Raw genomic sequence first — 55,939 nt, 5'->3', positions numbered from 1 at the left:
AGCATGGAATGACCGGCGTGATGGTGCGCCGGCCAAGAATGAGCAGGCTTTTCATGGCGCAATCAGACATGCTTACCACACCCGAACTGGCTCAGGATGCAGCACCGGAAGCGGCCGCAGGACGCCGCGGCAGAGGCGCTGCGGCCCGGCGGGCGCAGCGCTCCGGCGGCGGCCCCGGCCTGTCGATGCCGTTTATCACCCGCAAACTCGGCACGTATGAGGTGCTGGACGAAGAAGGCCTGAGCCTGATCGAACGCAATGCCGACACGATTCTCGAGGAAATCGGGATCGAGTTTCGCGACGATGCCGAGGCGCTGGCGCTGTGGCGCGAAGCCGGCGCGGATGTGAAGGGAGAGCGGGTCCGGTTTCCCAAAGGGCTGTGCCGCGAGCTTTTGAAGGCCGCCCCTGAAGTGTTCACCCAGCATGCGCGCAATCCGGCGCGGTCAGTCCAGATCGGCGGCAAGGCGACGGTTTTTGCACCGGTCTACGGCCCGCCCTTCGTCCGCGATCTCGATGGCGAGCGGCGCTATGCGACGATCGAGGATTTCCGCAATTTCGTGAAGCTCGCCTATATGGCGCCGTCGTTGCACCATTCCGGCGGTACTGTCTGCGAGCCGGTCGACGTGCCGGTCAACAAGCGCCATCTCGATATGGTCTACAGCCACATGAAATACAGCGACAAGCCATTCATGGGCTCGGTGACCGCACCCGAACGGGCCGAAGACACGATCGAAATGTGCAAGATTTTGTTCGGCGCCGAGTTCGTTGACCAGAATTGCGTCACGCTCAACCTGATCAACGCCAACTCCCCGATGGTGTTTGACGAGACCATGGTGGGTGCGCTCAAGGTCTATGCCCGCAACAATCAGGCCTGTGTGGTTTCGCCGTTCATCCTTGCCGGCGCGATGAGCCCGGTGACGGTGGCGGGCACGCTGACCCAAATCCTCGCGGAAGTGCTTGCGGGTGCCGCCTTCACCCAGCTTATCCGTCCCGGTGCGCCGGTGCTGTTCGGAACATTCGCGGCCTCGATTTCGATGCAGTCGGGTGCACCGACCTTCGGAACGCCTGAACCCGCACTGGTGTCCTACGGTGCTGCGCAGCTGGCGCGGCGGCTGAAGATACCGTTCCGTACCGGCGGATCGTTGTGTGGCTCGAAAGTGCCTGACGCGCAGGCGGCACACGAAAGTGCCTCGACGCTCAACATGACGCTGCTGGCGGGCACCAACTTCGCACTGCATTCGGCCGGATGGCTGGAAGGCGGGCTGGTCAGCTCCTATGAAAAGTTCATGATCGATGTCGATCAGCTCGGCATGCAGCAGCGCTTTGCTGAAGGGGTTGACCTGTCGGAAACCGGGCAGGCGCTGGACGCCATTGCCGAAGTCGGTCCGGGCAACCATTATCTCGGTTGCGCGCACACGCAGGCCAATTTCCAGCAGGCGTTCTATCGCTCGTCGCTGGCTGACAACAATTCCTATGAACAATGGCTGGCCGAGGGCGAAAAGCGCATCGAGGAGCGGGCTCGCGGCCTTTGCCGGTCGTGGCTCGACAGCTATGTGGCACCGGAGCTCGATCCGGCAATCGACGAGGCGCTGCTGGCCTTTATCGCCGAGCGCAAGGATTCAATGCCAGACGCCTTTACTTGAACACAGCCCGGAACAGCCAGGGAGACAGGCGGGCAGGACAGGGTGGCGGGCCTTATTCACAAGGAGGTCTGGCGCTCTGCGTTCAAGGAGCGTAGCGGCGATCGGGGGCAGGGTGAATAACCAGCCGCATAATGCTGCGGTTGCGGCGGCACTGGAACCCTCTGGTCTGCAGCCGCGGGGATGGTTGGCGCCGGATGAGACTTCGGCGCCACGTCTTGCTAGCGGAAAGACTGCCAAAGCCATTTGCCTGGTGGGGCATGGTGGTGGCAGGTTCTGGCCGGTGTTTCGGGCCTGGCACAGAAAGTATCCGGACATTGCCGATCCGCTTGATGCCTGGTCGAAGGCAGTCCTTGAACCTGTCGCGGCCTTGCTGGGCGGGGAGGCGGTTTTTCCATCCGACCGGCCCTGGCAGCCATTTCAGCAATGGGCGATGGCCGCCGAACGCCTGAAGCCGTCACCACTCGGGCTACTGATCCATCCGCATTACGGGCTCTGGCACGGCTATCGCGGTGCGATCCTGTTCGCAGGAGCGCGGAGGGATGATGCGCCGTTCACAAGCGCCGGGATGACGGAACCGCAGCCAATGGTCGTTCACCCCTGTGATGCTTGCAGCGACAAGCCTTGCCTGTCCGCGTGTCCAGTCGGGGCTTTCAGCCTCTCCGGCTTTGCGGTCTCCGACTGCCGCACGTTTGTAAAGACCGAGGCCGGTACGACAACATGCATGGGCTCGGGCTGCCTGGCGCGGGATGCCTGCCCGGTCGGTCGCGAGTATCGTTATGGTCCCGAACAGATCCGCTTCCACATGGCAGCATTCGTCTAGGCGTCAGCAGTTACGGCGCAGGCCCGGGGCAGGCTCGGGGCAGGCGCAAAAAGAAGGCCGGTGCGTGAGCGTCGGCCTTTTGGTGTATGGGCGAATCTTGTTTCAGCCGCGACGGCCGCGGCGTTCGCGGGTCGGGGCAGGGCTGTCGGCGGCGACCGCGTTGCGCATCGGGCCGATGCGCTCGACGATGGTTTCCACCGTTGGGCGCTGGGCCTTGATGTGGCTGTCAACGGCCTCGCGCATGGCGGCAAGGTGGTTGCAGGACGTGCCGCAGCAGCCGCCGATGATACGGGCGCCTGCGTCGATGGCGAGACGCGCATAGTCCGCCATCAAAGGTGGGGTGCCGGAATAGTGGATCTCGGCGCCCCTGAATTCCGGAATGCCGCAATTGCCCTTGACCACGACGATCGCCTCGGGATCGGCGGCGGTCATGTCGAGCAACGACGACAGAATGTCGGAAGCGCCGACGCCGCAATTGGCACCGACCGCAAACGGGCCGTCGCCGATATCGCTGGCAATCGAATGAATGTCCCGCGGGTGCACGCCCATCATGGTCTTGCCGGCTGTGTCGAAGGAGCCGGTGTAAACGTAAGGAAGGCCGCAGCGCACGGCCGCTTCCGCAGCGGCACGGATCTCGTCGCGCGCCGACATGGTCTCGATCCATGCGACGTCGACGCCACCGGCCTTGAGCCCTTCGATCTGTTCAACGAAGGAGGCGACCGCATCTTCGTAGGTCATGGCACCCAGCGGCACCAGAAGATCTCCGGTCGGGCCGACGGAGCCGCCAACAATGATCTTTCGCGGTGCCTTGTCGGCAACGGCACGGGCGATCTCGGCCGCCTTCTTGTTGAGCGCGAAGACCCGGTCGTCGGCCTGGTGCAGCTTGAGCCGGTTGCGGGTGCCGCCGAAACTGTTGGTCAGAATGATGTCGGAGCCTGCATCGACAAAGTCCTGATGCAGTTTGGTGATCTTCTCGGGCGCCGTCTCAAGCCACAATTCCGGCGCCTCGCCGGATTCCAGCCCCATGGCAAACAGGTTGGTGCCGGTGGCGCCATCTGCGAGCAGAACGCCTTTTTCAGCCAGCAGGTCGGCAAGCGGGTTGGATACGGGCATACAAATCTCCTGTGATGTTGCATGTCGTATAAAGATATCTTTATGTCATTGCAATAGACCGGATGCCCGACGACGGAAAAACCCCGCGGGCAGGTGGCTGCCCGCGGGGTTCGTGTCTGGCTGAGTCAGCCTGTGGCTGCCGGATGAAGGCTGCGGTCAGGCTGCGGTTTCGTGATCGACAGGCGTAACCATGGCAGAGATGACATCGTGAATGTCCAGTGCGCCTACCGGCTTGCCTTCCCGATCGATGACATGTGCCATCGAAACATTGCTGTCGGTCATCTTCTTGGCCGCAACCTCAAGCACGGTTCCCTTCCTGACCGGCATGCCCTGGGGTTCGCCAGACAGGGGTGTCATCACCATGTCGACCGAGATCACCCGGCCGCGATTGACCTCGCGCACGAAGCTGGAGATGTACTCGTCGGCCGGTCGCAGCACGATTTCCTGCTTGGTGCCCTGCTGGACCACTTCGCCATCGCGCAGGATGGCAATGCGATCGCCGAGCCGCAACGCCTCGTCCAGATCGTGGGTGATAAAGACCACGGTCTTGCGGATTTCCTTCTGCAGATCGAGAAGCACGCTCTGCATGTCCATGCGGATCAATGGATCGAGGGCTGAGAAGGCTTCGTCCATCAGAAGGATCGGTGCATCATTGGTCAGGGCGCGCGCGAGACCGACGCGCTGCTGCATTCCGCCGGAAAGCTGGTTCGGATAATTGTCCTCGAAACCATCCAGGCCGACGCGGGAGATCCAGCGCCGGGCATGTTCCTCCTGTTGCTTGCGCGGGATGCCCTGGATTTCAAGGCCGTACACCGAGTTTTCGAGGACGGTGCGGTGAGGCAGAAGCGCGAATTTCTGGAAAACCATCGCCGTTTTGTGACGGCGGAACTCGCGCAGTTCGGTCTCGTTCATCTTCACCACATCCTCGTCGCCGACGATGACTTCGCCCGCAGTCGGGTCGATCAACCGGTTGATGTGGCGGATCAGCGTCGACTTCCCGGAGCCTGACAGGCCCATGACGACCTGAATGCCGCCGCCGGGCATATCGATGTTGATGTCCTTGAGACCGAGCACATGATTGTGCTTCTCGTTGAGTTCGGACTTGGTCATGCCGCCCTTGACGGCGTCGACATAGTCTTCCGGGTTTGATCCGAAAATCTTGTAGAGATTCTTGATCGAAATGCCGATCCCGGTGTGTTGCTCAGCCATGGACCACCTCCGTATGGCGTTGAAGCCGCTTGCCATAGGCCTGGCTGGCACGGTCGAAGATGATGGCAACGCCGACGATCGCGAGACCGTTGAGCACGCCGAGGGTGAAATACTGGTTGTTGATGGCCCTGAGCACCTGCTGGCCCAGGCCCTGGACCCCGACCATAGAGGCAACGACGACCATGGCGAGCGCCATCATGATGGTCTGGTTTATGCCTGCCATGATGGTCGGCAGAGCTAGCGGCATCTGCACGTTCTTGAGCCGCTGCCAGCTGGACGAACCGAATGCATCCGCAGCCTCGAGCACATCCACGTCAACCAGTCGAATGCCCAGATTGGTGAGGCGTATAATGGGGGGGATGGCGTAGATGATGACGGCGATCAGGCCGGGAACCTTGCCGATGCCGAAAAGCATGATCACCGGGATGAGATAAACGAAGCTTGGCATCGTCTGCATGATGTCGAGGATGGGATTGACCACGCTCTGAACGCGGTTGGAACGCGACATGCCGATACCGATAGGTATGCCGAAAATGATGGCCAGCACGGTTGCGACGAAGGTCATGGCGATCGTCTTCATCGTGTCTTCCCACATGCCGAACAGGCCGATGACGATCAGCACGACAACCGAGCTCAGCGTGATCTTCCAGGAGCGGCTTGCGATCCAGACCAGAAAGGCAACAATACCCAGGATCAAAGGCCAGGGCATATCGGTCATGAAATTTTCGGAATTGATCAGGAACCATTTGACCGGCTCGAACAGCAGTTCGATCGATTCACCATAGGCTCGTGTAAACTCGCGAAAGGCGCCATCCACCGTCAGGCGAATGTTGCGCAAGGTACTTGTTCCCAGGTCGGGAAACTCGATCAGCCATTCCATTGGCCCACCCCCTGTCATTTCTTTTCATTGGTCTTGCCGGCATGGGCTGCCGGAAAAGGAAGGGGCGGTTTGAAACCGCCCCTTGGATGTTCACGGGATCAAAGGGCTGCCTTGATCTTTTCTGCAACTTCCGGGGAAACCCACTCACCCCAGACGTCCTCGCTGTTTTCGAGGAAGTAATAGGCTGTGTCCTCACCGGTTGCCTGGTTTGCGTCTTTCCAGGCCAGCAGCCCGTTGACGGTCTCGTTGGACCAGGAGCGGCTCTTGAGGTAGTCGAGAGCCGGACCAGCGCGCTTGGCGAAGGAATCGGTCACCACGGTGTAGACTTCCGACTTCGGCCAGGCGTTCTTCTGCGGGTCTGCGCATTCGGCATCGACCATGCAGCTGTCCCACGCGGCCTTGTCGAACTCGGCGTTGAAGCCGAGCAGGGTCATCGGATAGTTGCCGAGAATGGCGGTCGGCGCCCAGTAGTAGCCGAGCCAGCCTTCTTCCTTGCCGTAGGCATTGGCGATCGAGCCGTCGAGACCTGCAGCGGACCCGGAGTCAACCAGGACGAAGCCCTTTTCCTCGGCATCGTGTGCGCGGAAGAAGTTGGCGGTCGTGATCTGGCAGTTCCAGCCCGACGGGCAGTTGTAGACCGCGCCCTTGGACGGATCTTCCGGAGCCGGGAACAGGTCCGGGCGGGCCAGCGCGTCGTCGATGGTCTTGATGTCGGGGTTGGCGTCGGCGATGTATTTGGGGATCCACCAGCCTTCAACGCCGCCGTCCGACAGAGATTCCGCCGCATAGACCAGACGGCCTTCATCGACAGCCTTGTCGAGCGGCTCGCGCACCGCGTTGATCCAGGCCTCGGGCGCGACGTCAGGCTCGCCCTTTTCCATCATCGAGGTCAGTGTCGGCATGGTGTCGCCGGGAACGAGTTCGACGTCGCAGCCATAACCCTCGGACAGGATGATGTTGTCGATGTTGGCCAGAACCTCGGCGGATGCCCAGTTCATGTTGGCCACGGTGACGCGGCCGCATTCGCCATGCGATTCAGCCTGAGCGACGCCGGCAAAGCCTACGAGGCCAGCTGCAAGGACGGTGGAAGCGAGAAGCTTCTTCATAGGTAAGACCTCCCAGTCTTGTTGCTGCAGTGATAATTTCGTTGTTCGGCGGATCCGGTCACTGCTGTTTGCCGGATGCCGATGGAATTGAAGGCCCGTCGCCGTGTTGGCCGTCGAGAACCACACCATACGCCTTTTACGGCGCACAAGCGACGTCAAGCGGCGCAAACGCATCCTGCAGACTTCGGCCACAGGGTTTTTGCCGTTTAAAAAGCCGCCTTTAAGGGTAAGGACTTGGCCAAAGAAATCAACTGCGGCAATGAGAAATCGTAAATTGCCCCAGGCGTCGGTGGTGCGTCGCGTCATGGTTTTGCGGGCGCAGCAAATAAAATGCGTGATTCATAAAAGTTTAGGGTTTCAATAACTCTCCGGTAACGATGTCCGGGTTACATCTACTTCCACGGCGGGGGACAACCGCCGACCATTCCGGATCAGGTATTGCGTACCGGAGTGCCGCGACCCTCGCGCGTATTTGTGAGGGCGTCAGAGTATTTGGCAGGCCGCTTGTATCGTTTGATGCAGGCGGCCTTCGCATTTCAGCGGTCAGGCAAAGAAAAAGGCCGGATGAATGTCTCACCCGGCCTCGTTCCGGGCGGTTAACCCGGCGAATAACTTTGTGTCGTGTCTTCAGTGTCCAGTAAGGCTGCGGAAGAAGCTCTTGAGAACGCCGTCACGGCGCTTCCTGGCGGGCTGCCGGCCGGGAACTTCATTGTTCCATGCGATCTGAACGCGGTTGGCGGAATTGTAAACGTAAAGCATCGCAATGCCCTTTCGGTCTGGTGTTGATGACGTTTCAATGGCCACTGCCATCTGTCGCAGCACTATGCCGATCTGACGGAATGCGATGCATTAAAACCGCCGCGGCGTGTCGCAAATCAGATGCCGAATAAAGAAATCTGCGCAATTTTTGAAACAGGGTTTCCACGGGGTTAACAGCCGGGCTTCAAACCGCTTTCGATCGTCGCATTGCAATGCTATCGACGGGCCATGACACAGGCATTGATGTTTCAGGGGACGGGGTCGGATGTGGGCAAGACCGTGCTGGTCGCGGGCTTCTGCCGGCTGGCTGCCAATCACGGGCTGAAGGTGCGGCCGTTCAAGCCGCAAAACATGTCCAACAATGCCGCCGTCGCCGACGATGGCGGCGAAATAGGCCGCGCGCAATGGCTGCAGGCGCTGGCCTGCCGGGTGCCCGCCAGCGTGCACATGAACCCGGTTCTGCTCAAGCCGCAGTCGGAAACCGGCTCGCAGGTTGTCGTGCAGGGCAAGGTGTTCGGCCAGGCGCGCGGACGCGACTACCAGAAGCTCAAGCCGAAGCTGATGGCGGCGGTTCTGGACAGTTTTGCCCGTGTCGCGGAAGGCGCCGATCTGGTGCTGGTCGAGGGGGCAGGTTCGCCGGCTGAGATCAATCTGCGTGCCGGCGACATCGCCAATATGGGATTTGCGACCTCTGCGGGTGTGCCGGTGGTGCTGGTGGGCGACATTGACCGCGGCGGGGTGATCGCCTCGGTGGTGGGAACCCACACCATCCTGCCCGACGAGGACAGGTCGATGATCGCCGCTTATCTGATCAACAAGTTTCGCGGCGATGTCAGCCTGTTCGATGACGGAATCACGTCTATCGGCGCCTTCACCGGATGGCCGTGCCTGGGTGTCGTACCCTGGCTGAATGCGGCGGCGCGGTTGCCGGCAGAAGATTCGGTGGCGCTGGAACGACTGGTGCGGGGGGAAGCGCGGGCGCTGAAGATCGCGGTGCCGGTGCTGTCACGGATTGCCAATTTCGACGATTTCGATCCACTCAGGGCCGAGCCCGAGGTGGAACTGGTTTTTGTCCGGCCAGGCGAGCGGGTGCCCGCAGACGCAGGTCTGGTGATCCTTCCAGGCTCGAAATCGACGATCTCCGATCTCGCCGATTTCCGGCGCCAGGGCTGGCATGCCGATCTCGAAGATCACCGGCGCCGGGGTGGCCGGATCATCGGAATCTGCGGCGGTCTACAGATGCTGGGGCGGATGGTGCGCGACCCGCACGGGATCGAGGGAGGTGAAACAGCCGCCGAGGGGCTCGGGTTTCTCGACATCGAGACCGAAATGGTGCCGGAAAAGACCGTTCGCAACATCAGGGCCCGCTCGGCGGAGTTTGATGTCGCGCTGTCAGGTTACGAAATCCATCTCGGGATCAGCAAGGGAGCTGATGCTGCCCGGCCGATGACGATTCTCGATGGCCGGCCGGACGGGGCGGTGTCGCCCGATGGCCGGGTCTCGGGGACCTATCTGCACGGTCTGTTCGATTCGGATGAATACCGTGCAAGGCTGCTGGCTGAATTCGGCATTCGTGGCGGCGAAAGCAATTACCGGGCTGATGTCGACAGAGCGCTGGACGAGATCGCCGAAGACCTGGACCGTCTGGTGGGGTTCGAGCAGCTGATGTGCACATCCGCATTGATCGGTCGTTGACAGATCGGAGGATGGCGCAGTCTCGATTGACAGGCTGTCGCACCAGGCCTATCAGTTGAAGTCCGAATGGTTCCAGAAAGCCGAACAGGTTTTCCGGATCAAAAGGGAATGCGACGAGATGGACCCAAACAGGGCATCTTTATCGCAGCCGACCCCGCGACTGTAGAGCGGTTAGGCGAATGTCACCGGGCCCGGGAGGCCAGGGTGGCGGAAGACAATGGTGTCTCGCCGTCATCTTGAAGCTACGGACCGGACGAGCCACTGACGTGGCGGCATGATCAATCGGCGCGGACGCCTCTTTGTCTACGAATCGTCCCGTTTTCATGACCGCCATCACGTTGGGAAGGCCGGCATTTGCTGACGTCGACGGCAACGTCGACACGACCCGCGAGCCAGGAGACCTGCCATTCGCACCGGTTGAGAGCCGGACCTCCGGAAGAAAGATCTTCCGGAGCCACTCACGGAGGTTGTCATGTCTGCTCATACTCAAACCCATTCCCTGACCGATCGCGTCGGCGCCCGCACCGTCGCCGGGCTGATGGCGCTGGTCTTCGGTTCGATCCTGGTGTTCGGAGTTGGTCTCGCCAATTCCCATACGCTGCACGATGCAGCGCACGACACCCGTCATTCCTATGGCTTTCCCTGCCACTAAGGGGTAGATCTCATGATTGTCAGATTGCTCCTGGCGGCTCTGGCCGCCGGGCTGATAGCCGGTATGGCAATGACGCCCGCCCAATATGTCAAAACGATTCCCTTGATCATGCAGGCCGAAGCCTACGAGGATACCGAGGGTCACTCACATGATGCCAGCGAAGCAGGCGCTGCGCATGAGCATTCGGGAGACTCGGTGCTCGGTTTCGGCCGGTTCTGGGATACCGTTCTCGCCAATCTGGTCGCCGGCGCAGGCTTCGCGCTGATGCTCGCCGCCGTGGCGCTGATCATGGGCGTGGAACTGCCCGCCGGGCGCGAGGCGATCATGCGTGGGCTGCTGCTCGGCGCAGGGGCGTGGTTCTGCGTCCAGCTTGCGCCCTCGATCGGCCTGCCGCCCGCCGTTCCCGGATTTCCCCATGCCGATATTGGCGATCGCCAGAGCTGGTGGATGATCACGGTTGCGGCTTCCGCGGTGGGGCTGTGGTGCCTGGTGATGCGGCCAGAGTGGGTTGTGAAGGCGCTGGGGCTCGTGATCATTATCGCACCGCATGTCTGGGGGGCACCTGTTCCCGGAGACCTGTCGAGCGAGGTGCCGGCCTATATCGCATCGGCCTATGCGGCTGCGTCGCTGGCAACCACACTGTTTTTCTGGCTGCTGCTTGGCGGATTGCTGGGTTATTTCCTGTCGCGGGTTCCCGAGGAAGCTGCGGCGTGAGCAGCCGCCTGCCACCGGTTACGCTGGTGCTGGGCGGCGCCCGTTCGGGCAAATCCGCCTTTGCCGAGAAACTGGTGGAGCCGGCGTCTTCGGAGCGGCTCTATCTGGCGACCGGCCGAGCCTGGGATGACGAAATGCGGAACCGTATTTCCTCGCATCAGGCGCGGCGCGGCCAGGGATGGAAGACCGTCGAGGCACCGGTGAAGCTTGCTGAGGCGCTTGTGGCCAATGCCGGGGCAGACCGCCCGGTGCTGGTGGACTGCCTGACGCTGTGGGTGACCAATCTGATGCTGGGCGAGGAAGATCTGGATGTTGCCTTTGACGGACTTTGTGCGGCGCTGCCGGGGCTTCCAGCGCCGGTGGTCTTTGTTTCAAACGAGGTGGGGCTGGGCATTGTGCCCGACAACGCCGTGGCGCGGGCGTTTCGCGACCATGCCGGACGCCTCCACCAGAAAATTGCGGGCCTGGCCGATGAGGTTTATTTCGTCGCAGCCGGCCTGCCTCTCAAGATGAAGGGCTGACGCCATGATTGCTTCGAAAATTCCCGCCACCGTGATCACCGGCTTTCTGGGGGCCGGCAAGACCACACTGATCCGCCACATGCTGGCCAATGCCAAGGGCAAGCGGATTGCGCTGATCATCAACGAGTTCGGTGATCTGGGCGTTGATGGCGACGTGCTCAAGGGCTGTGGTGACGAGGTGTGCTCGGAAGACGACATCGTCGAGCTCAACAATGGCTGCATCTGCTGCACCGTGGCCGATGATTTCATCCCGACCATGGAACAGTTGCTGGCGCGCAAGGACCGGCCCGATCACATCGTGATCGAAACCTCCGGCCTTGCGCTGCCGCAGCCGCTGGTCGCTGCGTTCAATTGGCCCGGCATCAAGACACAGGTGACAGTTGATGGCGTCGTCACGGTGGTCGACAGCGCAGCTGTTGCCGCCGGGCGTTTTGCCCATGACCACGACAAGCTCGATGCGCAGCGCCTCGCCGACGAGGGTCTTGATCATGAAAGCCCGCTGGAAGAGTTGTTCGAGGATCAGCTTACGGCTGCTGACCTCATCATTCTCAACAAGGCGGATCTGATCGGAGCTGCGGAACTGGACGGTGTCCGGACCGGGATTGCCGGGCACCTCACGCGCAAGCCGGTTTTCGTCGAGGCGCGGCAGGGTGAAGTGGCGCCGGAAGTGCTGCTGGGCCTCGGCATCGGCACCGAGGACGACATCGCCAACCGCAAATCGCATCACGAGCTGCATCATGAGGATGGCCATGAGCACGACCATGACGAGTTCGAGAGTTTTGTCGTGACCCTCGGTCCGGTGGCAAACGCAGCGGCTTTTGCAGAAGGTCTGAAGAGCCTGATCGTCAGCCATGACATTCTGCGGCTGAAGGGTTTTGCAGATGTGGCCGGCAAGCCGATGAGGATGGTGGTGCAGGCTGTCGGCAGCCGCATCGACACCCATTTCGACCGGCCCTGGGGCACTGGCGAGACCCGCGAAACCCGCCTCGTTGTCATCGGCCTGCACGGAATCGATGAAGCCGCCATTCGGGACAGCCTGGCCGGGCTGACCGGATAAGCTCATGCATCTGCTCGTCGCACAGAAGGGAAGCTTGAGCGATGGCGATGAAGCCGTCGATCTCGGACAGAGCCCGGGCGACATCCTGTTTCTCAGTGCCGCCGACACCGAGCTTGCCAGCGTCGCCGCGGCACGGCAAAGCACAGGCCGGCTGAACTGGCGGCTGGCGAGTCTCAGTGATCTCAAGCATCCGATGTCGTTGGATACCTTCGTCGCCCGGATGGTGCCAAAGGCGAGGCTTATCATCGTGCGGGCGCTTGGCGGGGCAAGCTATTTTGCCTATGCGCTCGAAAGCCTGCATGCGGCGGCGTCCGCGCATGGCATCAGCCTGGCAGCACTGCCCGGCGATGACCGGCCCGATCCGGGGCTCGAACCGCTGTCAACGCTGGACCAGACTTCGCGCGACCGGCTCTGGGCCTATCTGACGGAGGGCGGCGCGGAGAATGCGCGCGGGTTGATAGACTATGCCGAAGCAATGCTGGACGGGGGCGAAAAACCGGCACCGGCGGCACCGCTGCTCAAGGCCGGGCTGTGGCATCCGCAGAAGGGCCATCCGGCACTGACCGATCTGAGCAAGGACTGGATCCCGGACGCACCCGTGGCAGCAATCTGTTTTTACCGGGCGCTGGTGCAGAGCGGTCAGACCGCGCCGGTGGCGGCTCTGTGCGAGGGATTGAAAGCCCGGGGCGTCAACGCGCTGCCGATTTTTGTCTCAAGCCTCAAGGACCCCGTGTCCGTTGGCACCGTGGAAGCGATTTTCGCCGATGTTGCACCGGATGTGGTTATCAATGCCACCGGGTTTGCGGTGTCGTCCCCAGGCGGGGCGACCAAAGGGACGGTGCTTGAATCGACCGGTGCGCCGGTGTTGCAGGCCGTGTTCGCTGGTGGCGGCCGCGAGGCCTGGGCCGGTTCCCAGCAGGGCCTGACCTCGCGTGATCTCGCCATGCATGTGGCCTTGCCCGAAGTCGATGGCCGGGTGCTGTCGCGGGCGGTTTCATTCAAGTCCGCGGCGCGTTTTGACAAGACGGTCGAAGCCAACATCGTCACCCATGCGCCGGAGCCGGACCGGGTGCAATTCGTGGCCGAACTGGCATCGCGCTGGGCGCGGCTAAGGCGGACACAGGCCGCTGATCGCCGGGTGGCAATTGTTCTGGCCAACTATCCCAACCGGGACGGGCGCATCGCCAACGGCGTCGGGCTCGATACGCCCGCGGGCACCATCGAGGTGCTCAAGGCCATGGCAGTAGCCGGTTATGTGACTGGTGAGCTTCCGGCTGACGGCGATGCGCTGGTGACAGCGCTGAAGGCCGGGCCAACCAATGCGATCCGCGATGATCGCAGCGGAGGGGTGCCGCTTTCGCTTGAGGCCTACAAGGCGTTTTTCGAAACACTCGATCCGAGTATTCGCGCGGCAGTAACCGAGCGCTGGGGCGCGCCGGAATCCGATCCGTTCTACCGCAACGGCGCATTCCATCTGGCGCTGCTGACCTTCGGCAATGTTGCAGTCGGCATCCAGCCGGCGCGCGGTTACAACATCGATCCCAAGGCCAGCTATCACGCGCCGGACCTTGTGCCGCCGCATGGCTATTTTGCCTTCTATGCCTGGCTGCGCCAACAGCTCGGCGTTCATGCCGTGGTGCATATGGGCAAGCATGGCAATCTGGAGTGGCTGCCGGGCAAGGCGCTGGCGCTTTCCAATGCCTGCTATCCGGAAGCGGTGCTTGGCGCGATGCCGCATGTCTATCCGTTCATCGTCAATGATCCGGGTGAGGGGACGCAGGCCAAGCGGCGGACGTCTGCCGTGATCATCGATCATTTGACGCCGCCGCTGACCCGGGCCGAAAGCTACGGGCCGCTCAAGGATCTCGAGGCGCTGGTCGACGAATATTACGAGGCTTCAGGGCATGATCCGCGGCGGCTGAAACTGCTCAAGGGTCAGATCCTCGACCTGGTGCGGGATATAGGGCTGGACAGCGATGCCGGCATCGCGGCCGGCGATGACGACGATCTGGCGCTTGAAAAGCTCGATGCCTGGCTGTGCGATTTGAAGGAAATGCAGATCCGCGACGGGCTGCACATTTTCGGCAAATCGCCGGAGGGCAGCCTGCTGACCGACCTCACGGTGGCGCTGGCGCGGGTGAGGCGCGGCGAGGCGCCGGGCGACGAGAGCTTGCAGCGGGCGATTGCGCGGGATGCGGGACTGTCCGGCCCAAATCCCTCCCCAACCCCTCCCCCCAAGGGGGAGGGGCTCGGTTCGGCGGGTGACGCGCATTCCGAAACAACTATCGACAACGGGAAATCCGGATTTCCTTCTGCGAAGGCGCGGCCGTCTAGCCGCTCCCCCTTGTGGGGAGGGGTTGGAGAGGGGACTCTCTTCGATCCCCTCGATTGTCCGATGGGTGAGCCGTGGACCGGCCCGAAGCCTACGATCCTGCAGTCCGTTTCCGCAGACCCTTGGCGGACGAATGGCGACACGGTGGAGCGGATCGAGTTGGCGGCGATCGAGCTGGTTTCGGGCCGTCTGGCGGTGCCGCAGGGATGGCTTGCGACGCGGGCGGTGATGGAAACCATCGAGACCTCGATCAGGCCCTCGGTCGAAGCATGCGGCGCGGCTGAAATCACGGGAATTCTGACGGCGCTCGATGGGCGGTTCGTCGCTCCCGGGCCTTCGGGGGCCCCGACCCGCGGGCGGCCTGATGTGTTGCCGACGGGACGGAATTTCTATTCGGTCGACAGCCGCGCGGTGCCGACGCCGGCCGCCTGGGAGCTGGGGCGGAAATCGGCGGAGTTGCTGGTAACACGGCACGTGCAGGATCAGGGTGAATGGCCGAGTTCGATGGCGCTGACCGCCTGGGGCACGTCGAACATGCGCACCGGCGGCGACGACATCGCCCAGGCCTTGGCGCTGATCGGGGCCAAGCCGGTGTGGGATCCGGCCTCGCGGCGGGTCACCGGTTACGAGATCATTCCGCTGGCGATGATGAACCGGCCGAGGGTCGACGTGACCCTGCGGATATCGGGCTTTTTCCGCGATGCGTTTCCCGACCAGATCGCGCTGTTTGACCGGGCGGCGCGTGCGGTGGCTGCGCTTGAGGAAGACGAGGCGGACAATCCGCTGGCTGCGCGGGCACGCATGGAAACTGCACGGCTGATTGAATCCGGTATGTCCGAGACCGAAGCGCTGCGCCGGAGTTCGTTCCGCGTGTTCGGCTCGAAACCGGGGGCTTATGGTGCGGGATTGCAGGCTCTTATCGATGAGGGCGGCTGGACCGAACGCGGGGACCTGGCCGAGGCCTTTGTCGTCTGGGGCGGCTATGCCTATGGCGCAGACGAGGAAGGGCAGGCCGCGCACAAGCTGTTCGAGCAGCGGCTGTCGACGGTGGAAGCGGTGGTGCAGAACCAGGACAACCGCGAGCACGATTTGCTGGATTCCGACGACTATTACCAGTTCGAGGGCGGCATGACGGCGGCGGTGGAAGCGGCGCGCGGCATGCGGCCCGCGATCTATCACAACGACCATTCGCGGCCCGAACGTCCGGTGATCCGATCGCTGGAAGAAGAAATCGCGCGGGTGGTGCGTGGCCGGGCGGTAAACCCGAAATGGATCGAGGGCGTCAGGCGGCACGGCTACAAGGGCGCATTCGAGATGGCGGCGACGGTGGATTACCTGTTTGCCTTTGCGGCGACCACAGGCGCCGTGCGTGACGCTCATTTCGACGCGGTCTACCAGGCCTATCTGATGGACGAGGTGACGCTCGCCTTTCTGCGCGAGAAGAACCCGGATGCGCTCAGGGAAATGGCGGCGAAATTCGAAGAGGCGATCGAGCGCGGGCTGTGGACGCCGAAGAGCAATTCCGCCAAATTTGCTCTTGGAGAACTGGCCGGACAAGCGCCGGAACACGGATATGCCGCGCCGTCAGCGGTCGACAGGGTGATGGAATAAGGAGTGTTCATGACACTTGAGATCACAGTCGACGAAACCGGTGATCCGGAATTTGCCGCAATGATCGAGGCAATCGTGGACGAACCGGCGGCCCGGCGTGGCCATCCGTTTGATCCGGTGCCGCTGCATCTCAAGGCGGTTGACACCGAGGGCCGGCTGGCCGGCGGATTGACGGCGCATTCGGTGCAGCGCTGGTTGTTCGTCAAGCTGCTTGGGGTCCCCGAGGAGCAGCGTGGCAGCGGCATCGGCCGGAAGCTGCTGGCAAAGGCTGAAGAGATCGCCCGGCAAAGGGGGCATGTCGGGGTCTATCTCGACACGTTCGAGTTTCAGGCGCCAAGGTTTTATGAAAGCCTTGGCTATGAGGAATGCGGCCGGTTGCCCGCCCATGGCGGCGCACCCCAGCGGATCTGGTTTGCCAAGACCTTTGACCTCGCCGGGGGTGTGCAGGCTCAATGCGATTAAACGAAGCGGCTCTGTCGGCTTGCGTGAAATGATGATGAACAGGGATGGATGAGATGAGCGAACGCGGAAAGATCACCGACGGCATGAGCGAGGAAGAACTCAATGCCCGCCACGCCGAGAAAATGGCAAAGAAGAAGGTGGCGCGCGAGAAGATCATGGCCACCAAGACCGGCGAGAAGGGCCTGGTGATCGTTCACACCGGCAAGGGCAAGGGCAAGTCATCCGCAGCCTTCGGCATGATCTTCAGGCACATCGCCCATGGCAAGCCGTGTGCGGTGGTGCAGTTCATCAAGGGTGCGATGTCGACGGGCGAACGGGACCTGATCCTCAAACATTTCTCCGACCTTTGCCAGTTTCACACCATGGGCGAGGGGTTTACCTGGGAAACCCAGGACAAGGCCCGCGACACTGAAATGGCGCAAGCCGCCTGGGAGAAGGCCAAGGAGCTGATCCGCGACGAGCGCAATTCGATGGTGTTGCTCGACGAGATCAACATCGCCCTGCGCTATGACTATCTCGACGTCAACGAGGTGATGGCCTTCCTGGAAGCCGAGAAGCCAGCCATGACTCATGTTGTTCTCACAGGCCGCAACGCCAAGGATGAGCTGATCGAGTTTGCAGATCTGGTCACCGAGATGGAAATGATCAAGCATCCGTTCCGCTCCGGGGTGAAGGCACAGATCGGCGTGGAGTTCTGACCCGGGAAGTGGCCACGAGCCTTTCTGCAAGCTCCCAATTCTGGGCGCTGATGGCGGTGGTGTTTGCGGCCGGTGCCGGTCTTCCTGCCGTGTCCTGAGACCGGTCAGAACCCGAGCAGGACCCGCACAGGATTTACCGGATCGCTGGCCAGTTTGCCGGCAAGCGCAACGCAGGTGATCACCAGCAGCGGCTTGATGATTTTGGCGCCGTTCTTCATCGCCAGCCGTGACCCCACTTGCGCGCCCGCGAACTGGGCGAGGCCCATCATCAGTCCGACTTTCCACGAGATGACGCCGACAAGTGCGAATATGGCAAAGCCGCCGAGATTGGAAGCGAAGTTCAGGAGCTTGGTGTGGGCCGTGGCCTTGAGCAAGCCGTATCCGGCCAGAGCAACACAGGCGAGCATGAAGAAGGAACCCGCGCCGGGGCCGAAGACGCCGTCGTAGAAGCCGATGAGCGGCACAATCGTCAGCCCGAACAGGAACGGCGACAGGCGGCGGACGCGATCGACATCGCCCATATTCGGTTTGAATGCGAAATAGAACGCGATAGCGACCAGCAGAAACGGCAGGAAGGCGCGGAAGATGTCGCCGGGGATAACCGTAGCGAGTAGGGCCCCGAGCGCCGATCCAGCTGCGGACAGGGCCGCGGAGGGAAGTTGCGCCTTGAGATCGACATGGCCCTTTCGGGCATAGGTGAGTGTTGCCGAGCTGGAGCCGAAAAGTCCCTGCAGCTTGTTGGTGCCGAGGGCTTCGACGGGGGAGAACCCGGCCAGAAGCAGCGCCGGCACCGTGATCAGGCCACCGCCGCCGGCGATCGAATCCACGAATCCGGCGAGAAAAGCTGCACCGAGCAGCAGCAAGGTCAGCGTGAGCGTCAAATCTTCCATCGACGGGCCTTTGGCGGGAGCTACGGCAGGAATGCGCCGAGACCTATGGCATGGCGAATGAAACTGGACAATCGGAAGCGACGCATTAAGTTTTTTCAATGCTTGGGTTTGCTGCTGCCCTAGGGGAGCCTTGTTGTTGAAAATTCTCATGGCCTCGATCGCGCATTTTTTTGATCCAGAGCCCAAGTTGCCGGGCGCGCTGGGACAGATTGCCGAAGATCCTGTTGTGCTGGCGGAAATCCTTGTGCTGTTCCGGATCGTGCTTGCGGATGGCGTGGTTCAGCCATCCCAACTCACCGCTTTCGAACGCATATGCGAGGAGAATTTCGGCATAAACCGTCGCGACATGCGCGAGCTGCATGTGCTGCTCGATTCACCCAAAGCACGGTCTTGCGATGCCAAGGCCTTCACGCTGCTTGCTCAGCTTGACATGAAGGCGCGAACCACCCTTCTTGGGAACATGGTGGAGATTGCGCGCGCAAGCTCAAACGCGGACGAATGCGATAGCAAGCTGATTCGCAGGATGGGTGATCTGCTTGGACTGGAACCGGGCCTGCCGGTGGTGGAACGCGCGCCTGGTTCGATCGAGGAAAAAAGGGCAGGATCATGAGTGAGGCAGCAGGCGATTCCCCTAGTTTTGGCGAGCGGGTCCGGGCATTCCTCGATCAGAGCAGCTCGCTGAGCAAGGTGGCGCATGACCCGGTGCTGACGGCGGAGCTGCTGCTGCTGGTGAGAATGTCGTTCGCCGACAAGTCGGTCGAACCGGCAGAAGCCGATGCTTTTGCAGCGATCTGCACAAGGCTGTTGGGCCTCGATGGCAGTGAGCTGACCGATATCCTCAAATATCTCAATGATTTCGGTTACGAGACCACCGATGCGCAGGCCGCCGAAATGCTGGCCGATCTGAGCGTCGAACGCAAACGCGAGATTCTTGATCATCTGGCCATCGTGGCCAAGGCGAATGGTGAGGTTGACGAGCGCGAGCGGCGCCTGTTCGAGGCAACGGCCAGGCGGCTGGGGTTCTCGTAACATCAAACTGTTCGAAATTCTGCCGTGGCGCAGATCAGCGCGCAGCTGGCGCAATCGGGGTTTGACCTCAAAAACCTTAACCCCTATGACTCGGCGCATGTGCGACGGCGCCTGATGACAGGCTGAGAGATATTCCGGTGCGGCTGACTTAACTCAAGGGCCAACCCCGGGGCTGTCCGGTTCGGTAGGATGAGATCTGCTCCACTGGGGCCCGCATCTCTTCATCCGGCGTTTCGTGCTTGCTTTGTCACGTTGTCCGGAGGTCCCCATGCGCATTCTTGCTGTTTCTGCTGTTTTCTCTGTTGTTGGCGCTGGTGCCGCATTTGCCCATGGCGGGCATGTGGGTGATCTGGCCGGCCATTCGCACTGGGTCGGCTGGGCGGCCGCAGCGGCAGCCGGCGCGGTCGCGGCCTGGGCACTCAAGCGCGGCAGCAAGGGCAAGGCTACGGCCAAGAAGACTTCGGACCAGGCCGACGACGGCAAGCAGCCCGAAGCTTCGGAGGCCTGAGCCGTGAACAAGCCTCTGATTCCGGAAACGACGGGTATCATGGTGTGCGGCCATGGCAGCCGCAACCAGAACGCAGCCCGAGAATTCGCCACCGTGGCGGAGGGGCTGAAGGCAAGGTATCCGGACACTCATGTCGAATATGGCTACCTAGAATTCTGCAACCCGGTAATTGCCGAAGGTCTCGACCGGCTTCGCGCCAAGGGCGTCACCCGGGTCCTTGCGGTGCCGGGCATGCTGTTTGCCGCCGGGCACGCCAAGAATGACATTCCTTCGGTGCTCAACACATATCAGGCGCAAAATCCCGGAATTGTGATCAGCTACGGCCGGGAACTGGGCATCGACCTGAAGATGATCCGCGCCGCCGGCGAACGGATCCAGGCGGCGCTCGACACGGCGAACAGGGAGCACGGCGAGGTTGCGATCCATGACACGCTCTTGATGGTGGTCGGCCGCGGCTCCTCCGATCCCGACGCCAATTCCAACGCGGCCAAGGTGATGCGGATGCTGTGGGAAGGATTTGGCTTCGGCTGGGCCGAAACCTGCTATTCCGGCGTCACCTTTCCGCTGGTCGGTCCGGGGCTGAGCCACGCGGCCAAGCTCGGCTACAAGCGCATTATCGTGTTCCCCTACTTCCTGTTCACAGGCGTGCTGGTCAAGCGGATCTACTCGGAGACCGATGCGGTGGCTGCAAACCATCCGGAGATCCAGTTCATCAAGGCGTCCTATCTCAGCGACCATCCGCTGGTGCTCGACACCTTCCAGGACCGGGTGCAGGAGATCATGGATGGGCAGGCGCTGATGAACTGCCAGATGTGCAAGTACCGCGAACAGGTGCTCGGTTTCGAGGCCGAAGTCGGGCTGCCGCAGGAAAGCCATCACCACCATGTCGAAGGCATCGGCGGCGGGCTCGAGGATTGTCCCTGCAACGGTGATTGCGATGCCTCGTGCCGGGATGAGGAATTCTGCAAGCAGCATGGCCTGCCCTGGACGCCGGTGCACAGCCACGCGAGCCCGGCTCCGCTCGAGCCGGTGCATGACCACTCCCACGGTCACGGCCGTACCCATGGTCATGCGCACGGGCACAGCCATGGACATGACCATGGGCACAGCCACGGACACCTGCATGACCATGGGCACGGTCACGATCATTCTCATGATCATGGCCATTCGCATGACCATCATCACCATCCCTATCCGCATGCCGACCATCCGCACGGGCCGCGGTCGATGGAAAAGAAGAAGAGCTGAGGCATGAGCGCCTTTGCGCCCATTCTTGACCCGGCGGAAATCTACCGGAAGTCCTTTGCCATCATTCAGGCGGAGGCGGATCTTGCGCGCTTTGATGCGGGGACCCGTTCGGTGGTGGTGCGGATGATCCATGCCTGCGGCATGGTTGATCTGGCCGATGACATCGTGGTTTCGCCGGGTTTCGCACTCGCTGCCAGAGCGGCGCTTGAGGCCGGTGCGCCGGTGCTGTGCGATGTGGAGATGGTGCGGCATGGTGTGATTTCGCGGCTGATGCCTGCGGGCAACGAGGTGGCCTGCCTGCTCAATGATCCGCGGGTGCGCGAGATCGCTGCGCGAGACCAGACCACCCGGTCTGCGGCGCAGGTTGATCTCTGGGCTGAGCGCATGGAGGGCGCGGTGATTGCCATCGGAAATGCGCCGACGGCGCTGTTCCGGCTGCTGGAGCTGATCGATGCGGGCGCGCCACGACCGGCTGCCATCATCGGTGTGCCGGTGGGCTTTGTCGGTGCGGTTGAAAGCAAGGAAGCGCTTACGGCTGATCCGCGTGGCGTCGAATTCCTGGCGGTAAAAGGTCGGCGCGGCGGCAGCGCGCTGGCAAGCTCCGCCGTCAATGCGCTGGCCGGGGGGCTCGAAGGACATGGCTAGCAGTTCGGGGACCAAAGCGCCCTGGCTCACCATAATCGGTATCGGCGACAACGGGCTCGACAGCCTGACGCCGGCAGCGCGCACGCTGTTTGATGCGGCAGAGACGATCATCGCACCGGAACGGGTGCTGGTCCGAACAGACTGCGGGACACGCGAAACCATTGCCTGGACCTTCGGTATCAAGGAAACCATCGCCCTGGTGATGGCGCGGCGCGGCACACCGGTGACCATTCTTGCGACCGGAGACCCGATGTTTTTTGGCGTCGGCGCCACCTTGATGCGCCAGGTGGAAGCCTCCGAGATGCGCGTGGTTCCAGCGCCTTCAGCGTTTTCGCTGGCTGCGGCACGGCTCGGCTGGGCGCTGCAGGATGTGGCGATGATCTCGCTGCATGGGCGGTCGGTGCATGGGCTTGCCTCGCATGTGCAACCCGGCGCGAGGATCATCGCGCTGACCTCAGGCGGGCAGACGGTGATCGAGGCAGCGCAGATCCTGAGCGCCCGCGGCTATGGCCGCTCGGAAATGCATGTGCTTGAGCATATGGGCGGGCCGGACGAACGCCTGCGGGTGATGCGGGCTGACAGGATTGCCGCCGAAAAACCTCCTCTTGCCGATTTCAACACGCTGGCGATTGCCTGCGAGGCGCAGCCGGGAGCGGTGCTGCTGCCATCGGTCCCCGGGCTGCCGGATGACGCTTTCGAGCATGACGGGCAACTGACCAAGCGAGAGGTGCGAGCGGTGACGCTGGCGCGGCTCGGGCCGGTGCCCGGTGGCCTGCTGTGGGATGTCGGTGCGGGCTGCGGCTCGATCGGGATCGAATGGATTCGGGCTGCGCGCGGAGCCCGGGCCATTGCCATTGAAGCTAGCGAGGCGCGCCGGACGATGGCGGCACACAATGCGATGACTCTCGGCGCGCCAGGTCTCGATATCGTTGCCGGAACCGCGCCGGATGCGCTTGCCGATCTCAAGGCGCCGGATGCGGTTTTCATCGGCGGCGGGATTTCCAATGAGGGCGTGTTCGAGACCTGCTGGGAGGCGTTAAGGCCGCACGGCCGGATGGCTGCGAATGCCGTGACGGTGGAAGGCGAGGCACGTCTGTTCGCGTTGCAATCGGTGCATGGCGGAGACCTGATCCGCATGCAGGTGAGCCGTGCCGAACCGGTCGGCCGCTATCTTGGCTGGAAGCCAATGATGCCGGTGACGATCTGGTCGGTGACAAAGGGTCTGGATCGATGAGCGGAACACTCTACGGGCTCGGGCTTGGTCCGGGCGACCCGGAGCTCATCACGCTGAAGGCGCACCGGATCCTGCAGCGGGTGACGGTGATCGCCTGGCCGGCTCCGGACACGGGGCCGAGCTTTGCGCGCTCGATTGCGGCGCCCCATCTGACTGACGGGCAGATCGAGGTGCCGATCGTCGTGCCGATGCGGACCGAGAGATTTCCTGCGCGCGATGTCTATGACAAGGCGTCAACCGAAATCGCTGCGCATCTGGATGCAGGCCGCGACGTGGCGGTGCTGTGCGAAGGCGATCCCTTCTTCTACGGATCGTTCATGTATGTGTTTGAGCGGCTGGCAGCGGATTATCCCACCGAGGTGGTTCCGGGGGTGTCGTCGATGATGGCGGCGGCGAGCGCGGCCGGGCGTCCGCTGGCTGCACGCAACGATGTGCTCAGCGTCGTGCCAGGTCCGCTTTGTGATGATGAGCTCACAAAACGATTCAACGCCGCAGATGCATTAGCAATCATTAAAATCGGCAGGCATTTCAAGCGTTTGCGTGCGCTGATTGCGAAGATGAATCTGCTACCTCATGCAGTTTATGCAGAACGGGTGTCGCTTGGCACCGAGCGGCTGATGCCGCTTGCCGAGGTGGCGGAAGAAACCGCCCCGTATTTTTCCATGATCCTGATCTACAAGGGCGGCGAGGACTGGATCCAATCGTTGCCCGGGAGCAAAACATGACCACATCTCCCGCTATCGTCATCCTGTCGGAAGCCGCCTTGCCGATGGCCCGGCGTATTGCCGAAGCCATCGGTGGCGAAGTGCATGGACTGTCCCGGCGTATCACCCAAACCGTTGACGCAACCTTTACGGACACAGGTAAACATTTGGGTGTGTTGTTCAATACCGGGCGGCCGATCGTGGCACTGACGGCGTCGGGCGCGGTGATCCGCCTGCTGGCGCCGCAGCTTCAGGACAAGCTCAACGAGCCGCCGGTCCTGTCAGTCGCGGAAGATGGTTCGGCCGTGGTTCCGCTGCTGGGTGGTCATCACGGGGCCAATGATCTGGCGCGGGACATCGCTGCTGCCATCGAAGGCTTTGCCGCTATTACCACAGCCGGCGATCTCAGATTCGGGATCGCGCTGGATCAGCCGCCGGAAGGCTGGGTGCTCGCCAATCCCGCTGACGCCAAGCAGGTGATGGCAGACCTGGTGGCAGGTGCTTCGACGCGGCTTGAAGGCGAGGCGGACTGGCTGGGTGAAAGCGCACTCCCGCTTTTCGCAGATGGCCAGATACCGCTTATGGTCTCCAACTGTGCGGACGCGACACCCGCGGGCGGTTTGCTCTATCGCCCGAAGAACCTTGTTCTGGGCATCGGCTGCGAGCGCGGTGCGGGCTGCGAGGAAGTGCTGGCGCTGGCACTGGAGAGCCTGGCCGAAGCCGGGCTCACGCCCGCGTCAGTCGGGCTGGTAGCCTCGATTGACGTGAAAGCGGACGAGGCTGCGGTGCATCATGTGGCGCACCATTTTGGTTGTCCTGCGCGGTTCTTCGATGCGGCAACGCTGGAGGCCGAAACACCGCGTCTCAAGAACCCGTCCGACATCGTCTTTGCCGAAGTTGGCTGCCATGGTGTGGCCGAAGGGGCGGCACTTGCAGCAGTCGGCGCAGCGGGCGAGTTGGTAGCCGAGAAGCGCAAGAGCAAGCGGGCAACCTGCGCCATCGCCCAGGCAACGGAGCCTTTCTCAAATGCCAACCTGCCGGGCAGGGCGCGGGGCAGGCTGATGGTGGTTGGCATCGGGCCGGGATCGGACGGCTGGCGCTCTCCGGAAGTGTCGCAGATGGTTTCTGCTTCGACCGATCTGGTGGGCTATTCGCTCTATCTCGATCTGCTCGGACCACTGGCCAAAGGCAAGACGCGACATGATTTCGACCTCGGCAAGGAAGAGGCGCGGGTGCGCCATGCCATGGAACTGGCGGCTGAAGGCAAGTCTGTGGCGCTGGTCTGTTCGGGGGACGCCGGCATCTATGCGATGGCGACGCTGGTGTTCGAACTGCTCGACAAGGCTGACGGGCCGGAAGGGCTGACGGCGGCGGCGCGGCGGATCGAGATCGCGGTCTCGCCGGGTATCTCGGCGCTGCAGGCTGCGGCCGCACGCGCCGGGGCTCCGCTGGGGCATGATTTCTGCACCATCTCGCTGTCGGATCTGTTGACGCCGTGGGAAGATATCAAGCGCCGGGTGACGGCGGCGGGCGAGGGCGATTTCGTCATCGCATTCTACAACCCGGTGTCGAAGAAGCGCCGGACACAGCTGGCCTGGGCCCGCGACAAGCTGCTCGAACATCGCCCGGCTTCGACGCCGGTGATCCTTGCCACCAATCTGGGCCGCGAGGGCGAGCTGATCCGCATCGTGCCGCTCGGCGCGCTCAAAGCCGACGATGTCGACATGCTGACCGTTGTTGTGGTCGGTTCCTCCAATTCTTCCATTGTGACGACCGGCGACGGCAAGACCTGGGTCTACACACCGCGCGGTTATGCGCGGAAGGAAGGCACGGCAATGACCGATACCGGTGCGCAGATTTCAGGAGACGCAGCATGACCGTCTATTTCATCGGCGCCGGTCCGGGCGCGCCGGACCTTATCACCGTGCGGGGGCTGAAGCTGATCGAGCGCTGCCCGGTGTGCCTCTATGCAGGATCTCTGGTGCCGGAAGAGATCGTGCATGCGGCGCCGGAAAATGCGCTGGTCAAGGACACGGCGCCGATGCATCTCGACGAGATCATTGCCGACATGAAGGCGGCGCATGAGGCCGGGCAGGACGTGGCGCGGGTGCATTCGGGCGACCCGGCAATCTATGGCGCGGTGGCCGAACAGATGCGCAGGCTCGATGCGCTCGGGATCGACTACGAAGTGGTGCCGGGCGTGCCGGCCTTTGCCGGTGCCGCTGCGAAACTTGCCACCGAGCTGACGCTGCCGGAAATCGCCCAAACGGTGATCATCACCCGTACCGGCATGAAGGCGTCGTCAATGCCGGAATTCGAACAGCTGGAGATTCTAGGCCAATCGCGGGCGACGCTGGCGATCCATCTGTCGATCCGCAATCTAGATTACGTTCGCCGCTCGCTGGAGCCCTATTACGGCGCCGATTGCCCGGTAGTCATCGCCTACCGCGCCACCTGGCCGGACGAGCTCTTCATCCGCACCACGCTGGAAGGGATGAAAGAAGAGGTGCGCAAGCACAAGATCACCCGTACGGCGCTCATTCTGGTCGGCAAGGTGTTCGGCGAGAACAATTTCCGCGACAGCGATCTTTACAATGCCGAGTACTCGCATGTGCTCAGGAATGCCGGGAAAAAGAACAAGGCGAAGCTGGTCTGACGCTCAGTCTTCGGAGAATTCCGGCAGCCCGGCCTGGGTCTTCTTCGGCAAGGCCGAGCGGACCAGTCGGTAGGATTGGGTCAGCCGCTGGCGCAATTCATCCGGCTCCATGTCCCAGTCAAGCTGCACCCAGGAACGATGAAAATACGGCGCCTTGGTCCCGACGCCCATTTCGATGAGCATGGTTGCAGTTTCCACACTGTCAGTCTTCACGGAGACGCCCTGCGTCACCGCCCCGATGGAGGCGAACATCTTGCCGCCGATCTTCCAGGCATCGTGGCCCCCACCCCACGGGTCGGAGACTTCCGCGCCGGGTAATGTCGCGCAGATGGAATTGACAGTCTCACGGCCCATGGGTGTCTCTCCCGATTTGCTTCCATTCTGTCAGCACATTCAAACTTCAGGCAAGCGCTTCATTGCGATCGTCGCTTCAATCCTTTCTTCCAACCATGATCACCGGCAAGCCCAGCTGCCGCGCGGCCTCGATCTTGGCGTAGGCGGCCTGGCCGCCTGAGTTGCGGCAGACGATGTGGGTGATCCGATGGGCGATCAGCAACATGGTTTCCGCCGCTGCGGTGTCTGCCGGGCGGCCAAGCACCAGGGCATGGTCCGGCAGCGCAAGAATTGTCTCGGGAGGGTCGATCATGCGGACGACGAAATGGACGTCTTCGCGGTTGGCGAACAGGCCGATGTGCTGAGAGCCGAGCGTGAGCAGCACGCGGGCGCGGGGTGGGATGGCGTCACGAGCGGCTTCAAGCGTTTCGACTTCGATCCAGCTGTCGCCCGGCTGCCTCTCCCATGGCTTGCGGGTTCGGATATCCAAGGGGACACCGGCCAGCCTTGCCGCCTTGACAGCGTTGGCGCTGATCTGGCGGGCGAAGGGGTGGGTGGCGTCGATCAGACGGGTTACTCCGGTTTCATGCAAGTAATGCACCAGGCCGTCAACGCCGCCGAAGCCGCCGGTGCGGACCTCGCCCGCCAGCGGAGCCGGTTCCCTTGTGCGGCCTGCCAGCGAGGTGATGATCCGGGCTCTGGGATTGGCTGCAACGAGATCCGTGGCCAGATCCGCGGCCTCGCGGGTTCCGCCAAGGATGAGGATGGTTTCTGGCGGCACGGCATTACCGGGCATGGGCGAGCAGCTTTCCGGCACGATCGGTGACCATCACATCGACGTCGACCGGCGCGCCACGCAGGGTCTCAAGGGCCACGGCGCGCGCCTGTCCAGCGATCTTCATCGGCAGGTCAAAATCGCGATCCTGAGTCAATTCAAGCACTTCCAGCGCGGTGTTGGCACTTAGAATCCGTTGCTTCATCTCGGCCGTTGCCCCCAGCGCTTCGACCTGTGCTGCGAGCCATGTCATGTCGACCTGGCTGCGGCCGGAATGCAGGTCGAGCGCGCCCTGCGCGAGCTTGGTCAGCTTGGCAAATCCGCCTGCGATGGTCAGCCGCGGAACCGGGTGGACGCGGAGGTATTTGAGCAGCCCTCCGGCGAAATCGCCCATGTCGAGGCAGGCGATGTCCGGCAAGCCGTAAATACCTTGCGCGGTCTTCTCCGAAGTGGAACCGGTGGCGCCGAGCACGTGCGGCAGACCTTCGGCACGGGCGACATCGATGCCGCGGTGGATCGAGTGGATCCAGGCGGCGCAGGAATAGGGGTGGACCACCCCGGTGGTGCCGAGCACCGAAAGGCCGCCGATGATACCGAGCCGCGGGTTCCAGGTCCTGAGCGCCAACTCGGCGCCGTTCTCGATGGCGATCTCGATCCCGATGTCGGGTGCGATGGCGTGCGCCGCACACAAGTCTGTGACGACTTCGATCATCATCCGGCGCGGAACCGGGTTGATGGCGGCTTCACCCGGCGGGACCGGCAGCCCGGCCTTGGTGACGGTGCCGACACCCGCGCCCGCCTTGAAGACGATGCCGGCACCATCCGGCAGGCGCCGCACGCGGGCCATGACCAGCGCGCCGTGGGTGACGTCCGGGTCGTCGCCGGCATCCTTGACGATGCCCGCCATGGCACGGTCTTTCGCAAGGGTTTCGCGGGCAAGGGCGAAGCTCGGGGTCTCGCCCTTGGGCAGCGTGATTTGGACCGGGTCTGGAAATTCGCCGGTGAGCAGTGCGGTCAACGCAGCCCGGGTTGCGGCAGTCGCGCAGGCGCCGGTGGTCCAGCCGCGGCGCAGGGCCGTGGCGGGTTTTTCCACCCGGATTTCGTTTTCGCCCGTGGCCATGTCGCAGTTCTCTGTCGTGTCTTGCCTGTTGCCGTTATAGAATGTGATTGGTACGGGTGTAACCCATGGTGTTGTGCAGGAATCCCCTGCTCGCGTGAACGGAATAGCATGGCTGACTGGCAACGAGATCTGCCGCAGATGAGACCGGGTGAAGTCTGGCTGGTTGGTGCCGGTCCGGGTGATCCCGGGCTGTTGACGCTGCACGCCGCAAACGCGCTTTCGCAAGCCGATGTCATCGTGCATGACGCGCTGGTCAATGCTGATTGCCTCAAGCTCGCGCGAACCGGTGCAGCGCTTGAGTATGCCGGCAAACGTGGCGGCAAGCCGTCGGCCAAACAGCGCGATATCTCGCTGAGGCTGGTGGAGCTGGCGCGTGAAGGCAAGCGCGTGCTCCGACTCAAGGGCGGAGATCCGTTTGTCTTCGGCCGTGGCGGCGAGGAAGCGCTGACGCTGGTCGAACACAAGGTTCCGTTCCGGGTGGTGCCGGGAATCACTGCGGGAATCGGCGGGCTGGCCTATGCCGGAATTCCGGCAACGCATCGCGACACCAACCATACCGTGACATTCCTGACCGGGTATGATTCATCCGGCGTCGTGCCGGACCGCATCGACTGGGATGGCGTGGCACGCGGCAGCCAGGTCATCATCATGTACATGGCGATGAAACACATCTCGGCGATCACCTCGAGTCTGATGGCGGCCGGCCGCGATGCGGATGAGCCGATGGCATTTGTTACCGATGCATCGACACAATCGCAGCACGTGCTGGAGACCACGCTTTCAAGGGCCGCGCAGGATGTGGCGTCATCCGGGTTGCAGCCTCCGGCCATTGTCGTGGTCGGGCAGGTGGTGCGGCTTCGCCCGGCCCTGGACTGGATGGGGGCAGCAGCCGGCAGGGTGTTGACCGCAGATCCTCTCGGAAATCGCGCGAATGCGCAGAAAGACAGTGCATGACAGGTCTTATGATTGCAGCGCCCCGGTCGGGGTCCGGCAAGACGACTATAACACTCGGTTTGCTCCGCGCGCTCAAGCGCCGGGGCGTGGCGCTGGCGCCGGGGAAGGCGGGACCGGACTACATCGACCCGGCGTTCCATGCAGCAGCCAGCGGCCAGACCTGCCTGAACTACGATCCCTGGGCGATGCGCAGCGACCTGCTGCTCGCCAATGCCTCGTTGCAAGCGCAAGGCGGGCGGATGCTGTTCATCGAGGCGATGATGGGGCTGTTCGACGGAGCAGCGGACGGTTCCGGTTCAGCCGGCGACCTGGCAGGCCTTTTGGGGTTGCCGGTGATCCTGGTGATCGACTGCACCGGCATGTCGCATTCCGTGGCGGCGCTGGCGCGGGGATTTGCAAATTTCCATCCCGATGTGCTGGTGCCGGCAGTCATTCTCAACCATGTCGCAAGTACGCGGCATGACGGCATGTTGCGCCAGGCGCTTGAGAAGGCCCGCGTGGACGTGCTCGGATCGCTTCCGCAAAACGACAAGCTGGTGTTGCCGCAGCGGCATCTCGGCCTTGTGCAGGCCGGTGAAAACGAAAAGCTCGCTCAACTGATCGACGACGCGGCTGACCTGATGGAAAGCCGGATCGATCTGGATATGCTGCTCAAGCAGGCGAAGCGTGCCGCCACCAACCCGGCGCCGGCCAATATTCCGCGGCTGTCGCCGCCCGGCCAGAAAATCGCCGTGGCACGCGATGTGGCCTTCGCCTTTTTCTACGAGCACATGTTGCTGGGCTGGCAGCGCCGCGGTGCGGAGCTGTCGTTCTTCTCTCCGCTCGCTGATGAAGCCCCGGCGGCGGATTGCGATGCGGTGATCCTGCCAGGAGGCTATCCCGAACTTCATGCAGGCAGCCTGGCCGCAGCCAGTCAGTTCAAGGCCGGCATGAAGGCGGCGATTGACCGTGGCATCCCGGTGTATGGCGAGTGCGGCGGCTACATGGCGCTCGGGGAAGGGCTGATCGACGCCCAGGGCGCGCGCCACGAGATGCTCGGCGCGTTGCCGCTTGTCACCAGTTTTGCCGATCCCAAGCGACACCTGGGCTATCGGCGGCTGACGCCGACACCGGAGTTCTTCTGGGATATGGAGCTGTCAGCGCACGAGTTCCACTATGCCCGCGTTGTCTCGGAAGGGGCAGCGGACGGGCACCTGTTCAACGCGCGCGATGCGCTGGGCGCGGATCAGGGCAGCGCCGGGCTGCGGCGCGGCAACGTTTCAGGCTCCTTCATGCATGTGATTGACCGGATAGACTAGAACTATGACCCATCAGGCAAATGCTCCGATTGCCCATGGCGGCGCGCTTTCCGAGGCCATCGCGCGTCATGGCGGGAATGCCTCGGAATGGCTCGACCTGTCGACAGGGATCAGCCCCTTCACCCTGCCGCTGCCGGAGTTTCCGGCGAGTATCTGGCGCAGGCTTCCCGAGCAGAGCGAGGTGCAAAGGGTTTGCGAGCTGGCGAAGCGGCATTATGGCGGATCGGTGGTGCCGGTCGCGGTGCCGGGCACCCAGTCGGCCATCCAGTTGCTGCCCTACCTGACGCCCAACGCGTCGGAGGTGGCAATTGTCTCGCCGACCTATGGCGAGTACCAGCGGGCCTATCAGCGCATGGATGTGGCGATTGACCCGGTCGCCACGCTCGAGGCGGCGGCCGGAACGCGGGCCGGCGTGGCGGTGCTGGCAAACCCGAACAATCCGGATGGGCGGGAGACGCCGCGCGATGACATCTTTGGCTTTGTCCGGGCGCAGCGCCACCGGCTGGTCGTCGTCGACGAGGCATTTGCCGACATGCGGCAGGACCTGTCGATGGCCGGGGCAGCCGGAATGGAGCCCAATCTCGTTGTCATGCGCTCGTTCGGAAAATTCTTCGGGCTGGCGGGGTTGCGACTGGGCTTTGTCTTTGCGGAACCGCGGCTGGCCAGCATCCTCAAAGACCGGCTTGGGCCATGGGCGGTATCCGGTCCAGCGCTGGCAGTGGCGGAGCATGCGTTCTCCCGTCGTGATCTGGTCAACGAGTTGCGCAACAAGATCGAGAAGGCGCATGCGATGACGCGCTCGGCGTTGAGCATGGCGCGGGTGTCGATCGTGGGTGAAAGCGAGCTGTTTTTCTGCTGCAAGGTGGGGGATGGTGCAACTGTGGCCGACCAACTCGCCAGCCACAAGATCCTGGTACGCAGCTTCGACCACAGCCCGTCATTTATCCGGATCGGTCTGGTTCCGGATGAACTTTCGGCAGTCAGGCTCCGCGAAACCTTGCGGCTTGTGAGCCAGCCATCCTGATGGATCATCTGGCGGTTCTGCTGGCTGCCCTGGTTGTGGACCGCGTTGTCGGGGATCCAGACTGGCTGTGGCGCCGGTTCAGCCACCCGGTGGTGCTTTTCGGACATGTTATCAGCTTTGCCGAAAAGCGATTGAACAAGCCGGCCGATGCCGGTTCCACCCGCCGCAGAAAGGGAAAGATCGCCGTTGCAGGCCTTCTGCTGGCCGCAGCACTCTGCGGCTGGGCCCTTGCGCGCTTGTTTGCGGGGTTGGGCGTGGTTGGCACAGTACTCGAGATTGCAGTAGTGGCTGTCTTCCTGGCGCAGAAAAGTCTGGCTGACCACGTCTTGGCGGTCGCAACCGGCTTGCGCGAAAACGGGCTGGAAGGCGGGCGCAAGGCAGTGTCGATGATTGTCGGGCGCGACCCGGAGGCGCTGGATCAGTCAGCAGTGTGCCGGGCGTCGATCGAAAGTCTGGCGGAGAATTTTTCCGACGGCATCGTCGCGCCAGCTCTGTGGTATGCGGTTTTCGGGCTGCCGGGTCTGCTGGCCTACAAGATGCTCAACACCGCGGATTCGATGATCGGACATCTCAATGAGCGCTACACCGATTTCGGGCGCGCGGCGGCAAAGCTCGATGACCTGGCCAACTGGCCGGCAGCACGGCTGTCGGCCATGCTGATTGCTGCCGGAGCGGCTCTGGTCAAGGGCAAGGACGCAATGCGGCGGGCTGCAGGAACTGCGTTGCGGGATTCAGGTTTGCATCGCTCTCCGAATGCCGGGTGGCCAGAGGCGGCAATGGCCGGGGCACTGGACTTGGCGCTGGCCGGTCCGCGGCGTTATCACGGCGAGGTGGTGATGGAGGCCAGCCTGAATGCATCGGGCTCTGGAAAGGCAGGCGCGCGGCATATCGAGGAAGCGCTCACAATCTACCGGCGGGCTCTGGACTGTCTGGCTTTGCTGGCCACGGCGGGGATTCTTGTGTCGTATTGAATCAATAGTATCAATTCATTAGGGTGATGTGTCGCATTCTATATTGCGATTTAACTTTAACTCGATATTTCATCTGTTTAGATTGGTTCCCGGCTAGTAAAGCCAAAAGAAGGGCAAATGGGGAAACAATCATGCGAAATCTGATCGTAGCAGGGCTTTTTGCCCTCTCACTCGTTCCGTTCTCGTCGGCAACAGCCTTCGCGGCAAAACTCATCGCCAAGGTCGATATTTCATCGCAGACCATGGTGGTAACTCACAATGGCAAGGTGAAATACAAATGGCCGGTGTCAACCGGACGCAAGGGGTACTCGACACCGACCGGGAGTTACACGGCGAAATGGCTGTCGCGTCACCACAGGTCGCGCAAATACAACAATGCGCCAATGCCTTATGCCGTGTTCTATCACCGCGGCTATGCAGTGCACGCTACCTATGACACGAAGCGCCTCGGCCGCGTGGCCTCGCATGGTTGCGTCCGCTTGGCGCCGGAGAATGCCGCCAAGTTCTTCGCGCTGGTGCAGAAAACCGGCAACAAGAACACCAGGATAGTGATCAAGCACTGAAGGGTTCTACGGCAGCAAGGCTGCCGCCGATCACGAATGCACAAGGTCCGGCTCGTTGCCGGGCCTTTCTATTTCACCAGATGCTTGATTTCCCAGCGGTCATGGAACCACTGCCACTGGCCGGGATATTCGCGCACCCAGCTTTCCACCTTGTCGTTGAGCAACTGTGCTGTGGCGGTGATGTCGACACTGCCGTCAGGCTTGCGCGGAATGGTGATGGGCGGTTCAACCTCCAGACGGTGACGGCCGCCGGGCAGACGGATCGATCGCGCCGGGTAGACCTCGCAGTCATACTGGCGAACCAGCTTGGCCAGGAGCGGGTTGGTGTGAACCGTGAGGCCGAAAAACGAAGTTTCCGCGCCCTTGTGGAACTTTTGATCGACGAGCACGCCAACACCGCCGCCGGCCTCGAGCCTCCGCGCCAGTGTGAAGGCGGCACCGGCGCGTGAGGGGACCAGATGTCCCATCGATGTGCGGCGGGCGGCCAGCACCTTTTCAGCAACATAGGGATTGTTGGGCGGCCGGAACAGCGCCATCACGTCCAGTCCGTAAGTGGCAGCGGCAATCGGCAGCAATTCGAAATTGCCGGTGTGGGCGGTAAAGACGATGAAGGGCTTGTTGCTGTCGCGCAACTTGAGGAAAATTTCGGAGCCTCCGACCTCGATCCGGCCGGGCTCGCTGGCATCGGGGTCGAAATCGAAAAGCTTGTCGAGGAAGACATATTCCGCCGCCAGCCGCGCCATGTTGCCCCACATGTCACGCGCGATGGTTTCGTGCTCGGCCCTCGTCTTTTCGGGGTAGGCGCGCTCAAGGTTCCTCAGCGCCAGCCGGTGACGCTTGGTCATCGGCCCGATTCGCCGCGCCATCGCATCAACAAAGCCTATGGCCTTATCGGCCGGAAACAGCGCGATCAGCCGCAGCAGCGTGAAGATTGCCGTGGCAGTGACCCAGTCGCGGACGCGTCTCAAGGCTATGACGATGCGCGTCAGCACCATGCGGGTTGAGCTTGCCATGACGGTGCCGGCCTCAATCCATCCGCAGGATGATCTTGCCAAACACGTCGCGGCCTTCCATTCGCGCCAGCGCCGTATCGATGCCGTCAAAGCCGACTTCGGTGTCGATCACCGGCTGAACATGGCCCGCGGCCATCTTCTGCATTGCGTCGGCCATGTTTTCCATGCGGCAGCCGAAGGAGCCGAGCAGCTTGAGCTGCTGCTGGAACAGCATCATCAGGTTTATCTGGGTCGAGACCCCGGAGGTCGAGCCGCAGGTGACCAGGCGACCGCCGCGCCTGAGCGACAACATGGAGCCGGCCCAGGTGTCGGCGCCGACATGTTCGAACACCACATCGACACCGCGTTTCTTTGTAATCTTGCGCACCACGCCCTCGAACCGGTCCTCCCGGTAGTTGATGACGTGATCGGCGCCCAGCGCCCTGGCGGGCTCGATCTTGGCGTCCGAGCCAACTGTGGTGATGACGGTGCAGCCGATTTTCTTGGCAAGCTGGATGGCGGCAGAGCCGATACCAGAGCCGCCGGCGTGGATGAGGATGGTTTCGCCCGGCTCGAGCCTGGCGTTGTCGAACAGCATGTGTTCGACCGTTCCGAAAGTCACAGGCGCCACGGCTGCGCCGACGGCCGTCACCCCGGGCGGTGCAGGCACCAGCAGCCGGGCCGGCAGATTGACCTGTTCCTGGGCAAAGCCATCCAGATGAAATCCGTGCACACCGCCGACATGTTCACACAGATTGTCGCGGCCTTCACGGCAGGGGCGGCACAGGCCGCAGGTGCGGGCGCCGTAGATCGAGACCAGCTGACCGGGTACCAGGCCGGCCACGCCGTGACCGATCGCATCGACCACGCCTGAAGCTTCCGCGCCGATGACCAGCGGCATCTTGCGTTTGGCGAATGCCATGCCGCGCCAGCCCCAGACATCGATGTGATTGAGGGCCACAGCCTTGATCGAAACCGTGACTTCGCCGATGCCCGGTGGTGGTGGTGGCGGCAAATCAACTGTTTCAAGCTTGCGGTCTTCGATGAGTTGGAGAGCTCGCATGAAATTTGTCCTTCGCCGCTTGGCGGGGCTCAGCCAGCCGCCAGTGTCTCTGCAGGATTGCCTGTGTGCCGGGCACCCGGTGAACATCGTGTTTGCGCGTTCACGCTTGAGCTGGATGCGTGTTCAAATTGGCTCCGGCGCATTCGCCGGAGCGGGGATGACTTAAGCGGGATCAGCCGACATGACAAGGCATGCGTTCTGTCCGCCAAACCCAAATGAGTTGGAAAGAACGTGTGTGACCGTTGCATCGCGCTTGACGTTGGGGACCACATCGAGCGGAATGGCCGGGTCCGGATTGTCATAATTGATGGTCGGCGGCAGGGTGCCGTTGCTGATCGTGAGCAGGGAAAACACGGCTTCGATCGCGCCGGCTGCGGTCAGCGTGTGGCCAATCATGGATTTGTTCGATGAAACCGGAATGTCGGCCATCCGGTCGCCAAACACGGTCGACAGGGCCAGGTATTCCATCTTGTCGTTTTCCGGCGTCGAGGTGCCATGTGCGTTCACATAGCCGATCTGATCGATCGACAGCCCTGCGTCGTCCAGCGCCGCGTTGATGGTGGCGATTGCCGGCGCACCACTAGGTGAGGAGCGGGTGCGGTGAAAATCGTCGGCCTTCTCGCCGCAGCCGCTGATGATGCCCAGAACCTTGGCGCCACGGGTCACCGCGGCCTCGAGCGATTCGAGCACCAGAGTCGCCGAGCCTTCGGCAATGACGAAGCCGTCACGATCCTTGGTGAAGGGGCGCGAGGCCTTTTCCGGCGGGTCGTTGTTCGTCGAAAGCGCCGACAGCAGGGAGAACCGGATCAACGCTTCGGCGCTGACGGATCCGTCGGTGGCGACACTCAGGGCGCGCTCGGTGCGGCCCTGGCGAATGGCCTCGACGCCGAGCTGAATGGCAGTGGCGCCGGAGGCGCAGGCGGTCGACAGGGTGACGGGAAGGCCACGGGTTCCGAACAGGTCCGCCAGCCGCTCCGAGATGGAGCCAAACAGCACGGCTTCATGGAAAGCGGGATCGGCCTTGTCGCGCAGGACGGCGAGGAACTGCTCATAGGCGTTGCCGGTCATCTGCTCGGGCTTGACCCGGTCGCCAAGATCGAAGCGGGCATTCCACTCGGGTTCGATGGGAGGGGCCGCGAGGAAAAGCGGACCGCCGAATTCACCGGTAATGCCGGCCTGGGCCAGAGCCTCGACAGTGGTTTCACGGGCAAAGGCAAAAGAGCGCTCGACGGCATTGGGCGCAGGAATGTCGATGAAATCGACCATGCCACAAATCCGGGTCGACAGGCCGTCGGAGGGAAACCGGGTGATCGGGTGAATGCCGGACTTGCCGGAGGTCAGGGCTGACCAGTTGTCGGCCACGCCCTGGCCGAGGGACGAGACAACGCCCATGCCGGTGACGGCAACCAGCGGACGGCCGAGATGGTCTGTATAGGCGGCTTTGCTCATGGCATCCTCGTCAGACGGGCAATGCCTTCACCGCGAACATGGCCAATTGCGGTCACGATCGCCGTGTTGGCGGCAGCAGATGTAACAGCGTCTTCACCAGCGGCAAACGGGCTGACCGGTGCGTCATCGTCGAGAGCCAGGCAGGCCAAAGCCACCCCAGTGGGGAAATGGGCTTCCAGCGAATGGCCGAAGAGCGCGCCGAGCGTACGCCGCGGTGCATTTGGAAAGCGGGACTGCAGGAAGGTTCGCTCGCGTGCGCTGAGCTCGGGATAGCCAGTGGCGCCGGTGAACACGACGGTGTCTACGCCGCCGCCGGAGGCACCGGTGTCGTCGGCCAGCCGGGTCAGCCGTTGTTCCAGCCGGTCTGCTTCGCGCGAGCCGCGGTCGCCGAGCACCGCGTCGAGGCGGGCGTAGACATGAGCGCCACGAGCCTGTGCATGCTCCAGCGATTCGAGCACCAGGAAAGCGCCTGCGGTGCCGAGATTCATGCCGTTCGCGCTGCCATCGGCGGACCAGAACGGCGCGTCGGCATCTTTGCCCAGCCCCTGAATGGCTTCCATCACCATAAGCATGTCGACCCGCTCGGAGACGAAGGCTCCGCCGACGAGGCAATGGGTGGACTGGCCGGCAGCTATCCTGGCGAATCCGGTTTCGACAGCCGAGATGCCCGCGCCTTCCTCGCCCATCAGGGTGCGCGAGGAGCCGGTGACCTTGTGAACGATGGAAATGTTGCCAGCGAGCAAATTGGACAATTGTGCAAGAAACAGGGTCGGACGCAGTTCGGTGGTGAGCTTCTCATTGAGCAGCTGTTCGCGATCGTTGCGCTTGCGGCTTTCCTCGACGATCAGCGTATCGACATTGATGTCGCGTTCGCCGCCACCGGCCGAAACGATCATGTCCATCGAGGCGCAGGCTTCGAGATCGCCTTTGAGGCCGGCGTCGTCGAGGGCGAGGCCGGCCGCATAGACGCCCAGCCGCTGCCAGTTTTCCATCTGACGCTGATCGCCGCGACGGGGAATCTGGGCCGACCAGTCGATTTCCGGCAGTGGATGGATGGTGTAGGGGGCGAAGCTTGTGCTGTCGACCACCCGGGACGGCGCCGTGCCGGACATCAACTGATCGCGATGGGCCTCATGGCCAACGCCAAGCGACGTCACCAGACCTATGCCGGTCACCACCACCTGATGGCGTGTGTGAGTCATTGCCGGTCTCCTGCAAATTTCGCCATGGCGTTCAACAGGCCCACATCCCCGGCTCGGCTTCGTACGATATCGGCCAGCGGAACCTGATCGAAAGCCACGGTTCTGAACTTGAGCTGGCTGTCCGCCACCTTCTTGCCGCCGCTGGTTATCTTTGCCCTGGTCACGGCGTAGCCGGAGCCTTCATGCTCGAGGGTGGCCGAGATTTCCAGCGCGGTATCGGGCTTGACGAAATCACGCATCTTGGCACCGTCAACCGACATCAGGAACGGCATTGCCGCAAACCCGGTCTTGGCCAGGATCAGAAATCCGCTGGCCTGAGCCATGGTTTCGATCAGCAAGACCCCGGGGACCAACGGCATGCCAGGAAAATGCCCCTCGAACACGGTGCTGGAAAGGGGGACTGTCGAGCTTGCGACCAGTGTAGCCGCGTCAAGGTCAAGCGCCTCGATGCGGTCGATCATCTGGAAGTATTCAAGCTGCATGAGGTGCTCCGCTGGGCCTTGGCGTCAGGCCTTTGCGGCCCTCAGCTCGTCGATCTTGGCGCAAAGATTGCCCAGCACGAAGTACTCTTCGGTCGAGGCTTTGCCGTCGTTGACTTCCTGTGTCCACTGCTCGAGCGGGATCTTGATGCCGAATTCCTTGTCGACCGCAAAAACAATATCGAGAAAATCAAGGCTGTCGATGCCCAGATCGTCGATGGTGTGGCTCTCGGGGGTGATGGTATCGCGGTCAATCTCGCTGGTCTCAGCGATGATGTCGGCGACCTTGTCGAATGTTGCGGTCACGCTCAGTTCCTCATTGGATAATGGTTTGGCCGCAGCTATAGAAAAATCCGGCGCAAAAGCCAATGGCTTCTTTGTCTAGCTCCTTCTGGCCAAACTTGTGCACCATGCCAAATGGGAGCGACGGTATCAGACTGCAAGCGAATGACGCGCAACGCCGGTGCCGAAATAGCCATCGAATGCCGAAGCCACCGAGCGGACGAAGGGGCGGCCTTTCGCAGTGATCTGAAAAAGACCACCAATAAGCTCGACCATTCCGTCCGTGTCGCAGCTTGCGAGATATTCGGCCTCGTCAAGCATGTGCTCCGCATCTGCGCCGAATTCATGCCGGATGGTGGCGAAGGAAAACGCGAAGTCGCACATCAGGAACTCGATGATACGGGCGCGGATGCGGTCTTCGGTCGAAAGCTCGAAGCCGCGCACGACGGGCAACTCACCTTGGTTGGCGCGGCGCTGGTATTCGCCCGTCGATGGCTGGTTCTGGACATAACCCTGCGGCAATTGGCCAATGGAGGATGCACCGATGCCAATCAGGGCGTCGGCGGTATCACTTGTGTAGCCCTGGAAATTGCGCCGCATGGCGCCTGAAGCGGCCGCAATTGCCAGGCTGTCACCGGGCAGGGCAAAGTGATCAATGCCGATGGCGGTGTAGCCCGCAGATGTCAGCGCTGAGGCGGCCCGGTTCATTTGCGCGAATCGCTCCGTGAGATCGGGCAGCGCCGTTTCGTCGATCATCTTCTGATGGGTTTTCATCCAGGGGACGTGAGCGTAGCCGAACAGGGCGATGCGGTCCGGGTCAAGTGACAGAACCTGGCTGATGGTGCGTTCAACCGACTGCCGGGTCTGGTGCGGCAAACCGTAGAGCACATCGCAATTGACGGAGCGGACACCGCGGGCGCGAACCTGCTCGACCACATCACGGGTCTGCTCAAAGGTCTGTTCGCGGTTGATTGCCTTCTGTACGGCTTCAGCGAAATCCTGCACGCCGATCGAGGCGCGGGACATGCCGATTTCGGCCAAGGCATCATATTTGTCTGCCGTGAGATCGTTGGGATCCATTTCAACGCTGATTTCCGTATCGGCATCAAAGCTGAAACGGCTACGCAGCATGGCGTTCAGCGCAAGCATGTCGTCGGGCTGCAACATGGTGGGCGATCCGCCGCCCAGGTGCAGGGCGGTGACCCGGCAGCCCGGATCGATCAGGCCGGAGATCGTTTCCATCTCGTTTTCGAGCGCCGTGAGGTAGGTTTTCAAGGGTTCGTATCTGCGGGTCTGCTTGGTGTTGCAGCCGCAAAACCAGCACAGCCGGTCACACCAGGGAATGTGGATGTAAAGCGACAGCGTCTGTTCCTGCGTCAACTGTCCGAGCCACCGCGCATATACATTGCCGTCTATTCCGGGATGGAAATGCGGCGCGGTCGGGTAGCTGGTGTAGCGTGGCGCGGGGCCGCCGTGCTTCTGGACAAAATCTTTCTGCATATTCTGCCTCTTTGGTGTCAGCCTTCAGATTGCGCGCCCGGAGCGCGTGCGCCTTGACTTTGATCAAATCGCGCTGATCTTTCATCGCGATCGTGCGTGAGCGCCAAAGATGGCCTCGACGGTGAAGCGAGGGGGCGCAGGTTGTGTCGCCGTTGCGCGCAAGAGGGTTTGATGACCGGCATCATCAACCAGCACAAGATTACCACCTGGTTGTCGATTCCCCATCCAATCCGGAAAAGCGCGAGGCGAGATGGGCGATCCGATTCGACCTTCCGCTGATGTGCGCGGATATTGCGGATTTTCCTGGGCTGACGATTGAAACCGTCAGCCGCCGGATGACCCGGTTGCGACAGGACGACATGATCCTGATCAGCAACCACCGTCAGGACGAGGTTCCAAACCTGACGCGGTTGGCTGAAAGAGCCTCACAATAGGCCGTTGTTGTATGTCCAATTCCATGTCGTTCACCGGCTTCAACCGGCCCAAGAGTGGCAGCTGCTGCTCACAGTGATTCACGTCCGGCTGGCAATGGTTGCCTTACCCGACGCCCGCGCGCTGCCAATGATATCCGACATTTGATCTTTTGCTTGACACCGGTTGTGGCGTGCAGCAGGTCAAATCGCGCTGGCTATGACTTTCCCAAGTGTTCACCGGCGTACTTCTGCCTGCTTGTGGCTTGGCATTTTTCGACTTAAAAACAATGCTTTAAGTTTTCCTGCGATCAGTATTTTTGTTGTGGACAGAAATTATTTCAGTAGTCGTTGCTTCAACAGCGGTAATTCCTGCCTGCGATCAAGTCCAGGAGGGCTGAAGACAACGTCCCGATCGACTTGCAGAAAACATGAAATTGTCTCTATACAGGTTCCACTAAAGTAGCCGGGGAACAATAATAATGGGCTATATGTTATCTGATCTGATCAGAAAATTTGACCACCTTAGTGATGAATTGCTTTTCGCAGTGCGTCGTGGCGACGAATGTGAGGTTGATCGTATTGATGCGCAGCTTCAGCCCTTGACCCGACGCATCTTCGACTTTCAAGCGGTCAGCCACAGCGAGATCATGGCCCAAATCGGCTTCTTCAATCGCCTTGCGATGAACAATTGCGAAGACGATTTCAGTGTCAAGCGCTACACCACCATGATGTCGACCCTGTTCATGCGGTATCTGGGCGCAAATGGCGGGCAAAGGCCGGTCTCCGCCGCGCTGGAACAGATCCCGGTTACGGACGGCTACGATCCGTGCTTGCAGGAACTTGTTCTGGATTCCATACCGGAAAGGGTGGCGGTCATCGGGCTTGATTACCGGTATATCTATTGCAACCGCCGCAATGCCGAGTTCCACAACAAGCAGCCATCGGACTTTATCGGCAAGCACATGCTCGACGTAATAGACCAGAAGCGGTTTCAGACGCGGGCCAAGCCACGGATCGACCAATGTTTCGGCGGTGCTCGGATAAACTACTCCTACGAGACCCCCGATGCGCATGGCCGGCTCTTCGAAGTCAATTGCCGCATGACGCCGCTGATGGGGCCTGACAGGGTGATTGCCGGTGCCGTGCTCGTGCTCAACATGCAGCCAATGTTTGCTCGAATGGCCTGACCAGGCAGACAAGCCAGGCGTGTCAGCTGCCTGCGCCAGGCGACCTGGCGTCTTCCTGCGGATTCTTACGCCATGAGCTGAATGACCCGCAGTTCAGCGCGAGCGAATGCCGCAGTCGATTGACGTTTACGTTCACGTCAGGTTTTGCTAGGAGACAATGCAAATCCTGTTGCATCCCGTCTCGACTTCGTGCGCGTCATTTGCCAAACAGGGTGGACAGGCCGCAAGGTCAGCCGGGGTAGAGAGGGAGCATGGACGGTTGTCCAGCTTACCGCACTGCCGCCGGACCAGATATGGAGTGATCCTGAGCGTCTGCCGTCTCGCGGCAGTGTGGGGTCGAAGAGGTGAGGACGTCCGATGACTGATGTGAATGAGCTTCCAGAGCGCGAGAGCATGGAATTTGATGTGGTGATCGTCGGCGCAGGCCCTGCCGGGCTGTCAGCGGCGATCCGGCTCAAGCAGGTGAATCCCGAGCTGACGGTCGTCGTTCTGGAGAAGGGCGGCGAAGTTGGCGCGCATATTCTCTCGGGCGCGGTCGTGGACCCCATCGGGATCGACAAACTCATTCCCGACTGGCGCGACGATCCCGATCATCCGTTCAAGACACCGGTCAAGGCGGACCACTTCCTGGTGCTCGGCCCGGCGGGCTCGATCCGCTTGCCGAACTTCATGATGCCGCCGCTGATGAACAATCACGGCAATTTCATCGTCTCGCTTTCCAATGTGACCAAGTGGCTGGCCGCACGCGCCGAAGAACTGGGCGTCGAGGTCTATCCGGGCTTTGCGGCTGACGAGGTGCTGACCAACGACGAAGGCGCAGTGATCGGAGTGGCCACCGGCGACATGGGTGTCGAGCGCAACGGCGAACCGGGCCCGAATTACGCACGCGGCATGGCGCTTCTGGGCAAATACGTGCTGATAGGCGAGGGTGTGCGCGGTTCGCTGGCCAAGCGGCTGATCTCGAAATACAAACTTGATGAAGACCGGGAGCCGCAAAAATACGGCATCGGCCTGAAGGAGCTCTGGCAGGTCAAGCCGGAGCATCACAAGCCAGGTCTGGTGCAGCACTCGTTTGGCTGGCCACTCGACACGAAGACCGGCGGCGGATCGTTTCTGTATCACCTTGAAGACAACCAGGTGGCGGTCGGCTTCGTGCTTCATCTCAACTACAAGAACCCCTGGCTGTCGCCATTCGAGGAATTCCAGCGCTTCAAGACCCACCCGTCCATTGCGCCGGTGTTCGAAGGCGGCAAGCGGCTGGGCTATGGCGCCCGTGCCATCTCCGAAGGTGGCTGGCAGTCGGTGCCGAAGCTAACCTTCCCGGGCGGTGCGCTGATCGGCTGTTCGGCCGGTTTCGTCAATGTCGCCCGCATCAAGGGATCGCACAATGCGGTGCTGTCGGGCATGATGGCGGCTGAACATGCCGCGGAAGCCATTGCAGCGGGCCGCGCACAGGACACATTGGATGGCTATGACGAAGCCTGGCGCACATCCGAGATCGGCAAGGACCTGAAGAAGGTTCGCAACGTCAAACCTTTGTGGTCGAAGCTCGGCACGATCCTTGGTGTGACAGTGGGCGGCCTTGACATGTGGCTCAACACGCTGTTCGGCATGTCGCCTTTCGGCACGATGGGGCACGGCAAGCCGGATTACGCAGCCCTTGAGCCGGCGGCAAAGCACAAGAAGATCGAGTATCCGAAGCCTGACGGCGTGCTGACTTTCGACAAGCTGTCCTCGGTGTTCCTGTCCAACACCAACCACGAGGAAGACCAGCCTATTCACCTGCAGCTGAAGGATCCGGAGTTGCAGAAGATTTCGGAACTGGATGTCTATGGCGGGCCATCCAATCGCTACTGCCCCGCAGGCGTGTATGAATGGGTGGAAACCGACGGCGTGCCGACCTTCGTGATCAACGCGCAGAACTGCGTCCACTGCAAGACCTGCGACATCAAGGACCCGAACCAGAACATCAACTGGGTCCCGCCGCAGGGCGGCGAAGGGCCGGTCTATACCAACATGTAATTTGTTGCCGCGCCGCTGAGCTTTGCCTGAAATTGCAGCTTTGCGGTGCGGACTTTGAGCAAGCGTTTGTCTGCAGGCGGTTTTGGTTTGCTACGAACCCTCTCGAGACAGTCGGTCTTTATCGCCGACTGTCACTTCAGGCCACAACAGTTATTCATCCCGTCTGCACCGAAGGGCAGCAGCGAGCACTTCTGACGATGCTTTTAAGGAGCCAATCGTCCGCATGGTATAACCACATGCGCCGATGTGGCTAATTCGCAAGAGACGTTCTTTTGGCGAACCGGGTGCCTATCGAGCAATACGACGAGCTCTTTCCAGAATTGCCAGATGGCCCAGGTTGGCGTACGCTTTTTCGAGCACGGTTGTTGGGAACTGGCCATGTACATTAAGACAATCGAACCAAACGAAGCGACCGGCGACATTGCGGCGCTTTATGAAGCAGAGATTGCGTCGATGGGGCGCGTCATGGAGGCGACCCAATGCTGGTCTGCACGACCTGACATCATTATCCCGGTCGAAGCACTCCTGCACCAGATCAGGGACGGATTTTCGCTGGACCTTGTCGATTTTCGGCTCATTTCGTTCATCGCGGCACGATCGGTGCCGTCAAGCTATTGTTCTCACACGCATTTCAAGATGTTGTCGGGAATGATCGGGCGCGATACGGCGCTTGCAGCATACCGTGACTTCCGCAATGCCGGCTTGACCGAGCGACAGGTCCAAATGCTCGCTTATGCTGAGAAAATCACACGCGACGCGTCAACGATTACCGAGCAGGATATCGAGCGCCTCCGGTCCGTCGGGTTCAGCGACCTGAACATTGCAGACATTGCATTGGCGGCGTCCTTTCGAAGTTTTTTGAGCCGCTACTTCGACGCCGTTGGAGCATCGACAGAAGAAGCCTTTCTAGACGAAGATGAAGCGGTAAGGGCAGAACTGTCTGTGGGACGCAAATAGCGTCTTTCGAGGCCTGCCGCACTTAGGCAGGCTTCGAGAAATCCCTCGTTCGCGCAGGCGCAGCGAATTGGCGCTTTAGTCCGCACTTCTGACGTTCGTTCAATCTGCAACGGATGTCTGCATGCCGCCCGTTCGAGCCGTTAGCGAGAAATCCGACTTCCTTGAAGAAAGGCGGAATCCTTGGACCCCGCCCTTTTTTTGCTGTTACTGAAACGCCGTCTCGAAGAAGCTTCTGAGTTTTCGTGAATGCAGCCGCTCGGGCGGCATGGCGGCGAGTTTCTGCATCGCCCGCAGGCCGATCTGCAGGTGCTGGTTGACCTGGGTCTTGTAGAAGGCCGAGGCCATGCCAGGCAGCTTCAGCTCGCCATGCAGCGGCTTGTCTGACACGCACAGCAGCGTGCCGTAGGGAACCCGGAAGCGAAACCCGTTGGCGGCGATCGTGGCCGATTCCATGTCGAGCGCGATGGCGCGTGACTGCGACAGGCGCTGCACCGGGCCGCGCTGGTCCCTGAGTTCCCAGTTGCGGTTGTCGATGGTGGCCACCGTGCCTGTGCGCATAATGCGCTTGAGATCATAGCCCTCGAGACCGGTGACTTCGGCGACAGCGTCCTGAACGGCGACCTGAACCTCGGCCAGCGCCGGGATCGGCACCCAGGCCGGAAGGTCGTCGTCAAGCACATGGTCCTCGCGAACATAGGCGTGGGCCAAGACATAGTCCCCAAGCGCCTGGCTGTTGCGCAAGCCCGCACAGTGGCCGAGCATCAGCCAGGCATGCGGCCGCAGGACGGCGACATGGTCGGTGATGGTCTTGGCATTGGATGGCCCGACGCCGATATTGACCATGGTGATGCCGCAATGGTCTTTCCGCTTGAGGTGGTAGGCCGGCATCTGCGGCAGGCGCGGCGGGGCAACCCCTTCGGTCGGGCTGCCATGGCCGGAGGGGGTGATCAGATTGCCGGGCTCGACGAAGAAATCATATTCGCTGTCGCCTTCAGCCATCAGCGAGCGCGCATAGGCGCAGAACTCGTCGATGTAGAACTGGTAGTTGGTGAACAGCACGAAATTCTGGAAATGGTCGGGGGCCGTGGCGGTGTAATGCGACAGCCTTGCCAGCGAGTAATCGATCCTCTGAGCCTTGAAGGGGGCCAGCGGAAGCGATTCGCCGGGACCAGGTTCGTACAGCCCGTTGACGATCTCGTCATCGGTGGTGGCGAGATCGGGTGTATCGAACAGGTCGCGCAGCGGTATGTCGAGTTTCTCGGCGACGGCCGCTTCCACATAGGCGCCTTCGCCAAAGGCGAAATGCAGCGGAATCGGCGTGTCCGATTCCGAAATCGTCAGGGGTGTGCCGTGATTGCGCAGCAGCAGTTCGAACTGGGTTGTCAGATAGGCGCGGAACAGCGCCGGTCGGGTGATGGTTGCCGCATAGCGGCCAGGCGAGACGACGTGTCCGTAAGACAGGCGGGAATCGACCATGCCGAAGGATGTCGTTTCGAAGCTTATCTGCGGATAGAAGGCGCGATAGCGTCCTGCCGGTCTCGATGTCGCAAGGTCCTGAAAGGCCTCGCACAGAAAGCGGGTATTGCGATCATAAATGGCTTCGAGGGCCGCAACCGCACTCGCCGCGTCGGAAAATTCCTGCGGTTCGATGGGGGGCGGTGAAACGAAGCCATTGACGGTGTGGGAAGGGATTCTCTGGTCCATGCATCGTTATAGACGACAATCCACGTCAAGGAAAAGACGCGCGATGCCGAAAGCACTTTCAGCGCAGCTAAGGCGGGCGGCCAGCTGCGCCCGTTGCCGGGCGGGGCGAGCCATCCGGATCACTTGCTGTTGCGCTGGAGGCTGACATAGAGCACGTAACCAGCGCCGGAAAGACCCGGACCCTTGTCGCCTGTCTGGGCGTAGGCGAAGGCGCCGACCGGGCCGACCAGGAAACTCACCAGCGCAGTCATCCGCAGCAGGGTGGTCACAGTGTTTCGAATGTTGGTACGCATATGCTCGATCCTTACGTGTCGGTGTCAGCGCGATGCTGCGCAATTGAGGTCTGGCTGGAACAAGCAAGGATCGATTGCGCCCTTGTGCCATGAGTTGTTGCGACGTCCGCCATTGGCGACAGCTGCGGCCATCAGCAAGGCGAAGATCATGAAGATCAGGCAGATGATGGTGAAGCGGCGTGCAATGGTGCTCATGTGTCGTGTTCCCTGTCTGTGAGGAAACATTCGCACGCTGCGGCTGAACCTTAGCTGAGATGGTCGTTCATCTGGCGTTCAAGGAGATTAACCGGAGATGTGGCTGTGCCACGGCAAGAGCGCGAGCCGAGCCGCCGGCGCGGGTATTGCCAGATGCGGGTGATCATTCCTAAGTGTTGCTGATTGGAAGAGAAGGAACGGTGATGACCACCCAAACCCAACCCATCGAGCTTTATTACTGGCCTACACCCAATGGCTGGAAAATCACCATAATGATGGAGGAACTGGACGTTCCCTACGAGGTCCGATACGTCAATATCGGCAAGGGCGAGCAGTTCGAACCCTCCTTTCTGGCGATTGCACCCAACAACAGGATGCCGGCCATTGTCGATCCCGAGGGGCCTGATGATGAGCCGATCTCGGTTTTTGAATCGGGCGCCATCCTGCAGTATCTCGGCCGCAAGTTCAGCCGCTTCTATCCGACGGAAGAGCGCGCGCGCACGGAGGTCGACCAATGGCTGTTCTGGCAGATGGGTGGGCTGGGGCCAATGGCGGGGCAGGCGCACCATTTCCGGCGATATGCGACCGAAAAGGTGCCCTACGCGATCGAGCGCTACACCAATGAGGTCAACCGGCTTTATGGTGTGATGAACCGGCGGCTGGCCGACCGGGATTTTCTGGCTGGCGATTACTCGATTGCCGATATGGCGGCGATCGGCTGGGTTCGGCGCTACGAGAACCAGGGACAGAATCTCGACGAATTCCCCAGGCTCAAGCGCTGGTTCGAAACTCTGATGGCCCGCCCGGCGGTGGAGAAGGGGTGCAACGTAGGAATCGAGCACCGCAAGAACCTGGCGGGAGACAAGGATGCGCAAAAGGTTCTGTTCGGCCAGAAGGCACGGTAGGTGCCATAAAAATGGCCCGCACCAGATGACCTGGGCGGGCCTGTCAGTCTGTGGTTTTCTGCCTGGATTACAGTTTCGACCAGTTCTCCGAGCGGCACAACACCGCCAGCACGCAGCCCTTCATCTTCATGGTCTTGCCCGAAATCGACGCGGATCCCTTGTAGGTCTTGTCGTTTGAGGGATCCGTGATGGTGCCGGAGTAGCTTCCGTTGCTGCCCGTCATCTTGCCGATGCGTTTGCCGCTATGTTTGCCGGTTTTCAGAGTTACGCAGTAGGAACCACCGCAGCTTGAGATCGCCGCGGTCTCACCGCTCTTGGTCTTCCAGTTGCCCTCGATAGGGTCGGCCAGAGCCGGAGTTGCCATGGCAGCAACAAGTGCGCCGGCGGTAATCAGTTTACGGATCATGTTGTTCCTCCCAGGATATGAGCGCATCCTCATGCGCGCTTCTTACTTAACTCGACTTTACGTAAAGGTAAACTGCCATTTCTGAGGGGCTTGAATGCCGATTTATGGGCACCGCGGGAAGCTCAAGCGCCTGCGTTTTTCGCGGCTTCGATGAGTTTTCCAGAAAATGCGATGTATCCTTGGTTAGCCGTTCGTAACTTTCCACAAGTGGCCGAAACAGCCGATTTGAGTCTCTTCTGCCAAAATGCAACGGCTTGGATGTTTAACAAAATCCCAAGTTTACCAAGCCTTTGGACTTTGTTCGTCTCCAGTTAAGCATGCAATTTAACGCGCTTTTTAATCGATAACGGCACACTTCAATCCAACAAGACAGCGCCCGGACCAACCGGACGAACACAAGAAAAAAACGGCTTCTCAGGAGCTGACAGGGACGACGAAAGCAAACTTTTTTACAGGGACTAAGAAAATGGCACGTTACGAAATTCATGATCACGATCAGGCAACCATCGGCGGCGAAGCCAAGGCAGACGTTTTCTGCGAAATGGGTCTGATGTATGCCACTGGACGCGAATGCGAAATTGATTATGTCGCGGCCCACAAGTGGCTCAACATTGCCGCGATCAAGGGCTCTGACCGGGCGGCAACATTGCGGGCGGAACTGGCCGAAAGCATGACCAAGGCCGACCTCGCCGCCGCGCTGCGCGCTGCACGCGAATGGATGACCATGCATTGAACCGGACTTTCGTCCCGGCAAAACGCCGGCCAGGCGCTTCTGTAGCGGGGTGTCCAAGGAGGCAGTCTCCGAGCGCCGTTCTCAGAATTTTACCTCGAGGGGAACGAGGTGGGAGCCAAAAATCCGGACAACACGGAGAGGCTCTCAGCTAGGCCGCGATTGACCAGGATTGGTCTTTCGCGGCCTTTTGTCTGATATCGCTGGATCTAATTCAGCCCTGTTTCTCAACGATTTCGGCCAGAGCGGCTTCGAAAAGCGCGATTTCGGGCGCCGGACCGGTAGAAATGCGGATGCAGCGGTTCAGCGGCGCCACGCCCGGCATACGGATGAAGACGCCGCGGCTAATCAGCCCGTCAAGGATTGCCTTTGCGTAAGTGGCATCGCGGCCACAATCGACGGTGACGAAATTGGTTGCCGAAGCAATCGGCTTGAAGCCATGGCCGTTTGCGATTGCCGCGATCCGGTCACGGGACGATGAGACTTCTGCCAGCACATGGGAGAGCCAGTCCCGGTCCCTAAGTGCGGCCAGCGCAGCCGCCTGGCCCAGCCGGTTGACCCCGAAATGGTTGCGTACCCGGTGAAACATCGCCACGCTGTCCTCGTCGCCAAAGACATAGCCGACCCGCTGGCCGGCCAGCCCGTAGGCCTTGGAGAAGGTGCGGAAGCGCAGCACGTTTGGCATGTCGGCAAGTGCAGCTATTGCGGGCAGGGCGGAGGCCGGCGCGGTTTCACCATAGGCTTCGTCTAGGACAAGCATGGTGGTTTCGGGCAAGGCGCGGGCGAAGGCGGTCACGGCATCGCCCGAGTGCCAGGTGCCCATCGGGTTGTCGGGATTGGAGAGATAAACCAGCGGCGCATTCTCGCGGCGGACGATGTCGAGCAGCGCATCAAGGTCCTCGTGGTCATCGCGGTAAGGGACAGCGACCAGCCTTCCGCCGAAACCCGCGACATGGAAGTTGAAGGTCGGATAGGCGCCGAGGGAGGTGACGACCGGGGTGCCGGGTTCGACGATCAGCCGCACAATCAGCCCCAGAAGCCCGTCGATGCCTTCGCCGACAACGACCCGCTCCGGCGCCAGGCCAAGATACTTCCCCAGCGCGATCCTCAGATCATGGTTTTCCGGATCGGCGTAGCGCCAGCAGAGCTGCGCCTTTCGCGTGATCGTCTCGATAACGGACGGGGCCGGGCCGAACCCGTTCTCATTGGCGCCCAGCCGGGCGTTGAACTCAGCACCGCGGGTGCGCTCCTGGGTTTCCGGACCGACAAACGGCACGGTCGGCGGCAGCGATCGGGCGAGAGCGGTAAAATGCGGAAAGGCGGGCATGGGAGGTCCTCGATAAATGGCTCGAATTCCCTAGCGGCAATGGGGAAGGGCTTCAAGCGGGGATAAGGTTCTGGATGGTGCTGGGCAGGGGCGAAAGCGGCATCGCACTTAAACAACCGCGTACTCAACGCCAATAAATGCCCCTCCCCAACCCCTCCCCACAAGGAGGAGGGGCTTACCCCGCCGCGCCTGTCTCCGTATTCTGGCTCTATCGAATACGGAGGACTCCCCTGTCTGGAACGGGAGCGAACCGCACGCGCTGGCCCAACCCCTTGTGGGGAGGCGTTGGGGAGGGGCTTCCGACGCCGCTCGCACCAATCCCCGCGTCCGTCTAAATAAAGCCCGGCGCTTTGCGAGCCCGCCTGCAAAGTCTATGAACAGGGTCCCGCCATGTGCCCCGAGTCTCCTGCAATGCCTCCCTTTGCCGAAACCATCCTTGTTGTCTTCACACTGATTGCCATTGGCTATAGCGCGGCAGCCTTCAAGGTGCTCAAGCCTGCCACGGGCGACGGGCTGTCGGATTTCGTCTTCACCATCGCCGTCCCGTTGCTGCTGTTCCGCATCATCGCCACGGCGAGTTTTGATCATGGTGCGCCATGGAGCCTGTGGGCGGCTTACTTTACATCTGTGCTGGTGACGTGGGCATCGGCGCATTTCATCATACGCGCGGGCTTCGGGCGCGATGCAAGGTCAGGAGTCGTAGCCGGGGTGACGGCGGCATTCTCCAATCTGGTGCTGTTGGGGCTTCCTTTCATAACTGGAGTGTATGGCGAGGACGGCCTGGCGGTCCTGTCGCAGCTGGTCTCGGTGCATCTGGCGATCATGATGGCGGCATCGGTAATCCTGTTCGAATGGGCGCTCAAGCGCGACGGCGCCAGCACCAAAAGCAAGACGAAGGTTGAGTTGCTGACGGGTTTTCTACGCCAGCTTTTCTCCAATCCGCTCATCATCGGCATTCTCTGCGGTTCTCTCGTGCGCGTGTCGGGGCTCGAGATTCCGCAGGTTGCGAACCGGGTTATCGGAAGCCTTGGCGGGGTGGCCGGGCCTGTGGCCCTGTTTGCAATGGGGGTCTCGTTGCGCGGCTACGGCATTCGCGGGCAGGTGCCGCAGGCGGTTTCGCTGGTGACGTTGAAGCTGATGCTGATGCCGGCGGTGGCGCTGGGCATGGCGCTGCTGCTTGGCCTGCCGGAGCTTCAGGCCAAGGTCGTTGTGGCAGCGGCATCCCTGCCTGCCGGTGTGAACAGCTGGCTGATCGCCACTCGCCTGGGCACCGGGCAGCGGCTGGCATCGACCTCCATGACGCTGGGGACGGCGCTGGCGGCAGCCACAACGGGGCTGTGGCTGCTGATAACCGAGGCGATCGTCTGAAAGCCTGTGTACGGATGCGAGCGATTGTTTCACTTTCGTTTGTTTTCTTTTGACATTCGCTATTGTTTCGAATTACAAAAAACACAGCTTGTTGCATGAGCGGAGAGGTCAATGGCACAAGACAAAGTCTACGATGTTTTCGTCATTGGCGGCGGCATCAACGGATGTGGCATTGCCCGTGACGCCATCGGCCGGGGCTATTCGGTGTTCCTGGCAGAGATGAACGACCTGGCCTCTGGAACTTCGTCCTGGTCATCCAAGCTCATTCACGGCGGCTTCCGCTATCTTGAATATTATGAGTTCCGGCTGGTGCGCGAAGCGCTGAGTGAACGCGAAGTGCTGTTGTCGAACGCGCCACACATTATCTGGCCGATGAGATTCGTGCTGCCGCATCACAAGGACATGCGACCGGCATGGCTGCTCCGGCTCGGCCTGTTCCTCTACGATCATATCGGCAAGCGCAAGCTGCTGCCCGGCACCACGACGGTAGATCTGAAGACATCGCCGGTGGGAAAGCCGCTCAAACCGCTGTTTTCGAAAGGTTTCGAGTATTCCGACTGCTGGGTCAATGATGCCAGGCTGGTGGTTCTCAATGCCCGTGATGCGGCGGACCGCGGTGCCGAAATCAGAACCCGGACCGAGGTGGTCTCGGCCGAACGCAAGGACGGCATCTGGGAGGTCAGCATCAAGGACCGGATGACGAGGGCCAGCGAAACGGTAAAGGCGCGGCTGATCGTCAATGCCGGCGGGCCCTGGGTTGACCGGATCCTGACAGGCGTTGTCGGACGCAATGACGCGCGCAATGTGCGGCTGGTGCAGGGCAGCCATATCGTGGTGCCGAAACTGCATGACCATGATCGTGCCTATATTTTTCAGAACGGAGACGGCCGGATCATCTTCGCGCTTCCCTATGAAGAGGACTTCACCCTGATCGGGACCACGGATCAGGATTACACGGGCGATCCGAAGGACGTTGTCATCACCGATGGCGAGATCGACTATCTGTGCGCGGCGGCAAGCGAATACTTCGCTAAGCCAGTCGAGCGCGACAGCATCGTCTGGACCTATTCTGGCGTCCGTCCGCTCTATGACGACGGCGCATCGGAGGCCCAGGAAGCGACACGCGACTACGTGCTCAAGCCGGATCCGGCCGACGGCGCGCCGCTGATCAACATCTTCGGTGGCAAGATCACAACTGCGCGCAAGCTGGCGGAATCAATGCTGGAGCTTATCGAGGACCGCCTTGGCAAGAAATCCGCGCCGTGGACCCACCGGGCCGCGCTGCCGGGAGGCGATTTCCCACCCGACGGGTATGACAGCCAGGTGGCCCGGCTACAATCGGATTATCCGTTCCTCGACCCGCAGCTGACCCGCCGCTATGTCCGCCAATATGGCACCTGCGCGTGGAAGCTGCTGGGCAATGCCGCAAGCCTGGAGGATTTGGGGCAGAACTTCGGTTACGGCCTCCATGCGCTGGAAGTTGATTACCTGATTTCACATGAATGGGCGAGGGAAGCGGCGGACGTGATCTGGCGGCGCACCAAGCGCGGGCTTCGTCTCGACGCGGCGCAGGTTTCAGCCCTTGAAACCTACATGGCAGACGCCCGCGCAGCCTGACTGCGAGACGACACCGAGGGGGTTTTCGCTAGCAGCGAATCCGGGTCATATGGCAGCGGAATTGGAGGACAGCATGAGTGGATATATTCTCGCGATCGACCAGGGCACTACTTCGAGCCGCGCCATCGTTTTTGACGGTGATATGCGGATTGCCGGCGTCGGCCAAAAGGAATTCACGCAGTTCTATCCGCAGTCCGGCTGGGTCGAGCACGATCCGGAGGAAATCTGGGAAACAGTGGTCTGGTCAGTCAAGCAGGCGCTGAAGGATGCTGGTGTCGAGGCTTCGGCGATTTCCGGCATCGGCATCACTAACCAGCGCGAGACCGTGGTGGTGTGGGAGCGCGAGAGCGGCAAGCCGGTCCACAACGCGATCGTCTGGCAAGACCGGCGCACGTCCTCCTATTGCGACAAGCTCAAGCATCAGGATCTGGAAGAGACGTTTACAGCCAAGACCGGGCTGCTGCTCGACCCCTATTTTTCCGGCACCAAGTTATCGTGGATGCTGTCGGATGTGGAGGGTGCGCGAGCAAGGGCTGAGCGCGGTGAATTGTGCTTTGGCACGGTGGACAGTTTCCTGATCTGGCGGCTGACCGGCGGCAAGTCGTTTGTCACCGACGCGACCAATGCCTCGCGGACGCTGATGTTCAACATTGGCACCCAGGAGTGGGACGCGGAACTTTTGCAGATCCTCGAGATCCCGGCGGAAATGCTGCCGGAGGTCAAGGATTGCGCGGCCGATTTCGGCATCACCGACAAAAGCCTGTTCGGCGCGGAAATCCCGATCCTGGGCGTTGCCGGAGACCAGCAGGCAGCAACCATCGGCCAGGCCTGTTTCGAACCGGGCATGCTGAAATCAACCTATGGCACCGGCTGTTTCGCGCTGCTCAACACCGGCGAGGACATGGTGCGATCGGAAAACCGGCTGTTGACCACTGTTGCCTACCGGATGGACGGCAAGGTCACCTATGCTCTGGAAGGCTCGATCTTCATTGCGGGGGCTGCGGTGCAGTGGTTGCGCGATGGCATCAAGGTGATCAAGAAGGCCGAGCAATCGGGCGATCTGGCAGCGGAAGCCGACCCGACCCAGGATGTCTATCTGGTGCCTGCGTTCACCGGCCTTGGCGCACCGCATTGGGATGCGGACGCGCGCGCTGCGATCTACGGCATGACCCGCAACACCGGTCCTGCGGAATTTGCCCGCGCGGCACTGGAGGCGGTCTGCTACCAGACGCGCGATCTGCTTGAAGCGATGCACAAGGACTGGAAGGGTTCGGGCGCCGATACGGTCCTGCGCGTCGACGGCGGCATGGTCGCCTCGGACTGGACCATGCAGCGGCTGGCCGACATTCTCGACGCCCCGGTGGACCGTCCGACGATCCTCGAAACCACGGCTCTGGGCGCGGCGTGGCTTGCCGGGCAGCGCGCCGGGGTCTGGCCGAAGCAGAAAGATTTCGCCAAGGCCTGGGCGCTCGACACCGAGTTCAAACCCAAGATGGACGCTGAGACCCGCGACGCCAAGCTCAAGGGCTGGCGCGATGCGGTGCGGCGGACGCTGAGCTAGGCAACCGGCCGGCACTGGTGCAGGATACGCCTTGCAGAGAGGACAAATGATCCGACGCTGCTGAGGTAGATCATCCGCGCATGGCTCTGGGGAGGGGCTTGATGGCGAAGGCAACGCACCACACCGTCGAGCTGAACGGTCATTCGTTCCACTACCTCGAATGGGGCCGTTCCGATGCGCCGGTGCTGCTGTTCCTGCACGGTTTTCCGGAATATAGCGGGGCATGGACCGAGGTGGCGGAAAGACTGGCTGATCGCTTCCGTTGCATTGCGCCTGATCAGCGCGGATTTGGCCGGAGCTGGGCACCGGCCGAAGTCGAAGCCTACAGCTTGCGCGAGCTGGTCGGCGACATGGTGGCGCTGATTGATCATCTTGGCGGGCCGGTGACGGTGGTTGGCCACGACTGGGGTGCGGCCGTAGCCTATGGTCTGGCGATGTTCCAGCCGCAGCATGTTTCGCGACTGGTCATCATTAACGGGGTGCATCCGGCTCCGTTCCAGCGGGAGCTCGCTGCCGGAGGCGAGCAGACCAGTGCCTCGCAATATATTCTCTATCTTCGTTTTGAAGGCTCGGAAGAGAAGCTGGCGGCAAATGATTTTGACGGGCTGCTGAAGCTGTTCTCGGCGAAAATGGATCTCGGGTGGATGACGCCGGAGCGGCAAAAGCTCTACAAGGCGGAATGGTCCCGTCCGGGCCGGCTGCGCGGCATGATCAACTGGTACCGGGCTTCGCCGCTCAAGGTCGCCGAACCCGGTGTGCCTCTGAGAGATGTTCCCGCGCTTTCCAGGGACAGGCTGCAGGTGCGGTGTCCGCATCTGCTGATCTGGGGCGACGGTGACACGGCCTTGCTGCCGGTCTGCATTGAAGGTCTGGAGGAGTATGCCGGGGATCTAACCGTGCGCCATGTTGCCGGAGCGGATCACTGGATCTGTCACCAGAAACCGGAAGCGGTTGCCGGACTGATCCGATCCTTTGTCGAGGCGCACACCGAATGATCGCCTCCCCAGGCGGAGGATGGCACTGAAGCTCTCGGCGGACACTGAATTCCAAGCCTCTGGCTCCG

54 protein-coding genes and 1 riboswitch are annotated in these 55,939 nt (G+C 61.6%); of the genes, 34 read left to right on the top strand and 20 right to left on the bottom strand.

Translation table 11 applies throughout. The features are described 5' to 3' along the window. Positions 1 to 68: 68 nt before the first annotated feature. Both CRO46_RS03595 and CRO46_RS03590 read left to right on the top strand, forming a co-directional pair. Complete coding sequence (locus CRO46_RS03595; protein ID WP_097106471.1) at positions 69 to 1,643, top strand: trimethylamine methyltransferase family protein; 1,575 nt, start codon at positions 69 to 71, stop codon at positions 1,641 to 1,643. A gap of 112 nt (positions 1,644 to 1,755) precedes the next feature. After that, positions 1,756 to 2,463, top strand: a complete 708-nt coding sequence (locus CRO46_RS03590; protein ID WP_097105140.1) for a ferredoxin — start codon at positions 1,756 to 1,758, stop codon at positions 2,461 to 2,463. A 102-nt stretch (positions 2,464 to 2,565) separates the two neighbouring features. Here CRO46_RS03590 and bmt read toward each other — a convergent pair whose 3' ends face one another. The 4 genes from bmt to CRO46_RS03570 all read right to left on the bottom strand — a co-directional run bounded on the left by bmt (position 2,566) and on the right by CRO46_RS03570 (position 6,771). Beyond that, on the bottom strand, positions 2,566 to 3,576 hold the full coding sequence (gene bmt, locus CRO46_RS03585; protein WP_097105139.1) for a betaine--homocysteine S-methyltransferase: 1,011 nt from the start codon (positions 3,574 to 3,576) through the stop codon (positions 2,566 to 2,568). A gap of 156 nt (positions 3,577 to 3,732) precedes the next feature. Continuing rightward, the gene (locus tag CRO46_RS03580; protein WP_097105137.1) at positions 3,733 to 4,785 is read right to left on the bottom strand and encodes a quaternary amine ABC transporter ATP-binding protein; all 1,053 of its coding nucleotides are present in this window, start codon (positions 4,783 to 4,785) and stop codon (positions 3,733 to 3,735) included. Further along, a complete protein-coding gene (locus CRO46_RS03575; protein WP_097105136.1) occupies positions 4,778 to 5,665 on the bottom strand; it encodes an ABC transporter permease in 888 nt (295 codons plus the stop codon). Before CRO46_RS03575 ends, CRO46_RS03580 begins: the two co-directional genes overlap by 8 nt. A gap of 98 nt (positions 5,666 to 5,763) precedes the next feature. After that, a complete protein-coding gene (locus tag CRO46_RS03570) occupies positions 5,764 to 6,771 on the bottom strand; it encodes an ABC transporter substrate-binding protein (RefSeq protein ID WP_097105134.1) in 1,008 nt (335 codons plus the stop codon). Positions 6,772 to 7,758: 987 nt separating this feature from the next. Between CRO46_RS03570 and CRO46_RS03565 the strand changes: the two genes are divergently transcribed. The 8 genes from CRO46_RS03565 to cobO all read left to right on the top strand — a co-directional run bounded on the left by CRO46_RS03565 (position 7,759) and on the right by cobO (position 17,272). Further along, entirely contained in the window at positions 7,759 to 9,225 is a 1,467-nt protein-coding gene (locus CRO46_RS03565) for a cobyric acid synthase (protein WP_097105133.1), read from the top strand. A gap of 50 nt (positions 9,226 to 9,275) precedes the next feature. Beyond that, a riboswitch (cobalamin riboswitch) is annotated at positions 9,276 to 9,648 on the top strand. Between the two features lie 49 nt (positions 9,649 to 9,697). After that, the gene (locus CRO46_RS03560) at positions 9,698 to 9,877 is read left to right on the top strand and encodes a CbtB domain-containing protein (RefSeq protein ID WP_097105131.1); all 180 of its coding nucleotides are present in this window, start codon (positions 9,698 to 9,700) and stop codon (positions 9,875 to 9,877) included. A gap of 12 nt (positions 9,878 to 9,889) precedes the next feature. Further along, positions 9,890 to 10,591, top strand: coding sequence for a CbtA family protein (locus CRO46_RS03555; protein WP_097105129.1), 702 nt, complete (start codon positions 9,890 to 9,892; stop codon positions 10,589 to 10,591). Continuing rightward, a complete protein-coding gene (gene cobU, locus CRO46_RS03550; RefSeq protein ID WP_097105128.1) occupies positions 10,588 to 11,112 on the top strand; it encodes a bifunctional adenosylcobinamide kinase/adenosylcobinamide-phosphate guanylyltransferase in 525 nt (174 codons plus the stop codon). The genes CRO46_RS03555 and cobU overlap by 4 nt, the downstream gene beginning before the upstream one ends. 4 nt (positions 11,113 to 11,116) lie before the next feature. After that, complete coding sequence (gene cobW / locus CRO46_RS03545) at positions 11,117 to 12,169, top strand: cobalamin biosynthesis protein CobW (protein ID WP_097105126.1); 1,053 nt, start codon at positions 11,117 to 11,119, stop codon at positions 12,167 to 12,169. A gap of 4 nt (positions 12,170 to 12,173) precedes the next feature. Continuing rightward, a complete protein-coding gene (gene cobN, locus CRO46_RS03540) occupies positions 12,174 to 16,112 on the top strand; it encodes a cobaltochelatase subunit CobN (RefSeq protein ID WP_097105125.1) in 3,939 nt (1,312 codons plus the stop codon). Positions 16,113 to 16,121: 9 nt separating this feature from the next. After that, a complete protein-coding gene (locus CRO46_RS03535; protein ID WP_097106469.1) occupies positions 16,122 to 16,574 on the top strand; it encodes a GNAT family N-acetyltransferase in 453 nt (150 codons plus the stop codon). 53 nt (positions 16,575 to 16,627) lie between these two features. Continuing rightward, positions 16,628 to 17,272, top strand: a complete 645-nt coding sequence (gene cobO, locus CRO46_RS03530) for a cob(I)yrinic acid a,c-diamide adenosyltransferase (protein ID WP_425479202.1) — start codon at positions 16,628 to 16,630, stop codon at positions 17,270 to 17,272. A 104-nt stretch (positions 17,273 to 17,376) separates the two neighbouring features. Here the strand turns inward: cobO and CRO46_RS03525 are convergent, their stop codons facing one another. Continuing rightward, positions 17,377 to 18,162 carry a TSUP family transporter gene (locus CRO46_RS03525; RefSeq protein ID WP_097105124.1) on the bottom strand — a complete coding sequence of 262 codons (786 nt, stop codon included), beginning with the start codon at positions 18,160 to 18,162 and terminating at the stop codon, positions 17,377 to 17,379. Positions 18,163 to 18,298: 136 nt separating this feature from the next. On the opposite strand from CRO46_RS03525, the gene CRO46_RS03520 reads away from it, so the two are divergent. The 9 genes from CRO46_RS03520 to cobM all read left to right on the top strand — a co-directional run bounded on the left by CRO46_RS03520 (position 18,299) and on the right by cobM (position 26,186). Next, positions 18,299 to 18,772, top strand: coding sequence for a tellurite resistance TerB family protein (locus CRO46_RS03520; protein ID WP_143438937.1), 474 nt, complete (start codon positions 18,299 to 18,301; stop codon positions 18,770 to 18,772). Further along, positions 18,769 to 19,191, top strand: coding sequence for a TerB family tellurite resistance protein (locus tag CRO46_RS03515; RefSeq protein ID WP_097105120.1), 423 nt, complete (start codon positions 18,769 to 18,771; stop codon positions 19,189 to 19,191). Before CRO46_RS03520 ends, CRO46_RS03515 begins: the two co-directional genes overlap by 4 nt. 268 nt (positions 19,192 to 19,459) lie before the next feature. Then, positions 19,460 to 19,699 (top strand): DUF6732 family protein, encoded by a 240-nt coding sequence (locus tag CRO46_RS03510; protein WP_097105119.1) that lies wholly within the window; start codon positions 19,460 to 19,462, stop codon positions 19,697 to 19,699. Positions 19,700 to 19,738: 39 nt separating this feature from the next. Continuing rightward, positions 19,739 to 20,947 (top strand): sirohydrochlorin chelatase, encoded by a 1,209-nt coding sequence (locus CRO46_RS03505; protein WP_244577801.1) that lies wholly within the window; start codon positions 19,739 to 19,741, stop codon positions 20,945 to 20,947. Positions 20,948 to 20,950: 3 nt separating this feature from the next. Next, on the top strand, positions 20,951 to 21,592 hold the full coding sequence (locus tag CRO46_RS03500; protein ID WP_097105118.1) for a precorrin-8X methylmutase: 642 nt from the start codon (positions 20,951 to 20,953) through the stop codon (positions 21,590 to 21,592). After that, positions 21,585 to 22,826 (top strand): precorrin-6y C5,15-methyltransferase (decarboxylating) subunit CbiE, encoded by a 1,242-nt coding sequence (cbiE, locus tag CRO46_RS03495; protein ID WP_097106464.1) that lies wholly within the window; start codon positions 21,585 to 21,587, stop codon positions 22,824 to 22,826. The genes CRO46_RS03500 and cbiE overlap by 8 nt, the downstream gene beginning before the upstream one ends. Beyond that, positions 22,823 to 23,551, top strand: coding sequence for a precorrin-2 C(20)-methyltransferase (cobI, locus tag CRO46_RS03490; RefSeq protein WP_097105116.1), 729 nt, complete (start codon positions 22,823 to 22,825; stop codon positions 23,549 to 23,551). The genes cbiE and cobI overlap by 4 nt, the downstream gene beginning before the upstream one ends. Continuing rightward, positions 23,548 to 25,407, top strand: coding sequence for a precorrin-3B C(17)-methyltransferase (cobJ, locus tag CRO46_RS03485; RefSeq protein WP_097105115.1), 1,860 nt, complete (start codon positions 23,548 to 23,550; stop codon positions 25,405 to 25,407). The genes cobI and cobJ overlap by 4 nt, the downstream gene beginning before the upstream one ends. Further along, positions 25,404 to 26,186 carry a precorrin-4 C(11)-methyltransferase gene (cobM, locus tag CRO46_RS03480; protein WP_097105113.1) on the top strand — a complete coding sequence of 261 codons (783 nt, stop codon included), beginning with the start codon at positions 25,404 to 25,406 and terminating at the stop codon, positions 26,184 to 26,186. The genes cobJ and cobM overlap by 4 nt, the downstream gene beginning before the upstream one ends. Before the next feature lie 3 nt (positions 26,187 to 26,189). Here cobM and CRO46_RS03475 read toward each other — a convergent pair whose 3' ends face one another. From CRO46_RS03475 to CRO46_RS03465, 3 genes are all read right to left on the bottom strand, one after another. Continuing rightward, complete coding sequence (locus CRO46_RS03475; RefSeq protein ID WP_097105112.1) at positions 26,190 to 26,540, bottom strand: MmcQ/YjbR family DNA-binding protein; 351 nt, start codon at positions 26,538 to 26,540, stop codon at positions 26,190 to 26,192. Between the two features lie 76 nt (positions 26,541 to 26,616). Then, positions 26,617 to 27,315 carry a cobalt-precorrin-6A reductase gene (locus CRO46_RS03470; protein ID WP_097105110.1) on the bottom strand — a complete coding sequence of 233 codons (699 nt, stop codon included), beginning with the start codon at positions 27,313 to 27,315 and terminating at the stop codon, positions 26,617 to 26,619. Then, positions 27,305 to 28,414 (bottom strand): cobalt-precorrin-5B (C(1))-methyltransferase, encoded by a 1,110-nt coding sequence (locus CRO46_RS03465; RefSeq protein WP_097105108.1) that lies wholly within the window; start codon positions 28,412 to 28,414, stop codon positions 27,305 to 27,307. Before CRO46_RS03465 ends, CRO46_RS03470 begins: the two co-directional genes overlap by 11 nt. Before the next feature lie 108 nt (positions 28,415 to 28,522). Between CRO46_RS03465 and cobA the strand changes: the two genes are divergently transcribed. The 5 genes from cobA to CRO46_RS03440 all read left to right on the top strand — a co-directional run bounded on the left by cobA (position 28,523) and on the right by CRO46_RS03440 (position 33,224). Then, complete coding sequence (gene cobA / locus CRO46_RS03460) at positions 28,523 to 29,368, top strand: uroporphyrinogen-III C-methyltransferase (RefSeq protein ID WP_097105107.1); 846 nt, start codon at positions 28,523 to 28,525, stop codon at positions 29,366 to 29,368. Continuing rightward, entirely contained in the window at positions 29,365 to 30,666 is a 1,302-nt protein-coding gene (locus CRO46_RS03455; protein WP_097105105.1) for a cobyrinic acid a,c-diamide synthase CobB, read from the top strand. Before cobA ends, CRO46_RS03455 begins: the two co-directional genes overlap by 4 nt. A 4-nt stretch (positions 30,667 to 30,670) precedes the next feature. Beyond that, positions 30,671 to 31,690: a threonine-phosphate decarboxylase CobD gene (gene cobD / locus CRO46_RS03450; protein WP_097105103.1), complete on the top strand. Its 1,020-nt coding sequence runs from the start codon at positions 30,671 to 30,673 to the stop codon at positions 31,688 to 31,690. Beyond that, a complete protein-coding gene (gene cbiB, locus CRO46_RS03445) occupies positions 31,690 to 32,661 on the top strand; it encodes an adenosylcobinamide-phosphate synthase CbiB (protein ID WP_097105102.1) in 972 nt (323 codons plus the stop codon). The genes cobD and cbiB overlap by 1 nt, the downstream gene beginning before the upstream one ends. A gap of 131 nt (positions 32,662 to 32,792) precedes the next feature. Next, complete coding sequence (locus tag CRO46_RS03440; protein WP_097105100.1) at positions 32,793 to 33,224, top strand: L,D-transpeptidase; 432 nt, start codon at positions 32,793 to 32,795, stop codon at positions 33,222 to 33,224. Positions 33,225 to 33,292: 68 nt separating this feature from the next. Here CRO46_RS03440 and CRO46_RS03435 read toward each other — a convergent pair whose 3' ends face one another. The 7 genes from CRO46_RS03435 to hemN form a co-directional block, all read right to left on the bottom strand. Beyond that, positions 33,293 to 34,219 carry a lipid A biosynthesis lauroyl acyltransferase gene (locus CRO46_RS03435; RefSeq protein WP_097106463.1) on the bottom strand — a complete coding sequence of 309 codons (927 nt, stop codon included), beginning with the start codon at positions 34,217 to 34,219 and terminating at the stop codon, positions 33,293 to 33,295. A gap of 31 nt (positions 34,220 to 34,250) precedes the next feature. Next, positions 34,251 to 35,279 carry a zinc-binding dehydrogenase gene (locus tag CRO46_RS03430; RefSeq protein ID WP_097105098.1) on the bottom strand — a complete coding sequence of 343 codons (1,029 nt, stop codon included), beginning with the start codon at positions 35,277 to 35,279 and terminating at the stop codon, positions 34,251 to 34,253. A 162-nt stretch (positions 35,280 to 35,441) separates the two neighbouring features. Beyond that, a complete protein-coding gene (locus tag CRO46_RS03425; protein ID WP_097105097.1) occupies positions 35,442 to 36,728 on the bottom strand; it encodes a beta-ketoacyl-ACP synthase in 1,287 nt (428 codons plus the stop codon). After that, positions 36,725 to 37,930 (bottom strand): beta-ketoacyl-ACP synthase, encoded by a 1,206-nt coding sequence (locus tag CRO46_RS03420; protein WP_097105095.1) that lies wholly within the window; start codon positions 37,928 to 37,930, stop codon positions 36,725 to 36,727. The genes CRO46_RS03425 and CRO46_RS03420 overlap by 4 nt, the downstream gene beginning before the upstream one ends. Continuing rightward, positions 37,927 to 38,412 carry an ApeI family dehydratase gene (locus tag CRO46_RS03415; protein WP_097105094.1) on the bottom strand — a complete coding sequence of 162 codons (486 nt, stop codon included), beginning with the start codon at positions 38,410 to 38,412 and terminating at the stop codon, positions 37,927 to 37,929. The genes CRO46_RS03420 and CRO46_RS03415 overlap by 4 nt, the downstream gene beginning before the upstream one ends. 24 nt (positions 38,413 to 38,436) lie before the next feature. Beyond that, positions 38,437 to 38,715 carry an acyl carrier protein gene (locus tag CRO46_RS03410; RefSeq protein WP_179758936.1) on the bottom strand — a complete coding sequence of 93 codons (279 nt, stop codon included), beginning with the start codon at positions 38,713 to 38,715 and terminating at the stop codon, positions 38,437 to 38,439. 126 nt (positions 38,716 to 38,841) lie between these two features. Then, positions 38,842 to 40,191: an oxygen-independent coproporphyrinogen III oxidase gene (hemN, locus tag CRO46_RS03405; protein ID WP_097105092.1), complete on the bottom strand. Its 1,350-nt coding sequence runs from the start codon at positions 40,189 to 40,191 to the stop codon at positions 38,842 to 38,844. A gap of 143 nt (positions 40,192 to 40,334) precedes the next feature. Between hemN and CRO46_RS03400 the strand changes: the two genes are divergently transcribed. The 4 genes from CRO46_RS03400 (at position 40,335) to CRO46_RS03385 (ending at position 44,770) form a co-directional block, all read left to right on the top strand. Further along, on the top strand, positions 40,335 to 40,625 hold the full coding sequence (locus CRO46_RS03400) for a helix-turn-helix domain-containing protein (RefSeq protein ID WP_342170751.1): 291 nt from the start codon (positions 40,335 to 40,337) through the stop codon (positions 40,623 to 40,625). Positions 40,626 to 41,203: 578 nt separating this feature from the next. Next, complete coding sequence (locus tag CRO46_RS03395; RefSeq protein WP_179758935.1) at positions 41,204 to 41,791, top strand: PAS domain-containing protein; 588 nt, start codon at positions 41,204 to 41,206, stop codon at positions 41,789 to 41,791. Between the two features lie 357 nt (positions 41,792 to 42,148). Next, on the top strand, positions 42,149 to 43,813 hold the full coding sequence (locus CRO46_RS03390) for an electron transfer flavoprotein-ubiquinone oxidoreductase (protein WP_097105090.1): 1,665 nt from the start codon (positions 42,149 to 42,151) through the stop codon (positions 43,811 to 43,813). Between the two features lie 378 nt (positions 43,814 to 44,191). Continuing rightward, a complete protein-coding gene (locus CRO46_RS03385; RefSeq protein ID WP_097105088.1) occupies positions 44,192 to 44,770 on the top strand; it encodes a carboxymuconolactone decarboxylase family protein in 579 nt (192 codons plus the stop codon). A 204-nt stretch (positions 44,771 to 44,974) separates the two neighbouring features. Here CRO46_RS03385 and CRO46_RS03380 read toward each other — a convergent pair whose 3' ends face one another. The 3 genes from CRO46_RS03380 to CRO46_RS19905 all read right to left on the bottom strand — a co-directional run bounded on the left by CRO46_RS03380 (position 44,975) and on the right by CRO46_RS19905 (position 46,962). Further along, positions 44,975 to 46,474: an AMP nucleosidase gene (locus CRO46_RS03380; protein ID WP_097105086.1), complete on the bottom strand. Its 1,500-nt coding sequence runs from the start codon at positions 46,472 to 46,474 to the stop codon at positions 44,975 to 44,977. A gap of 119 nt (positions 46,475 to 46,593) precedes the next feature. Further along, positions 46,594 to 46,767, bottom strand: coding sequence for a hypothetical protein (locus tag CRO46_RS19910; protein ID WP_179758934.1), 174 nt, complete (start codon positions 46,765 to 46,767; stop codon positions 46,594 to 46,596). 24 nt (positions 46,768 to 46,791) lie between these two features. Further along, the gene (locus CRO46_RS19905; RefSeq protein WP_179758933.1) at positions 46,792 to 46,962 is read right to left on the bottom strand and encodes a hypothetical protein; all 171 of its coding nucleotides are present in this window, start codon (positions 46,960 to 46,962) and stop codon (positions 46,792 to 46,794) included. A gap of 203 nt (positions 46,963 to 47,165) precedes the next feature. Here CRO46_RS19905 and CRO46_RS03375 point away from each other — a divergent pair, with 203 nt between their 5' ends. Continuing rightward, entirely contained in the window at positions 47,166 to 47,867 is a 702-nt protein-coding gene (locus tag CRO46_RS03375) for a glutathione S-transferase family protein (protein ID WP_097105084.1), read from the top strand. A gap of 67 nt (positions 47,868 to 47,934) precedes the next feature. Here the strand turns inward: CRO46_RS03375 and CRO46_RS03370 are convergent, their stop codons facing one another. Then, entirely contained in the window at positions 47,935 to 48,273 is a 339-nt protein-coding gene (locus tag CRO46_RS03370) for a DUF2147 domain-containing protein (protein WP_097105082.1), read from the bottom strand. 466 nt (positions 48,274 to 48,739) lie between these two features. Between CRO46_RS03370 and CRO46_RS03365 the strand changes: the two genes are divergently transcribed. Next, complete coding sequence (locus CRO46_RS03365; protein ID WP_097105081.1) at positions 48,740 to 49,006, top strand: sel1 repeat family protein; 267 nt, start codon at positions 48,740 to 48,742, stop codon at positions 49,004 to 49,006. A gap of 211 nt (positions 49,007 to 49,217) precedes the next feature. Here the strand turns inward: CRO46_RS03365 and CRO46_RS03360 are convergent, their stop codons facing one another. Beyond that, positions 49,218 to 50,330 carry a pyridoxal phosphate-dependent aminotransferase gene (locus tag CRO46_RS03360; protein ID WP_097105079.1) on the bottom strand — a complete coding sequence of 371 codons (1,113 nt, stop codon included), beginning with the start codon at positions 50,328 to 50,330 and terminating at the stop codon, positions 49,218 to 49,220. A 411-nt stretch (positions 50,331 to 50,741) separates the two neighbouring features. Between CRO46_RS03360 and CRO46_RS03355 the strand changes: the two genes are divergently transcribed. The 4 genes from CRO46_RS03355 (at position 50,742) to CRO46_RS03340 (ending at position 55,871) form a co-directional block, all read left to right on the top strand. After that, positions 50,742 to 51,698 carry an AEC family transporter gene (locus CRO46_RS03355; protein ID WP_097105078.1) on the top strand — a complete coding sequence of 319 codons (957 nt, stop codon included), beginning with the start codon at positions 50,742 to 50,744 and terminating at the stop codon, positions 51,696 to 51,698. Between the two features lie 111 nt (positions 51,699 to 51,809). Continuing rightward, complete coding sequence (gene glpD, locus CRO46_RS03350) at positions 51,810 to 53,315, top strand: glycerol-3-phosphate dehydrogenase (RefSeq protein ID WP_097105076.1); 1,506 nt, start codon at positions 51,810 to 51,812, stop codon at positions 53,313 to 53,315. Positions 53,316 to 53,388: 73 nt separating this feature from the next. Next, positions 53,389 to 54,876, top strand: a complete 1,488-nt coding sequence (glpK, locus tag CRO46_RS03345) for a glycerol kinase GlpK (RefSeq protein WP_097105074.1) — start codon at positions 53,389 to 53,391, stop codon at positions 54,874 to 54,876. A gap of 101 nt (positions 54,877 to 54,977) precedes the next feature. After that, positions 54,978 to 55,871, top strand: a complete 894-nt coding sequence (locus tag CRO46_RS03340) for an alpha/beta fold hydrolase (RefSeq protein ID WP_097105073.1) — start codon at positions 54,978 to 54,980, stop codon at positions 55,869 to 55,871. The last annotated feature ends 68 nt before the right edge of the window (positions 55,872 to 55,939 follow it).

Source organism: Parahoeflea halophila (assembly GCF_900220985.1).
GTDB lineage: Bacteria > Pseudomonadota > Alphaproteobacteria > Rhizobiales > Rhizobiaceae > Hoeflea > Hoeflea halophila.
This window is presented reverse-complemented; position numbering and strand designations above follow the sequence as displayed.

Bases quoted from the DNA above. Each gene is read 5' to 3' on its own strand.
- CRO46_RS03595 (WP_097106471.1), top strand. From the start codon at position 69: ATGCTTACCACACCCGAACTGGCTCAGGATGCAGCACCGGAAGCGGCC.
- bmt (WP_097105139.1), bottom strand. From the start codon at position 3,576: ATGCCCGTATCCAACCCGCTTGCCGACCTGCTGGCTGAAAAAGGCGTT.
- CRO46_RS03580 (WP_097105137.1), bottom strand. From the start codon at position 4,785: ATGGCTGAGCAACACACCGGGATCGGCATTTCGATCAAGAATCTCTAC.
- CRO46_RS03575 (WP_097105136.1), bottom strand. From the start codon at position 5,665: ATGGAATGGCTGATCGAGTTTCCCGACCTGGGAACAAGTACCTTGCGC.
- CRO46_RS03570 (WP_097105134.1), bottom strand. From the start codon at position 6,771: ATGAAGAAGCTTCTCGCTTCCACCGTCCTTGCAGCTGGCCTCGTAGGC.
- CRO46_RS03565 (WP_097105133.1), top strand. From the start codon at position 7,759: ATGACACAGGCATTGATGTTTCAGGGGACGGGGTCGGATGTGGGCAAG.
- CRO46_RS03560 (WP_097105131.1), top strand. From the start codon at position 9,698: ATGTCTGCTCATACTCAAACCCATTCCCTGACCGATCGCGTCGGCGCC.
- CRO46_RS03555 (WP_097105129.1), top strand. From the start codon at position 9,890: ATGATTGTCAGATTGCTCCTGGCGGCTCTGGCCGCCGGGCTGATAGCC.
- cobW (WP_097105126.1), top strand. From the start codon at position 11,117: ATGATTGCTTCGAAAATTCCCGCCACCGTGATCACCGGCTTTCTGGGG.
- cobN (WP_097105125.1), top strand. From the start codon at position 12,174: ATGCATCTGCTCGTCGCACAGAAGGGAAGCTTGAGCGATGGCGATGAA.
- CRO46_RS03535 (WP_097106469.1), top strand. From the start codon at position 16,122: ATGACACTTGAGATCACAGTCGACGAAACCGGTGATCCGGAATTTGCC.
- cobO (WP_425479202.1), top strand. From the start codon at position 16,628: ATGAGCGAACGCGGAAAGATCACCGACGGCATGAGCGAGGAAGAACTC.
- CRO46_RS03525 (WP_097105124.1), bottom strand. From the start codon at position 18,162: ATGGAAGATTTGACGCTCACGCTGACCTTGCTGCTGCTCGGTGCAGCT.
- CRO46_RS03515 (WP_097105120.1), top strand. From the start codon at position 18,769: ATGAGTGAGGCAGCAGGCGATTCCCCTAGTTTTGGCGAGCGGGTCCGG.
- CRO46_RS03510 (WP_097105119.1), top strand. From the start codon at position 19,460: ATGCGCATTCTTGCTGTTTCTGCTGTTTTCTCTGTTGTTGGCGCTGGT.
- CRO46_RS03505 (WP_244577801.1), top strand. From the start codon at position 19,739: ATGGTGTGCGGCCATGGCAGCCGCAACCAGAACGCAGCCCGAGAATTC.
- CRO46_RS03500 (WP_097105118.1), top strand. From the start codon at position 20,951: ATGAGCGCCTTTGCGCCCATTCTTGACCCGGCGGAAATCTACCGGAAG.
- cbiE (WP_097106464.1), top strand. From the start codon at position 21,585: ATGGCTAGCAGTTCGGGGACCAAAGCGCCCTGGCTCACCATAATCGGT.
- cobI (WP_097105116.1), top strand. From the start codon at position 22,823: ATGAGCGGAACACTCTACGGGCTCGGGCTTGGTCCGGGCGACCCGGAG.
- cobJ (WP_097105115.1), top strand. From the start codon at position 23,548: ATGACCACATCTCCCGCTATCGTCATCCTGTCGGAAGCCGCCTTGCCG.
- cobM (WP_097105113.1), top strand. From the start codon at position 25,404: ATGACCGTCTATTTCATCGGCGCCGGTCCGGGCGCGCCGGACCTTATC.
- CRO46_RS03475 (WP_097105112.1), bottom strand. From the start codon at position 26,540: ATGGGCCGTGAGACTGTCAATTCCATCTGCGCGACATTACCCGGCGCG.
- CRO46_RS03470 (WP_097105110.1), bottom strand. From the start codon at position 27,315: ATGCCCGGTAATGCCGTGCCGCCAGAAACCATCCTCATCCTTGGCGGA.
- CRO46_RS03465 (WP_097105108.1), bottom strand. From the start codon at position 28,414: ATGGCCACGGGCGAAAACGAAATCCGGGTGGAAAAACCCGCCACGGCC.
- cobA (WP_097105107.1), top strand. From the start codon at position 28,523: ATGGCTGACTGGCAACGAGATCTGCCGCAGATGAGACCGGGTGAAGTC.
- CRO46_RS03455 (WP_097105105.1), top strand. From the start codon at position 29,365: ATGACAGGTCTTATGATTGCAGCGCCCCGGTCGGGGTCCGGCAAGACG.
- cobD (WP_097105103.1), top strand. From the start codon at position 30,671: ATGACCCATCAGGCAAATGCTCCGATTGCCCATGGCGGCGCGCTTTCC.
- cbiB (WP_097105102.1), top strand. From the start codon at position 31,690: ATGGATCATCTGGCGGTTCTGCTGGCTGCCCTGGTTGTGGACCGCGTT.
- CRO46_RS03440 (WP_097105100.1), top strand. From the start codon at position 32,793: ATGCGAAATCTGATCGTAGCAGGGCTTTTTGCCCTCTCACTCGTTCCG.
- CRO46_RS03435 (WP_097106463.1), bottom strand. From the start codon at position 34,219: ATGGTGCTGACGCGCATCGTCATAGCCTTGAGACGCGTCCGCGACTGG.
- CRO46_RS03430 (WP_097105098.1), bottom strand. From the start codon at position 35,279: ATGCGAGCTCTCCAACTCATCGAAGACCGCAAGCTTGAAACAGTTGAT.
- CRO46_RS03425 (WP_097105097.1), bottom strand. From the start codon at position 36,728: ATGAGCAAAGCCGCCTATACAGACCATCTCGGCCGTCCGCTGGTTGCC.
- CRO46_RS03420 (WP_097105095.1), bottom strand. From the start codon at position 37,930: ATGACTCACACACGCCATCAGGTGGTGGTGACCGGCATAGGTCTGGTG.
- CRO46_RS03415 (WP_097105094.1), bottom strand. From the start codon at position 38,412: ATGCAGCTTGAATACTTCCAGATGATCGACCGCATCGAGGCGCTTGAC.
- hemN (WP_097105092.1), bottom strand. From the start codon at position 40,191: ATGCAGAAAGATTTTGTCCAGAAGCACGGCGGCCCCGCGCCACGCTAC.
- CRO46_RS03390 (WP_097105090.1), top strand. From the start codon at position 42,149: ATGACTGATGTGAATGAGCTTCCAGAGCGCGAGAGCATGGAATTTGAT.
- CRO46_RS03385 (WP_097105088.1), top strand. From the start codon at position 44,192: ATGTACATTAAGACAATCGAACCAAACGAAGCGACCGGCGACATTGCG.
- CRO46_RS03380 (WP_097105086.1), bottom strand. From the start codon at position 46,474: ATGGACCAGAGAATCCCTTCCCACACCGTCAATGGCTTCGTTTCACCG.
- CRO46_RS19910 (WP_179758934.1), bottom strand. From the start codon at position 46,767: ATGCGTACCAACATTCGAAACACTGTGACCACCCTGCTGCGGATGACT.
- CRO46_RS19905 (WP_179758933.1), bottom strand. From the start codon at position 46,962: ATGAGCACCATTGCACGCCGCTTCACCATCATCTGCCTGATCTTCATG.
- CRO46_RS03375 (WP_097105084.1), top strand. From the start codon at position 47,166: ATGACCACCCAAACCCAACCCATCGAGCTTTATTACTGGCCTACACCC.
- CRO46_RS03370 (WP_097105082.1), bottom strand. From the start codon at position 48,273: ATGATCCGTAAACTGATTACCGCCGGCGCACTTGTTGCTGCCATGGCA.
- CRO46_RS03365 (WP_097105081.1), top strand. From the start codon at position 48,740: ATGGCACGTTACGAAATTCATGATCACGATCAGGCAACCATCGGCGGC.
- CRO46_RS03360 (WP_097105079.1), bottom strand. From the start codon at position 50,330: ATGCCCGCCTTTCCGCATTTTACCGCTCTCGCCCGATCGCTGCCGCCG.
- CRO46_RS03355 (WP_097105078.1), top strand. From the start codon at position 50,742: ATGCCTCCCTTTGCCGAAACCATCCTTGTTGTCTTCACACTGATTGCC.
- glpD (WP_097105076.1), top strand. From the start codon at position 51,810: ATGGCACAAGACAAAGTCTACGATGTTTTCGTCATTGGCGGCGGCATC.
- glpK (WP_097105074.1), top strand. From the start codon at position 53,389: ATGAGTGGATATATTCTCGCGATCGACCAGGGCACTACTTCGAGCCGC.
- CRO46_RS03340 (WP_097105073.1), top strand. From the start codon at position 54,978: ATGGCGAAGGCAACGCACCACACCGTCGAGCTGAACGGTCATTCGTTC.